Origin of the sequence: Streptomyces sp. NPDC059649 (assembly GCF_042734445.1) — a bacterium.
GTDB lineage: Bacteria > Actinomycetota > Actinomycetes > Streptomycetales > Streptomycetaceae > Streptomyces.
In genome coordinates, this window is sequence record NZ_JBHWDV010000001.1 from 282,994 (window position 1) to 339,028 (window position 56,035).

General features: G+C 69.4%; 52 protein-coding genes and 1 pseudogene (2 of these 53 running past the window's edge). 36 read left to right on the top strand and 17 right to left on the bottom strand.

Annotated elements, in window-relative coordinates; translation table 11 throughout:
• Positions 1-65, bottom strand: the 5' end (the start) of a protein-coding gene (locus tag ACFV1J_RS01275; RefSeq protein ID WP_385855115.1) for an acyltransferase family protein. It extends 1,189 nt beyond the left edge of the window; 65 of the gene's 1,254 nt are visible here — the first part of the coding sequence; the start codon lies at positions 63-65; its stop codon lies off the left edge, out of view.
• A gap of 943 nt (positions 66-1,008) precedes the next feature.
• Between ACFV1J_RS01275 and ACFV1J_RS01280 the strand changes: the two genes are divergently transcribed.
• Positions 1,009-1,443: an ester cyclase gene (locus ACFV1J_RS01280; protein ID WP_385855116.1), complete on the top strand. Its 435-nt coding sequence runs from the start codon at positions 1,009-1,011 to the stop codon at positions 1,441-1,443.
• 565 nt (positions 1,444-2,008) lie between these two features.
• Here ACFV1J_RS01280 and ACFV1J_RS01285 read toward each other — a convergent pair.
• Positions 2,009-2,416: a winged helix-turn-helix transcriptional regulator gene (locus ACFV1J_RS01285; RefSeq protein WP_385855117.1), complete on the bottom strand. Its 408-nt coding sequence runs from the start codon at positions 2,414-2,416 to the stop codon at positions 2,009-2,011.
• 216 nt (positions 2,417-2,632) lie between these two features.
• Between ACFV1J_RS01285 and ACFV1J_RS01290 the strand changes: the two genes are divergently transcribed.
• The gene (locus ACFV1J_RS01290; protein ID WP_385855118.1) at positions 2,633-3,178 is read left to right on the top strand and encodes an SRPBCC domain-containing protein; all 546 of its coding nucleotides are present in this window, start codon (positions 2,633-2,635) and stop codon (positions 3,176-3,178) included.
• Between the two features lie 16 nt (positions 3,179-3,194).
• Here ACFV1J_RS01290 and ACFV1J_RS01295 read toward each other — a convergent pair whose 3' ends face one another.
• A complete protein-coding gene (locus ACFV1J_RS01295; RefSeq protein ID WP_385855119.1) occupies positions 3,195-3,938 on the bottom strand; it encodes a MerR family transcriptional regulator in 744 nt (247 codons plus the stop codon).
• A gap of 63 nt (positions 3,939-4,001) precedes the next feature.
• On the opposite strand from ACFV1J_RS01295, the gene ACFV1J_RS01300 reads away from it, so the two are divergent.
• The gene (locus ACFV1J_RS01300; RefSeq protein WP_385855120.1) at positions 4,002-4,484 is read left to right on the top strand and encodes a DUF6194 family protein; all 483 of its coding nucleotides are present in this window, start codon (positions 4,002-4,004) and stop codon (positions 4,482-4,484) included.
• Between the two features lie 30 nt (positions 4,485-4,514).
• Here the strand turns inward: ACFV1J_RS01300 and ACFV1J_RS01305 are convergent, their stop codons facing one another.
• Positions 4,515-4,970 carry a MarR family winged helix-turn-helix transcriptional regulator gene (locus ACFV1J_RS01305; protein WP_385855121.1) on the bottom strand — a complete coding sequence of 152 codons (456 nt, stop codon included), beginning with the start codon at positions 4,968-4,970 and terminating at the stop codon, positions 4,515-4,517.
• Positions 4,971-5,060: 90 nt separating this feature from the next.
• Here ACFV1J_RS01305 and ACFV1J_RS01310 point away from each other — a divergent pair, with 90 nt between their 5' ends.
• On the top strand, positions 5,061-6,008 hold the full coding sequence (locus ACFV1J_RS01310; protein ID WP_385855122.1) for a zinc-binding alcohol dehydrogenase family protein: 948 nt from the start codon (positions 5,061-5,063) through the stop codon (positions 6,006-6,008).
• A gap of 103 nt (positions 6,009-6,111) precedes the next feature.
• Here ACFV1J_RS01310 and ACFV1J_RS01315 read toward each other — a convergent pair whose 3' ends face one another.
• Positions 6,112-7,029 carry an alpha/beta fold hydrolase gene (locus ACFV1J_RS01315; protein ID WP_385855123.1) on the bottom strand — a complete coding sequence of 306 codons (918 nt, stop codon included), beginning with the start codon at positions 7,027-7,029 and terminating at the stop codon, positions 6,112-6,114.
• 78 nt (positions 7,030-7,107) lie between these two features.
• Here ACFV1J_RS01315 and ACFV1J_RS01320 point away from each other — a divergent pair, with 78 nt between their 5' ends.
• Positions 7,108-7,779: a TetR/AcrR family transcriptional regulator gene (locus tag ACFV1J_RS01320; RefSeq protein ID WP_385855124.1), complete on the top strand. Its 672-nt coding sequence runs from the start codon at positions 7,108-7,110 to the stop codon at positions 7,777-7,779.
• Positions 7,780-8,012: 233 nt separating this feature from the next.
• On the opposite strand, the gene ACFV1J_RS01325 is transcribed toward ACFV1J_RS01320, so the two are convergent.
• Complete coding sequence (locus ACFV1J_RS01325; protein ID WP_385855125.1) at positions 8,013-8,579, bottom strand: nucleoside deaminase; 567 nt, start codon at positions 8,577-8,579, stop codon at positions 8,013-8,015.
• A gap of 93 nt (positions 8,580-8,672) precedes the next feature.
• Here ACFV1J_RS01325 and ACFV1J_RS01330 point away from each other — a divergent pair, with 93 nt between their 5' ends.
• From ACFV1J_RS01330 to ACFV1J_RS01355, 6 genes are all read left to right on the top strand, one after another.
• A complete protein-coding gene (locus ACFV1J_RS01330) occupies positions 8,673-9,653 on the top strand; it encodes an antibiotic biosynthesis monooxygenase (protein ID WP_385855126.1) in 981 nt (326 codons plus the stop codon).
• 47 nt (positions 9,654-9,700) lie between these two features.
• Complete coding sequence (locus ACFV1J_RS01335; protein ID WP_385855127.1) at positions 9,701-11,098, top strand: FAD-binding oxidoreductase; 1,398 nt, start codon at positions 9,701-9,703, stop codon at positions 11,096-11,098.
• 87 nt (positions 11,099-11,185) lie between these two features.
• Complete coding sequence (locus ACFV1J_RS01340) at positions 11,186-11,686, top strand: lamin tail domain-containing protein (protein ID WP_385855128.1); 501 nt, start codon at positions 11,186-11,188, stop codon at positions 11,684-11,686.
• Between the two features lie 297 nt (positions 11,687-11,983).
• Positions 11,984-12,379: a PPOX class F420-dependent oxidoreductase gene (locus ACFV1J_RS01345; protein WP_385855129.1), complete on the top strand. Its 396-nt coding sequence runs from the start codon at positions 11,984-11,986 to the stop codon at positions 12,377-12,379.
• 206 nt (positions 12,380-12,585) lie between these two features.
• Positions 12,586-13,305, top strand: a complete 720-nt coding sequence (locus ACFV1J_RS01350; RefSeq protein WP_385855130.1) for a hypothetical protein — start codon at positions 12,586-12,588, stop codon at positions 13,303-13,305.
• Positions 13,306-13,308: 3 nt separating this feature from the next.
• Complete coding sequence (locus ACFV1J_RS01355; protein WP_385855131.1) at positions 13,309-14,619, top strand: sensor histidine kinase; 1,311 nt, start codon at positions 13,309-13,311, stop codon at positions 14,617-14,619.
• A gap of 21 nt (positions 14,620-14,640) precedes the next feature.
• Here the strand turns inward: ACFV1J_RS01355 and ACFV1J_RS01360 are convergent, their stop codons facing one another.
• A complete protein-coding gene (locus tag ACFV1J_RS01360) occupies positions 14,641-15,042 on the bottom strand; it encodes a carboxymuconolactone decarboxylase family protein (RefSeq protein WP_385855132.1) in 402 nt (133 codons plus the stop codon).
• 128 nt (positions 15,043-15,170) lie between these two features.
• Between ACFV1J_RS01360 and ACFV1J_RS01365 the strand changes: the two genes are divergently transcribed.
• The 4 genes from ACFV1J_RS01365 (at position 15,171) to ACFV1J_RS01380 (ending at position 18,139) form a co-directional block, all read left to right on the top strand.
• The gene (locus ACFV1J_RS01365; protein ID WP_385855133.1) at positions 15,171-16,055 is read left to right on the top strand and encodes a LysR family transcriptional regulator; all 885 of its coding nucleotides are present in this window, start codon (positions 15,171-15,173) and stop codon (positions 16,053-16,055) included.
• Between the two features lie 288 nt (positions 16,056-16,343).
• Positions 16,344-16,712 (top strand): peptidase inhibitor family I36 protein, encoded by a 369-nt coding sequence (locus ACFV1J_RS01370; RefSeq protein WP_385855134.1) that lies wholly within the window; start codon positions 16,344-16,346, stop codon positions 16,710-16,712.
• Positions 16,713-16,835: 123 nt separating this feature from the next.
• Positions 16,836-17,708: a hypothetical protein gene (locus ACFV1J_RS01375; RefSeq protein ID WP_385855135.1), complete on the top strand. Its 873-nt coding sequence runs from the start codon at positions 16,836-16,838 to the stop codon at positions 17,706-17,708.
• A 65-nt stretch (positions 17,709-17,773) separates the two neighbouring features.
• The gene (locus ACFV1J_RS01380; protein ID WP_385855136.1) at positions 17,774-18,139 is read left to right on the top strand and encodes a peptidase inhibitor family I36 protein; all 366 of its coding nucleotides are present in this window, start codon (positions 17,774-17,776) and stop codon (positions 18,137-18,139) included.
• 403 nt (positions 18,140-18,542) lie between these two features.
• Here ACFV1J_RS01380 and ACFV1J_RS01385 read toward each other — a convergent pair whose 3' ends face one another.
• The gene (locus tag ACFV1J_RS01385; RefSeq protein ID WP_385855137.1) at positions 18,543-19,265 is read right to left on the bottom strand and encodes a PaaI family thioesterase; all 723 of its coding nucleotides are present in this window, start codon (positions 19,263-19,265) and stop codon (positions 18,543-18,545) included.
• Positions 19,266-19,389: 124 nt separating this feature from the next.
• The gene (locus ACFV1J_RS01390) at positions 19,390-20,334 is read right to left on the bottom strand and encodes a beta-ketoacyl-ACP synthase III (RefSeq protein ID WP_385855422.1); all 945 of its coding nucleotides are present in this window, start codon (positions 20,332-20,334) and stop codon (positions 19,390-19,392) included.
• 106 nt (positions 20,335-20,440) lie between these two features.
• Here ACFV1J_RS01390 and ACFV1J_RS01395 point away from each other — a divergent pair, with 106 nt between their 5' ends.
• Positions 20,441-21,049 (top strand): TetR/AcrR family transcriptional regulator, encoded by a 609-nt coding sequence (locus ACFV1J_RS01395; RefSeq protein ID WP_385855138.1) that lies wholly within the window; start codon positions 20,441-20,443, stop codon positions 21,047-21,049.
• Positions 21,050-21,182: 133 nt separating this feature from the next.
• Here ACFV1J_RS01395 and ACFV1J_RS01400 read toward each other — a convergent pair whose 3' ends face one another.
• Positions 21,183-21,821 (bottom strand): HAD-IA family hydrolase, encoded by a 639-nt coding sequence (locus tag ACFV1J_RS01400; protein WP_385855139.1) that lies wholly within the window; start codon positions 21,819-21,821, stop codon positions 21,183-21,185.
• 200 nt (positions 21,822-22,021) lie between these two features.
• On the bottom strand, positions 22,022-23,392 hold the full coding sequence (locus tag ACFV1J_RS01405; RefSeq protein WP_385855140.1) for an alkaline phosphatase: 1,371 nt from the start codon (positions 23,390-23,392) through the stop codon (positions 22,022-22,024).
• 585 nt (positions 23,393-23,977) lie between these two features.
• Here ACFV1J_RS01405 and ACFV1J_RS01410 point away from each other — a divergent pair.
• From ACFV1J_RS01410 to ACFV1J_RS01425, 4 genes are all read left to right on the top strand, one after another.
• Positions 23,978-25,549, top strand: coding sequence for an SMI1/KNR4 family protein (locus ACFV1J_RS01410; protein ID WP_385855141.1), 1,572 nt, complete (start codon positions 23,978-23,980; stop codon positions 25,547-25,549).
• Between the two features lie 247 nt (positions 25,550-25,796).
• On the top strand, positions 25,797-27,002 hold the full coding sequence (locus ACFV1J_RS01415) for an alpha/beta hydrolase family protein (protein WP_385855142.1): 1,206 nt from the start codon (positions 25,797-25,799) through the stop codon (positions 27,000-27,002).
• Positions 27,003-27,537: 535 nt separating this feature from the next.
• Complete coding sequence (locus tag ACFV1J_RS01420) at positions 27,538-29,265, top strand: mycolysin (RefSeq protein WP_385855143.1); 1,728 nt, start codon at positions 27,538-27,540, stop codon at positions 29,263-29,265.
• A 352-nt stretch (positions 29,266-29,617) separates the two neighbouring features.
• Positions 29,618-30,235 carry a hypothetical protein gene (locus ACFV1J_RS01425; RefSeq protein ID WP_385855144.1) on the top strand — a complete coding sequence of 206 codons (618 nt, stop codon included), beginning with the start codon at positions 29,618-29,620 and terminating at the stop codon, positions 30,233-30,235.
• A gap of 74 nt (positions 30,236-30,309) precedes the next feature.
• Here the strand turns inward: ACFV1J_RS01425 and ACFV1J_RS01430 are convergent, their stop codons facing one another.
• Positions 30,310-31,650, bottom strand: a complete 1,341-nt coding sequence (locus tag ACFV1J_RS01430) for an alpha/beta hydrolase family protein (RefSeq protein ID WP_385855145.1) — start codon at positions 31,648-31,650, stop codon at positions 30,310-30,312.
• 989 nt (positions 31,651-32,639) lie between these two features.
• On the opposite strand from ACFV1J_RS01430, the gene ACFV1J_RS01435 reads away from it, so the two are divergent.
• From ACFV1J_RS01435 to ACFV1J_RS01460, 6 genes and pseudogenes are all read left to right on the top strand, one after another.
• Positions 32,640-35,021 carry a HAMP domain-containing protein gene (locus ACFV1J_RS01435; protein WP_385855146.1) on the top strand — a complete coding sequence of 794 codons (2,382 nt, stop codon included), beginning with the start codon at positions 32,640-32,642 and terminating at the stop codon, positions 35,019-35,021.
• Positions 35,022-35,042: 21 nt separating this feature from the next.
• Complete coding sequence (gene pgsB / locus ACFV1J_RS01440) at positions 35,043-36,380, top strand: poly-gamma-glutamate synthase PgsB (protein WP_385855147.1); 1,338 nt, start codon at positions 35,043-35,045, stop codon at positions 36,378-36,380.
• On the top strand, positions 36,377-36,859 hold the full coding sequence (locus ACFV1J_RS01445) for a poly-gamma-glutamate biosynthesis protein PgsC/CapC (protein ID WP_385855148.1): 483 nt from the start codon (positions 36,377-36,379) through the stop codon (positions 36,857-36,859). Before pgsB ends, ACFV1J_RS01445 begins: the two co-directional genes overlap by 4 nt.
• A 101-nt stretch (positions 36,860-36,960) precedes the next feature.
• Positions 36,961-38,859, top strand: coding sequence for an ArnT family glycosyltransferase (locus ACFV1J_RS01450; RefSeq protein WP_385855149.1), 1,899 nt, complete (start codon positions 36,961-36,963; stop codon positions 38,857-38,859).
• Positions 38,775-39,251, top strand: coding sequence for a hypothetical protein (locus tag ACFV1J_RS01455; RefSeq protein WP_385855150.1), 477 nt, complete (start codon positions 38,775-38,777; stop codon positions 39,249-39,251). The genes ACFV1J_RS01450 and ACFV1J_RS01455 overlap by 85 nt, the downstream gene beginning before the upstream one ends.
• An 88-nt stretch (positions 39,252-39,339) precedes the next feature.
• Positions 39,340-39,670, top strand: a pseudogene (locus ACFV1J_RS01460) (transposase); the annotation flags it as partial.
• A gap of 72 nt (positions 39,671-39,742) precedes the next feature.
• Here the strand turns inward: ACFV1J_RS01460 and ACFV1J_RS01465 are convergent.
• Positions 39,743-40,120 carry a nuclear transport factor 2 family protein gene (locus tag ACFV1J_RS01465; RefSeq protein WP_385855151.1) on the bottom strand — a complete coding sequence of 126 codons (378 nt, stop codon included), beginning with the start codon at positions 40,118-40,120 and terminating at the stop codon, positions 39,743-39,745.
• 349 nt (positions 40,121-40,469) lie between these two features.
• On the opposite strand from ACFV1J_RS01465, the gene ACFV1J_RS01470 reads away from it, so the two are divergent.
• The 3 genes from ACFV1J_RS01470 (at position 40,470) to ACFV1J_RS01480 (ending at position 43,030) form a co-directional block, all read left to right on the top strand.
• A complete protein-coding gene (locus ACFV1J_RS01470; RefSeq protein ID WP_385855152.1) occupies positions 40,470-40,946 on the top strand; it encodes a hypothetical protein in 477 nt (158 codons plus the stop codon).
• 243 nt (positions 40,947-41,189) lie between these two features.
• Entirely contained in the window at positions 41,190-41,486 is a 297-nt protein-coding gene (locus tag ACFV1J_RS01475) for a hypothetical protein (RefSeq protein WP_385855153.1), read from the top strand.
• 155 nt (positions 41,487-41,641) lie between these two features.
• Positions 41,642-43,030, top strand: a complete 1,389-nt coding sequence (locus tag ACFV1J_RS01480) for a PA14 domain-containing protein (RefSeq protein WP_385855154.1) — start codon at positions 41,642-41,644, stop codon at positions 43,028-43,030.
• A gap of 711 nt (positions 43,031-43,741) precedes the next feature.
• On the opposite strand, the gene ACFV1J_RS01485 is transcribed toward ACFV1J_RS01480, so the two are convergent.
• Complete coding sequence (locus tag ACFV1J_RS01485; protein ID WP_385855155.1) at positions 43,742-44,545, bottom strand: alpha/beta fold hydrolase; 804 nt, start codon at positions 44,543-44,545, stop codon at positions 43,742-43,744.
• Positions 44,546-45,000: 455 nt separating this feature from the next.
• Between ACFV1J_RS01485 and ACFV1J_RS01490 the strand changes: the two genes are divergently transcribed.
• The 3 genes from ACFV1J_RS01490 (at position 45,001) to ACFV1J_RS01500 (ending at position 49,621) form a co-directional block, all read left to right on the top strand.
• Positions 45,001-45,531, top strand: coding sequence for an AAA family ATPase (locus tag ACFV1J_RS01490; protein WP_385855156.1), 531 nt, complete (start codon positions 45,001-45,003; stop codon positions 45,529-45,531).
• A 916-nt stretch (positions 45,532-46,447) separates the two neighbouring features.
• Positions 46,448-47,587: an ABC transporter substrate-binding protein gene (locus ACFV1J_RS01495; RefSeq protein WP_385855157.1), complete on the top strand. Its 1,140-nt coding sequence runs from the start codon at positions 46,448-46,450 to the stop codon at positions 47,585-47,587.
• Positions 47,588-48,226: 639 nt separating this feature from the next.
• Positions 48,227-49,621, top strand: coding sequence for a (2,3-dihydroxybenzoyl)adenylate synthase (locus tag ACFV1J_RS01500; RefSeq protein WP_385855158.1), 1,395 nt, complete (start codon positions 48,227-48,229; stop codon positions 49,619-49,621).
• Between the two features lie 131 nt (positions 49,622-49,752).
• On the opposite strand, the gene ACFV1J_RS01505 is transcribed toward ACFV1J_RS01500, so the two are convergent.
• Positions 49,753-50,787: an Lrp/AsnC family transcriptional regulator gene (locus tag ACFV1J_RS01505; RefSeq protein WP_385855159.1), complete on the bottom strand. Its 1,035-nt coding sequence runs from the start codon at positions 50,785-50,787 to the stop codon at positions 49,753-49,755.
• 152 nt (positions 50,788-50,939) lie between these two features.
• Here ACFV1J_RS01505 and ACFV1J_RS01510 point away from each other — a divergent pair, with 152 nt between their 5' ends.
• Positions 50,940-51,656, top strand: coding sequence for an SDR family NAD(P)-dependent oxidoreductase (locus tag ACFV1J_RS01510; RefSeq protein ID WP_385855160.1), 717 nt, complete (start codon positions 50,940-50,942; stop codon positions 51,654-51,656).
• A gap of 129 nt (positions 51,657-51,785) precedes the next feature.
• Here ACFV1J_RS01510 and ACFV1J_RS01515 read toward each other — a convergent pair whose 3' ends face one another.
• Entirely contained in the window at positions 51,786-52,637 is an 852-nt protein-coding gene (locus tag ACFV1J_RS01515) for a LysR substrate-binding domain-containing protein (protein ID WP_385855161.1), read from the bottom strand.
• Between the two features lie 80 nt (positions 52,638-52,717).
• Between ACFV1J_RS01515 and ACFV1J_RS01520 the strand changes: the two genes are divergently transcribed.
• Positions 52,718-53,212 (top strand): cupin domain-containing protein, encoded by a 495-nt coding sequence (locus tag ACFV1J_RS01520; RefSeq protein WP_385855162.1) that lies wholly within the window; start codon positions 52,718-52,720, stop codon positions 53,210-53,212.
• A gap of 271 nt (positions 53,213-53,483) precedes the next feature.
• Positions 53,484-54,128 (top strand): protein-L-isoaspartate(D-aspartate) O-methyltransferase, encoded by a 645-nt coding sequence (locus ACFV1J_RS01525; protein ID WP_385855163.1) that lies wholly within the window; start codon positions 53,484-53,486, stop codon positions 54,126-54,128.
• Positions 54,129-54,226: 98 nt separating this feature from the next.
• Here the strand turns inward: ACFV1J_RS01525 and ACFV1J_RS01530 are convergent, their stop codons facing one another.
• The gene (locus ACFV1J_RS01530) at positions 54,227-54,886 is read right to left on the bottom strand and encodes a TOPRIM nucleotidyl transferase/hydrolase domain-containing protein (RefSeq protein WP_385855164.1); all 660 of its coding nucleotides are present in this window, start codon (positions 54,884-54,886) and stop codon (positions 54,227-54,229) included.
• Positions 54,887-55,250: 364 nt separating this feature from the next.
• On the opposite strand from ACFV1J_RS01530, the gene ACFV1J_RS01535 reads away from it, so the two are divergent.
• Positions 55,251-56,035 carry the 5' portion of a GNAT family N-acetyltransferase gene (locus ACFV1J_RS01535; protein WP_385855165.1) on the top strand. Its footprint extends 118 nt past the window's final position, so the window shows 785 of its 903 coding nt (coding positions 1-785); it begins with the start codon at positions 55,251-55,253; its stop codon lies beyond the right edge, outside the window.

The following is a 56,035-nucleotide window of genomic DNA, read 5'->3' on the forward strand; positions in this document are numbered from 1 at the left end:
TAAAGTCTGGGGCGCCCGAGTGCCGATGCCGAAGCTGCCGGACCGTCAGGCGCGACCAAGCGCATACCGCGATTCCTCATTCTTCCTGGGGCGTCGTCGTCCTCGCTCCCCGTGGGCGAGTGAGGAAGCTGTCTCGTCGATCGTCGCAAACATCGGTGATGCTGGGCGGCAAGCGTGGCGCACAGCGACACGTGAGCTGGTGCGGGAAAAAGGGGCGGCCTAGCGTCCACGGTGCCCTTTCAGCCGGGAAAGGGCCTGCTGTCGTGCCGGCGGGAAAATGTGTACGCGTACTCGATTCGCAACCGGCTCACCGACCGGCACACCAGCTCACCGGCTCACCGACCGGCACACCGACACACCGGCTCACCGGCGGCGCAGGTATCTCTTCGAGCGGCATCTCGTGCGGAAGCAGTGTCCGTGGTGGGGCTGACAGGCGTAGGGGGTTTTCCGCCCGGTGGAATTCCCGCGCGATGTGAGATAGCTGAGGCGGGTACGGCGGAGGGCTTCCGCCGGGCCGGCGGTGAAGAGCCACACGGTGGTGGTGAGTGTGATGAGGGCTGCGGCGGCGCTCACACGGCGAAGCGCTCGGTGCATCAGGGCCTACCTCGGTGGGGCTTTGGGGGGATTGCGTCGGGCCGTCCTCTGGGGACTCGTCCGGCGTACGGGCGCTCAGGAAGCGCCGGCAGCTGGTGTTGCTGATGGCGCGGGCACGTGCATGGGCTCCACCAGGTGGGGGTACTTTCCGGCTTCCGCGCAGGAAGACGGGAGGCACCGGTCTTTGGTTCAGTCGGTGTGGCACCACGTTGCTTCCTCACGACACGCCGCCGACCGCCCGTAGGCGGTCCCGCGGGGCGACCGCGGCGAAGGCGCCGCGCTGGGCAGTGGCTGCAGGCCGTCGTCCGCGTGTGATGTCACATTCCCGGCGGCTGTGCCGTCCTGTTGCCGAGCCGCCGTCCAGCGCGCGGCGAAGGCACTGACCAGAGCAGAGCGATGCAGAGGAGAGACCGTATGTCGGCAGCCGGGGGAACGAGCAACACCGCGACGCTCAACCGCTTCCACTCCGCCGTGAACAGCGGCGACCTGGGAGCAATCTCGAAGGCCATCGACGAGTGCGTCGCACCGGACCTGGTCTTCCATGCGCCGGTACCGATGGGCGCGACGGGAGCGGAGGCCCTGAAGCGGGTGTGGGAGGCGCTCCTGCGCGCGTTCCCCGACATCCATGTCGCCGTCGAGGAGACGATCACGGAGGGCGACAAGGTCGTTTCCAGGAACACGGTGACCGGGACCCATCGGGGTGAGTATCAGGGCCTGCCACCCACCGGGAAGACCGTCACCTACAACGAGATCTTCATCTTCCGCTTCGTCAACGGGCGGATCGCCGAGATCCGGGGCATCGTCGACGTCCTCGCGCAGCTACGGCAGCTCGGCGCCCTCCCGTCCTGACGAGGGCGCCGGGTGCCGGCGGCGGTGGGGCGAACCGGCAGGCGATGGCGAAACTGCGCGGCCGACTCGGCACGGCAGCACCGGCACCCCAGCCGCCTCGCTGTCGTGCCGTAGCCGCCTCGCCGCTGTGCCCCAGCCGCCTGGCTGCCGTCCGTAGTCGCCTCGCCGCCGTGCCGCTGCCGGCCTGTCGCCGTGTCACAGTCAGCCGGTGACGGGGGCTCTTACGCGGCGTGGTGCGGTTGGTCGGGGCAGAAGCGGAAGGTGCGGAAGAAGCGGATGAAGTGGCGGACGACCGCTTTGGGTTGTTCTTCGGGGCTGCGGCGCGATCGAGACGGATGCGCCGAAGTCCACCCTCACCCACCACTGGCGGGTCCTGCGCGAGAGCGGCGTCATCCGCCTGCGCCACGAAGGCCGCAGAAACTACCTCACCCTGCGCTCCGACGATCTCGAAGCGCGCTTCCCCGGGCTGCTCGGCATCGTCTTTCAAGACCCGAACGGGCCGTCCTGAAAGCGTTGTTCGGAAGATCTCCTGTCACCGCGCAGGTCGAGCATGGTCCCCGTCCCTTCACGGCGCCGCGGCCTCGACTCCGTCGAAGGCCTCGCGGTTACGGACGATCTCGATCTGGTGGTCCTGCACCCAGCGCACCACGTGCGTGACGGTGTCACTCAGCGATCGCCCCAGCGGAGTCAGCGCGTATTCGACGCGGGGCGGTACTTCGGCGTAAGCCGTCCGCGTGATCAGTCCGTCGCGGGTCAGTGAGCGGAGGGTCTGGCTCAGCATCCGTTGGGACACCCCGGCGATTCGCTCGTGCAGGGTCGTGAAGCGCAGCGGTCCCTCGGCGAGCGTGGTGACGACCAGAACGGTCCACTTGTCTCCGACCCGGGCGAGCACATCGCGCACGAGCTCGATGGTCGCCGCGCACTCCGGGCCGACCCCGGCGGCCGCCAGCTGGGACCGCAGTGCGGAATCCATGTGACTGTTCCCTTCGAGTGCGTAACTGGCAGGAAAGTGCGCGACTGACCTGAAAGTGCGTGACTGACCTGAAAGTGCATGACTTACATGAAAGTGCGTAGCTGACATGGAAGTGCGTCAGCGCGAGGCCTTGATCGCAGCGGCCGCACCCCATTACATACGAACAGTAACCAATGGGTGCCCGCCCGATCCGCCGCAACGCCACGTGAGGGACACATGACCGCCGACGCCGTCGCAAATTCCGCACTGGACACAGCAGTTGAGGGGCAGGGCAGCGGTGCGGCCCCAGGGGTGCGGCACGAGACCTTCACCATCGGATTTCCGCTGGCCGCGCCTCCGAGCGCAGTGTTCGAGGCCTTCGCCGACACCCCGGTCCGGCGCCGGTGGTTCAAACTGCCGGGCCGCCACGTGTCGTACCACCACGACTTCACGGTAAACGGCGGCGAGACGGCGTCCAGTGTCTTCACGGTTCCCGACGCACGGCCGGAACGGCTGGCGTACGCGTCGCGCTACCTCGACATCACGCCGGGGGCGAGGATCGTCTACGCGTACACCTCCAGCGTGGACGACGTGCCGCGCTGGGCCTCGCTGGTGACCGTCGAACTGCACCCGGAGGCCGAGGGCACCCACCTGCGATGGACCGAGCAAGCAGCCTTCCTCATCCCTTCCGCGGAGCCCGAGCACGACTTCCCCCATCTGCGGGGCGCCACCCGCCTGCGGTTGAACGGCCTCGCGGCGGCGCTGGCGGCCGCAGGGCAGTAGCGAGTGGCTGGTTGACTCATGACGCTCGATGAGGTGCTGAGGCGGCGGCCAGTGAGAGCACCGCACTGAGTGCGGCAGCGCCGTCGAGGAGGGCCTGGGAGCGAGCCGCGATGCTCGCGTCCCTGGCGGCCAGCGCGGAGGCGACATCCGACGACCGGCGGGTGCACCGGAGCTCCGGCATGAGGGCCCGAAGAGGTGCGATGCGGTAACCGGCGCTACGTAGTTGGTGAACGATCCGCGCATCGCGCACTTGAGTGGGGCCGTATCGCCGAGTTCCTCGCACGGGGTCGCGGTCGGGAACGACAAGGCCCTCGGCATCCCAATGCCGCAACGTCGAAGGTCGCACGTCCAAGGCGACGGCGAGTTCGGAGATGCTCATCGTGTCCGAGGCGCGTATGTCGTCGATGGGCTCACTGGTGATGGACTGGGCGGCCTCCTTGGCCAGCCTCAGTTCCGTGCGCTCGGCGTGGAGCCGGGCGTGCGCCGCGTCGAGAAGGGCAAGTGCCACTTGGGAGGCGGGGTACCGGTGGACGGCCCGCACGATCTTCTTGGCCTCGGTCGGACCCGCGCCCGCTGCCAGGGCCCGGTAGGCCAGCGCGGACTGCAGATGGATCTCTCCGTAGATCCGGTAGCCCGTGGCGGTGCGCGTCGCCGGCGGCAGCACACCGTCGCGCTCAAGATTGCGAACCTGCTGAACGGAGTACCCGGTCCGCCGCGCGACATCGCCGGTGCGCATGTCCCCCGATTTGAGACTTGGCATCGCTCAGCCCCTCCATCGCAGCCTCTAAGTCTCCACAAGCACTTCAATGCAACGCTAGAGCACATGACCATGGAAGAGATCATCAGCTTCGTGGACGGCCTCGACGGCGTCCTGACCCTCAGGCCTGCGCCCGGCGACGGCTCGCCGGAAATCGGCTGGGGCGACACGTTCTTCTACTACGCGCCCGATGGCGTCACCCCGACAACGACCCAACCGTTCGCGACGGTGGTGACCAAGAACTACCCCGGCGACGAGACCTCACGTCTGGACCGCCCCGACACCTTCCGCGTGAACATCTCCGCCGGGAAACAGGCCTTCATCCGCTGGACCGGGCATACGCCCCGCGAACCAGCCTCCACCGGGGTCGACCCGGGCACCGCCGACACCGTGATCGCGCACCCCGTCTACGGCACCGCCGGCTGGCTGGCAGTGGTGAACCCGGGCCCGCGTACGGAAGCGGCCACCCGCGAGCTGCTGTCCACCGCGTACCACCTCGCACGCTCACGCCATGAACGGCGCGCTGAATCCACGGACCGTACGGGGTAGGCCCTCTCCTCCGCCCGGTCGGCGTCGTCGTCAGCGTGCCGCGGCTGGGGGTGTCTGTTCGATGAGGGTGGCGGTGGCCCGGTCGAGGAACTCGCAGAATCGGCGGTGTTCGTCGGGGGCGAAGCGGTCGGTCAGGGCGCGTTCCAGCACGATGACTTCCTGGTAGGCCCGGTCGAGCAGGTCTCGCCCGGTGTCGGTGAGGGTGGCGAGCATGACCTTCGCGTGGGCCGCGGAGGCTTGGCGGCTGATGAGTTCCTTGGACTGCATGCCGTTCAGGACGGTTGCCATGCTCTGCTGGGAGACGCCGCAGGCGCGGGCGAGTTGAGCGCCGGACCGGCCATCCGCGCGGGACAGGGCCAGGAGCACCGTGTACTGGGTCATGGTCAGCCCGTAGGTGCGCAGCACCGCCTCGTGGTGGGCCATCAACGCCTGCTCCGCACGGCGGATGCGGGTGCACAGGTACTCCTCGACAGGCACCTCAGACATGTCTCAACTCCCTTTGTTGACTCAACTACCTGATACTCGCTACCTTCGGCGGTATCAGGTTACTGATTCCACACAGGGGGTTGAAACGTGATGAAGGCCGTTGTTCTGGGTGCCGACGACCACTTCCGTCTGACCGAGGTCCCCGACCCGGTTCCCGGGCCGGGCGAGGTCGCCGTCCAGGTCGCCTACGCGGGCGTCCAGTGGGGCGATGTGCTGGTGCGCGACGGGCACTTCCCCCTCCCGCGACCGCTCGTGCCCGGTTTCGAGGTCGCGGGCCGGATCGTCGCGGTCGGTGACGGAGTGGATCAGGGTCGCGTCGGCGAACAGGTCGTCGCCCTCGTGGGCGGAGGCGGTTACGCCCAGGTCGTCCTCGCCCCGGCCGCCCTGGCGATCAGCGCAGCGAACGTCGACGCCCGTACCGCGGCCGGATTCGGTTGGAGCACCCCCACCGCCTACGCCCTCATCCATACCGTCGCCGGAATCGGCCCCGGTGACAGCGTGCTGATCCACGCGGGCTCCGGCGGGGTCGGCACCATGGCGGCACAGTTCGCCGCCGCGGCGGGAGCACGGCGCATCGTCGGCGTGGTCGGCGACGCGGAACGGGCCGGCTACGCACGGCAGTTCGGCTATCACCAGGTACTGACGCGGGCTGAGTTCCCCCGGGCGCTCGGCGAGGAGACCTTCGACGCCGTCCTCGACCCCGTCGGAGGCGCCACCCGCACCGCAAGCCTGGCACTCCTGGCGCCGCACGGCCGGCTCGTGGTCTACGGCAACATCGCCACCTTCGACCCGGTCGACCTCTCGACCAACGACCTGCTCATGAACGGGCAGTCCGTGCTGACGTACAACAGCAACCTCCTGAGCCGAACCCACCCGGCCCGGCTGGCTGCCGGTGCCGCCGAAGCGCTGGCGCTGGTGGCCAACGGCTCGGTGCGGATCGACATCACCGCCGAACACGAGCTCGCCGACGTGGAGACCGCCCTCGCGAACCTGGCCAGCGGCACCACTCACGGAAAGAGCATCATCCGGGTCCGGTGAGCGGTGAGCACGGCGGTCGGTGCTTGCGGCAGGTGAGCGGTGGGCATGGTGGCCGACGCACGGGGCGGGTGCTGGACACCGCCCATGACAGGAATGCAGTCGGTCACAGTGTGGTCCCGTTGATCTGTGGTCGCTGGTCGGCGCGGTCGGCGAGCGTGCGCAGTGCGTCGGCGTAGGTGGCCCAGACGTCGTGGGCGAGGAAGTGGCCGACTCCGGGCAGGGTGAGCAGGCGGGCGCCCGGGATGGCTGCGGCGATGTGGTGGGCGGCCGTTGGGCGGAGAAGCGGGTCGCCTTCGCCGTGCAGGACCAGGGTCGGCGCGGTGATCCGGGCGAGTGGTCCGCCGTGCCACTTCGCGCCGATCTGGCGGCTCTGCGCCTTCCGGTCGCGGAGGCTGGCGACTTGGTGCGCGGCTTCCTTGTCGACGAACTCGCGCACATCGTGCTCGTCGAGGTGCTGGTCGGGCGCGGCCAGGATGCGGGCCATGGCCACCGCCAGGTCCAGGTTGCCTTGCGGAGTCTCGGGGTGGTGGAGCCGGGCGAATCGGGGCAGGCAGGCCAGGCGCAGATAGCGCAGGACGTTCAGGCCCTTCGCGTCGCTGGGTACGGCCGAGGAGGTGGCCATGCTGAGCACGCGCTGCGGGTGGCGGATCGCGGTGCGCTGCGCGATGAGCCCACCCAACGAGTGGCCGAAGAGGTGGGCGCCCTCCCAGTCGAGGGCGTCGAGGACGGCGACCGCGTCGTCGGTGAGGTCCTCGGCGCTGTAGGCCGGAGCGTTGCGGTGCAGCAGCGCCTTGATCGGCGGGCCGACGCGCCGGTCGGGCAGGTGGGTGGACTCGCCGGCGTCGCGCTGGTCGTAGGCCACGACGTGGAAGCCGCGGCGGACCAGTTCGGTCACCAGGCCGTCCGGCCACCAGAACCGTGAGGTTCCCAGCCCCATGACCAGCAGCAACGGGTCGCCGCCCGCGCCGCCGAGGTCCTCGAAGGCGATCTGGATCCCGCCGTTGTGCGCGAAACGCGTCATCGTGCCCCTCCCATTCGCAAACGTCGTTCGCGAACACCGTATGCGATAGGTAGGCTGGTGGCAACGCGGGAGGTGGCAGTGGCAGGACAGCAGGAGCCGGTGATCTGGATGCGGCCGGAGCAGGCGCCGGTCGGGCGCCCGGCCGAGCGCAGCCGGGCGGAGATCACCTCTGCCGCGGTGGAGCTGGCCGATCGTGAGGGCCTGGAGGCCGTCTCCATGCGCCGGGTCGCCTCGGCCCTGGGTACCGGTGCCGCCTCGCTCTACCGCTACGTGGCCACCCGCGACGACCTGCTGGACCTGATGACCGACAGCACCGCGAGCGAGTACCACTTTCCCGCCCCCAGCGGTGACTGGCAGGCCGATCTGCTCGACATCGCCCGCCAGGCCCGGCAGATCATGCGCCGTCACCCGTGGCTGCCCACCATGGTCATGGGCCGGCCCGTGCTCGGCCCCCACGGGGTCGACCTCCTGGAGCATGTGCTCGACGTGCTCGCCGACCACCCGGCCGACCCCGCGCGCAAACTGGAGGCATTCGCCCTCATCAGCGGCCTGACCGCGCTGTTCGTCCAGAACGAGACGGCTGCCGGGGACACCGGCGCGATCCGCCGATCCGCCTACCTCCGGCACGTCGCCGGCGCGGGAAGCCACCCCCGCATCGCCGCCCTGCTCGCCGCTTCCCCGCCCGACGGCAATCCCCACGACCGGTTCGACGTCGTCCTCGTCCGCGCCCTGGCCGGAGTGCTGGGCTGACGTCGCTGCGACTGGGCACACCTCTGCTGGGCACGCAGTACACACCTGCTGGGCACTCACCTGACGGCGCGGCTTCGGCTGCTACGCCGACCGGCCCCTCCCTCTCGGCCGCCAACTCGGCTGTGCGCTGGCCGACTTCCGCCCCTCACGCGGTGGCGAGCATCCGCGGGGCGTGCGGTGGCGAGCATCCGCCAGGCGCCCTCGCGCACGGTCGGAACGCCAGGCCGCAACCCCTAGTACGCATGCCGCTCCGACCGCTTCGTCCATGCCTCGTAGGCCGTGGAGCCCAGTTCGGGGTAGATCTGCTCGACCTTGATCCGACGCTGATCGAGCGGTTTGGTGAAGTCCTCGTACTGGAACGAGTCGTCGAAGCCGATCTTTCGGGTTTCGTCCAGATCGCAGCTGAAGTAGACCTCGTCGATCCGCGACCAGTAGATGGCGCTCATGCACATCGGGCAGGGGGCGCCGCTGATGTAGATCGAGCAGCCTCGAAGCATACGGGCGCGTTCCGGGACGGGGTCCGGGGAGCCCTCGGGGCGCGGGACGTACTCCAGCGTGCTCTCGTTCTGATGGTCCGGGGAGATTGACGGCGCCTCAGGGTTGAGCAGTTGCACGGCCTTCCGGATGGTCTCCACCTCGGCATGGGCGGTGGGATCGCCGGTCAGCAGTACGCGGTTCTGCCCGCGGGCGACGATCTCGCCATCGCGTGCGAGCACCGCCCCGAAGGGGCCGCCCCAGCCCATTTCGACGGACTCGGTGGCGAGTCGTACCGCCTCGGCCATGAGCTCTTTCTGTTCCATAGCGGAGTCTCCCATCGGCATCGGCCGCTTGTCCGGGACCAAACCAACTGCCCCATTTGCCGCTTAAATGGCTTTTGAACTAGGCTACTGCAGGTGAGTGCCCGTGCAAGCCGTGACTCCACGGCCGATATTGCCACCGTGGTGACCTCGCAGAAGGTCCGCGAGGGGCGGGCCGACGAGTACCGGCGCTGGCAGGACAGAACCAACCAGGCGGCCCGCGAATTCGAGGGTTTCGTGGGCGCCGAGGTGTACCCGCCCGGTGCCGGCGCCGCAAACGAATGGGTCACCGTGTTCCGCTTCTCCGGAGTGGGGCACCTGACGGCCTGGCTGGATTCGGACCGGCGGGCGGAGCTGCTCAAGGAAGCGCGCGGGCTCTTCGAAGGGCCTCCGTCCCAGGAGGTGTTGCGCGGCGGCAGCCCGGCGCAGGTGACGCCGAAGGTCGTCACGGCCGTCATCTCCCATGACGTGAAACCAGGATGCGAACAGGGCTTCCTCAAATGGCAGGAGAAGACGCTCAAGGCCCAGGAGAAGGCGCCGGGGTTCATGGGCTCCGAACTGTTCAAGCCGGTCGAGGGCGTTCAGGAACACTGGGTGGTCGTCTTCCGGTTCGACTCCCGCGAACACCTCGACGACTGGCTCGAATCGGACGTGCGCAGCGCGCTCCTGGAGGAGGGAAACAAGTACTTCACCGCCTATGACGTGCGCAAGGTCAGCTCGGCGTTCAGCGGCTGGTTCAGGTTCGGCCACGGCGCCGGTGAGGGTGCGCCGCCCAACTGGAAACAGGCAATGACCGTGCTTCTGGCGCTCTATCCGACGGTGATGGTGCTCACGCTGACCCTCGGAGACGCGCTGAACCGCGTCAAAGTCCCGCTCTACCTGGCCATGTTCGTCTCGAACATCCTCAGCGTCAGTGCGCTGACATGGCTTCTGATGCCACTGGTGAACCGAGCCCTCGCGTTCTGGCTGGAGCCCGGCCGGACCCTCGGCCGCAGCTCACAGATGGCGGGCATCGCCGCCGTGGCGGTCTGCTATCTCGTGTCCCTCGCGGTCTTCGCCGTGATCACCCTGGCCTGATTCCCCACTGACGTTTCGGACGGTCCGCGTGCATCAAGGAGGCGACCATGGGCCGATGGACACAGGTGTCCGCACCCGACCTCGACGGAACCCTGATCCGCCGGGGTGACAGCGGTTACGAGGACGCCCGGGCCGACGTGGTCTGGAACGGTGTGACACCGGCGCGGTTCCCCGGTGTCATCGTGCGGGCCGCCTCGGAGAGGGACGTCGTACGGGCCGTCGACTACGCCCGGGAGCAAGGGCTGCGCCTCTCCGTCCGCTCCGGCGGGCACAACTGGTCCGGGGCCCCGCTCCGCGACGACGGGCTGTTGCTCGACCTCTCCCGACTGCGTGAGTGCACCCTGGCCCCGGCCGCCGGCCCCGACCCTCCGACGGCCACCGTCGGGCCCGCCGTCACCGGCCAGGAACTGGTCGCCGCCCTCACCCCGCACCAACTGGCCTTCCCCGTCGGCCACTGCCCCACCGTCCCGGTGGGCGGATTCCTGCTCAGCGGCGGCCTCGGCTGGAACTCCCGGGCCTGGGGCGCCTCCTGCGCCGACGTCCAGGAGGTACGTGTGGTCACCGCCGACGGACGGACCGTCGACTGCACGGAGGCCTCCCACCCCGACCTCTTCTGGGCCGCGCGCGGCGCCGGACCGGGCTTCTGCGGCGTCGTCACCGGCTTCCGGCTCGCCCTGCACCCCCACCCCGTCTCGATCATGACGACCAGCTGCACCTTCCCCCTGGCCGACACCGCCCGGGTCACGGAGTGGGCCGAGCCGATCGCGCGCGGGCTGCCGCCGTACGTGGAGACCGCCTTCGTGCTCATGGCGTCCGGCCCGGCGACGGAATCGGTGCCCCCGGGGCCCCGCATCTCGGTGGTCGCCACCGCCTTCGCCTCCTCGCCCGAGACGGCCCGGCAGGCCCTCGAACCGTTCACCGAGTGCCCCTTCGGTGAGCTCGAAGTCGCCGGTGAGCCGCCCACGCCGACCTCGTACGCGGCCCTGCACGAGGGCGCGAGTGCGGTCTGGCCACCGGACCACCGTTACGGGGCGGACAACCTGTGGGCCCCGGAGAGCTACCAGACCCAGCTGACCCGGCTGGTGGATCCGTTGGCCACCGCGCCCTCGGGCAAGTCGCTGGTGCTCGCGCCCGTGCAACCGGTCTCCGAGGACCCCGCGCTGCTGAGCAATATGGCCTTCGCCCCGCTCGGCGCCTCCTACCTGGTCTGTTACGCGATCTGGGACGACCCGGCCGACGACCCGGCGAACGGTGGCTGGCTGCGGGAGGCGATGGCCGCGGTGGACCCGCGCGGAGGCGGCCGGCACTACATCGCCGAGGCGGACCTGGAAGCCGGCGGCCCGCGCGCGCAGTCCTCGTACGCACCGGCCGCCTGGGACCGCCTCGCTGAGATCAAAGCCCGCTGGGACCCGGACGACCTCTTCCACTCCTACCTCGGCCCCTGAGCGGCCCGCCGGGCTGGCCCGTGTGCGGTGGCAGGTGCTGCCGCGGGTAACCCCTTGGGGCGTTTGGATGGGTGTAGGGGGGATTCCGTGTTCCGTCACGCTTCGCGTATCGCTGTCGCCGTAGCCGGGGCTGCGGCTCTGGCCGCCACCGCCGTGCTGCCCGCCGCCGCGGCCGACCACCACCGCGGCCACCACGTCCCGGGCGCGCACCACCACGTCCGCTCCGCCGTGGTGCTGGGGCCGATCCAGTACGACAGCCCCGGCCGCGACGACCGCTCCAACTGGAGCCTGAACGCCGAGTGGGTCACCGTCCGCAACACCGGCCGCTGGCCGGTCACCCTCAAGGGCTGGACGCTCTCCGACAAGACCGGGCACAGCTACCGTTTCGGCAATGTCCGTCTGGCCGGCCACAGCCAGGTCCGCGTCCACACCGGCATCGGCCGTGACACCCGCACCGACCTCTACCAGGACCGCCGCGACTACGTCTGGGACAACTACTCCGACACCGCCACCCTGCGCGACGACCACCGCCGCATCGTCGACTTCACCTCCTGGGGTCGTCACGGCCACTGGGGCCACCACCACTGACCCGCCCCACAGCCGGTGAGATTCCACGTCACTCATCGGCGCCACCCACGATGCGCCGCAGGTGTCCGGTCCTGCGGCGCATCGCCATGTCCGGCCGGAACCGGCGTGTTTCCTTCCACGGTGGAGGGGTACACGGGAGATCAGTCCCCGGCTGGCCTCCCCCGTCCAGCCGGGGACTTCGCGCAGGAACAGGCGTTGCCTCCGGCACGGTTTCCGGGGCGCGGAAGGCCGGGTGCCCGGCCGTGGCTACCGTTGCCTCATCACCCAACAAAAGTGAATCCGGAGACCCTTGTGCCCGTGCCCCTCGGCGAGGACCTGGTGGCGCTGCTGCGCCGCCCCAGCACCTGCTACCTCGCGACGACGATGCCCGACGGCTCGCCCCAGCTCACCCAGGCATGGGTCGACACCGACGGCGAGCACATCCTGATCAACAGCGTGGAGTCGCATCAAAAGACGCGCAACATCGCGCGCGACCCGCGGGTCGCCGTCGCAGTCGCCGACCCCTCGGATCCGACCTCTTACGTCCAGATCCGCGGCCGGGTGGTGCGGGTGACCACCGAGGGTGCGGTCGACCACATCGAGGCGCTCGCGCAGAAGTATCTCGGCGGGCCGTACCCGTGGTTCGGCGGTCGCGACCAAGTCCGGGTGATCCTCGTGATCCAGCCGGAACGGATCAGCAGCCCCCGCGGCTAGGCGCGCGGGCAAGGAGACTTCGAGGGGGACAGGGGCCGCTTCCCGGTCCGAGCGGGACCCCTGCTGTGACGGGGCGCACGACCTGGTCCGCGACCGATGGGTTACCGTTTCCGGACTTGTCGGACCGTCGCAGAGCCACGCGGAGAGAACGTTTGACTCCTCACCACTCAGCCCCTGCGCCTTCCGAACCTGCTCGGAGTGGCGTCGTGCCCCTTGTCCGTGGCCTGCGCGCGCCCCGTGCCGTCGTACGGGCGGTGGCCCTGGCGAGCGTGGCGGCGGGCACGGCGGCACTGCTGGGCGGCTGTGCGCAGGCCGGTGCGCCCAAGAGCGCGGGGCATGCCGCTCCCGTTACCGGTCCGGCGGAACTGTGGCCCGGCAGTAAGCCCGCGCCGGCGGCTTCGCCCGCCACGGGAGGGGAGGAGGCACCGCAGCCGCTGACCGCACTGCCGCGGGTGCCGTCCGGGGACATCCGGAAGGTGTCCGCGGGATCCGTCCTCCTGGCGCAGATCGACGCCGACAAGCGCCGCGACCAGCCCGTCTTCGAAAAGGGCGAGGAGCGCAAGATCCGCGCCTGTGCCGGCAAGCCGGGCTCGCGCTCCTGCCCCGTGCGGGCCCCCGAGTACCACGATCTGACCGGCGACGGAAAGGACGAGCTGATCGTCGGCGTGCAGAGCGGAAGCAACCTCCTGATCATCTACGCCTACACGCTCAAGAACGGGGTGGTGACCTCGATCCTGGGTTCCACCAGTTCCCCGCAGTCGGTGGAGGTCGCCGACCACAAGCTGGTCATCCACGAGCCCGGGGACGCGCCGGGTTACGAAAGCCGCACGGTCTACGTATGGGATGCGCGGCACCAGGTCATGACGATCCAGGATGTCGGCTACGGTCGGCGAGCCCCGGCCTCCGCAGCCCCTTCGGGCAGGTGAGCCGTGCGCACTCTCCGGCCGCGTACGCCGCGGTGGCTGCATGCCTGGACGGCGACGCTCTACTGGAAGGCCGCGGTCTTCATCACCGTCATGTGCTGCCTGCTCGCCACGGTGCTCGGCACCTTGGTGCACGTCCTGGTGGACCGGCAGACCCAGGACCGTGCGCGCCACACGGCGCTGGCGGAACTGGACCGCGGCAAGTCCGCGTACGTCGCCGGGGACCCCCTCGACCGCAACGTCTCGGTGAACCCACCGGACCTGCCCGCTCCACTGCGCGAGATGACCGTGCGGCGGCACGAGCGCGGAACCCAACTCGCCACGCACCAGGGCCGCCCCGTGATGTGGGCCGCCACCCCCGTCACCGGGGGGAAGGTGCTCGCGCTACGGCTCGACTACAGCGAACAGGCAGCCTCCCTCCGCGGCCTGGACGGAGCCATCATCGGTTCCTCCGCCGCCGCGATCGCCCTCACCCTGGGGGCCGGACTGATCTCCGTCTCCCGCATCACCCGCCGACTGCACCGCACCGCCCGCGTTGCCCGACGGATCAGTACCGGCGACCTCGACGCCCGCGTGAACGACCCGCGCTCCCGGCGCCCCCACCGGGCCCAGGACGAGGCCGCCGCCGTGGCGACCGCGCTCGACGCGATGGCCGCCAGCCTCCAGACCCGACTGCACAGCGAACAGCGCTTCACCGCCGACGTCTCCCACGAGCTGCGCACCCCGCTCGCCGGGCTCCACTCCGCGGCCGAGCTGCTGCCGCCCGGCCGCCCGACAGACATGGTGCGCGACCGCGTCCGGGCCCTGCGCGGGCTGACCGAGGACCTGCTGGAGATCTCCCGGCTCGACGCCCAGGTCGAGAGCGCCGACCTCGACCTCCACCAACTGGGCCCGCTGGCCGAACGCGCGGTACGGGCCACCGGAACGACGACCGAGGTCCGCGTCATAGCGGACGACCAGGTCGAGACCGACCGGCGCAGGCTCGAACGCGTCCTGGGAAACCTCGTCGCCAACGCCCACAAGCACGGCGGTTCGCCCGTCGTGGTCACCGTCGACGCGCCGGTCATCACCGTGCGGGACCACGGCGACGGCTACCCCGCCTACCTCCTCGACCAGGGGCCGCAGCGTTTTCGGAGCCAGTCGGGCGGATCTGACGCCGGCAGGCGGACCGGCCACGGCCTGGGCCTGACCATCGCCGCCGGCCAGGCCCACGTCCTCGGCGCCACCCTCCGCTTCTCCAACGCCCCCGACGGCGGGGCCGTCGCCGAACTCCGCCTCCCGCCGTCTCCGGAGTCGTCTCCGGGAAGCGTTCTGTAGCCAACCACACTGGCAACAGGGTCAGCCGAGGTTGGTGAGGGGAAGCAGGCCACGTTCGACGAAGACCTTCTTGGCGACGAGTGTCGCGTTGATCGACCGGGGCATGCCGCAGTAGACGGCCGAGTGCAGCAGCGCCTCGGAGATCTCGGTCGGCGTCAGGCCGACGTTGAGCGCCGCGTTGATGTGCACGTGCAGCTCGATTTCACAACCGCCGAGCGCGGTGAGTACGCCCAGGGTGACCAACTGACGCTCGCGTGGGGCGAGTTCGGGGCGGGAGTACATGTCGCCGAACGCCCATGCCACCACCTGGTGGCCCAACTCGGGCGAGGTGTCTGCGAGCGAGTCGACGATGCGCTGTCCCGCTTCGCCGTCAACCTCCTCCAGCACCTTCATGCCGTACGCGTAGCGCTCTTCGCGGTTCATGGATGCTCCTCAGGGTCTGGTGTGCGTTCCGGTTCCGTCCGGTGCGCTGTGTCCAGCCTGGCCTGAGCGGCACCCAAATCTGCTTCGTGGGCATAACTTCATATACTTCCCATGCCTGGGAGGTATGGATGGAGCTAAGGCTACTCGGCTACGCCGTCGCGATCGCAGAAGAGGGCAGCATCAGCGCTGCGGCCCGGCGGCTGCATCTGACGCAGCCCACACTCAGCCGCCAACTGGCCGACTTGGAGCGGCAGTTGGGAACAAAGCTCTTCGTCAGGGAAGGGCGCGGTTTGACGCCGACGCAGGCCGGTCAGGTTCTGGTCCGGCGTGCGGCCACCGTGCTCGCCGAGGCGGAGGCCGCTCTCAAGGACGTGCGCCTCGCCGCGCAAGGCATGACCGGACGACTGGTCGTGACCTTCGCCGGTTCGGGCATCAACGGACCGCTCGGTGCCGCGCTGGGTCGCCTGCGGCGCGAACTACCGCGGATCCAGCTCCAGTTGGAGGAAAGCTTCAACGACGCGGAGATGTCGACCGGTGTTCTGGAGGGGCGCTACGACCTCGCGGTCCAGCGCCTTCCACTGCGCGATGCCCGGCTGGCCACCCAGGTGTGGTGGCGGGAACCGCTGACGCTGTTCCTGCCCGCCGGCCATCCGCTGGCCTACCCCCCTGAACCCGCCCCGCTCACGGCACTGGGCCAGATCCCCCTGGTCATCTGGCCGCGTGACGTCTCACCGCGGTCCTACGACGAGATCATCGCCCTCTGCCACGGCGCCGGCATCGTGCCGCAGATCGGGGCGGAAGGCCGAAGCGTGCAGACCCTACTGGCCCTGGTCGCCGCCAAGTTCGGCGCAGCGGTGCTCGCCGATTCGCACCGTGCGCTGCGCCGCATCGGAGTGACCCCCCGGCCACTCGCCGACACCTCGACCGCCTTGCACCTGGTGTGGCGGGCCGACGACACCAACCCCCTCATCGAACGGGTCCGCACCGTCCTCACCGAGGCAATCGCCGGATGAGACCGGCCTCGGCATGGGGCGCTGCCTGTGCCGCACCTCGGTCACGCTGATGCGCGGTGGCGCATTCCGCGCCGGCCCCCTTCCGCCCCGACCGCGTGGAGTGGGCCGGCGGCGGTGCGTGGACGCATTGCCAAACGAGTGTGGACTCAGCGCTAACGACAGCCTACTGGTGGCCCGGCATCGTAGGACGCGTCACCCGGCCGCCGGGCACGTACGGCCCGGTGGCCGACCGAACGGACGACCTTCGTCCCACGCCTCAGGCGTGATCACTCACCGAAGGAATACCTCATGCGTATTCGACCCATAGCCGCCGGACTTGCCGCCGCTGCCGCACTCTCGCTCGGCGCCGCGCTCCCGGCCGCCGCCGATTCCCACGCGACCGTCGCGTCCAAGGCCGCGAACCGGCACGTCAAGGTCTACGTGGACGCCAAGTACAAGGGTGCGACCACCAGCTTCCACTCCAACCGTCCGCACCTGGGGGACGAGGGCTGGGGCGACAAGATCAGCTCCGCCAAGAACCTCGGCAACCGCACGGTCACCTTCTACAAGCACGGCAACTACAAGGGCGCCCACTTCTCCCTGGCGCCGGGCGACCGTGAGGCGCACTTCGGCAACCGTGGTCTGAGCGACGCCGTGAGCTCCATCAAGTTCCGCTGAACAGCACGTTCCGTCAACGGTGAACTGCTGACGGGCGGGGTGCGGCCCACGGGCTGCACTCCGCCCCACCCGGCACCGCACTCCGCCCCACGCACACCGCGCCACGCACGACGAGAGGCAACCATGTCGCGCTCCCGCGCCCGGGCCGTCACCGCGCTCACGCTGCTTCTGGCCACCACCGCCTGCACCGCTGGGCACCAGGAATCACCCACCGGGCACCCCACCGCACCGCCGTCCGCAACCCGGCAGGCCGGGCAGCTGACGCTCCCGCTGGACGCCTATGCCTCGTCCACGGCAGAGACCTACGCGGTGGAAGACGCCCAGGACATCCTCATGCGCCGGTGCATGAACGACCGGGGCCTGGAGTGGAAGCCACTGCCCCGGGTGAGCGCCCAGGACATCGAGCCGCCGAACGCAGGCCGTTACGGAGCCGTCGAGGCAGATGCCGCTGACTTCGGCTACCACCCGCGCCCCGAACCGGCCTCGGTGGTACGGCGCAACCGAGCCTGGGACGAGCGCGAGGCTCTCCCCGCCGAGGTACAACACGCGGCCTACGGGACCTCCGGCAAGGGCGGGTGCCTCAAGGCCGCCCAGCGCCAACTCGCCGGCGACACCGCACCACCCGACTACCACGCCTTCAACCAGCTGACCGGCACCGCGCTGGAAGCCGCCCGGCGCGCTCCCGAGGTACGCAGCGCCGTGCGCTCCTGGCGTACCTGCATGGCGAAGGCAGGCTTCGACTACGAGGATCCGCTGGCGGTCGCCGGCAGCAGGCGTTGGGAAACGGCCGACCCCACGTCGACCGAACGCGACACCGCCCGCACCGACGTGGCCTGCCAACGGTCGACAAAGGTCATGACGGCATGGGCAGCGGCCGAAATCCGCATCCAACGCCGCCTGATCAAGGAGAACGCCGACCGTCTGGACGAGGCGAAGGCCCGGAAAGACCGCTGGCTGGCAGCCGCCCGCCGCGTACTGAACCGCGCAGACGGCTGAGTCAGACCAACCGGCTCCCCCTCACCGCCATCCCGCTGCACGTACCCACACCGAAAGGGCACACCATGCGCATCGGTTACCTGGCCGCTACCGGCACCGCTGTCGCCGCACTCTCGCTCGGCGCCGCGCTGCCGGCCGCCGCCGACGGCGTCCAGGCGAACGCCCGCGTCCCCAAGGCGAGCGGCGCGAAGGTCATGGTCTACAGGCACGCCAATTTCCAAGGCAGGCGCGAGGTCTTCACCCGCGCCGTGCCGAATCTGGCAGCCCGCGGATGGGACCACGTGGGCGCCGTCGTGAATCAGGGCAGGCGCACGGTCGTCCTCTACACCGGCAAGAACTACCACGGCGCCGCCCTTTCCGTGGCGTCGGGAAAGTACGTGTCAAACGCGGGTGATCGTGGCCTGCCCCACGGCTCCCTCCGCTTCCGCTGACAGCGCGCCGCTGACTGGGCGGGGCCCTCTGCCGGGGAAGGCACCCGGCCGAGGGCCGACTGCTCCTCATCCGCTCGAACCCGTACGACGAGATAGGTGAGGCGTACGAGGGCTTCAAGCCCCTGCCGCTGGAGCAGCACCCGGCGGTGCCCGGCTTCCTGGCCATGGTCGAAGTGTCTGGGGGCGGCCGGATCCAGCGAGCTGACCTGGCTACCGCTGGAGGTGTCCGACGCCGGTGTGCGTACGTTCGGTGCGGACTTCTGGGCGGACTTCCGCGCCAACCCCCCGTTCGAGATGCTGCGCTGCCGCGCCTGACGACCGACCGGGCGCCCCGGCGGCCGGCCGACCGGTCGTTCCGCTTCCCACAGCGGTACTGGACCACGGACGGTGGCCGGCGATCGGCTCAGGGCGCCGGCCTGGGATCGATCCACAACGCCTCGGAGACCGCGCACAGTTCGCCCTCCGCCGTGGTGAGTGCCACACCCACCATGTGCTTGCGGCCGGACTCCGACCGCAGCCATGCGTACGCCATGTACCGCTCACCTGCCACGACCGGCCGCAGAACGGTGCCCGTGAGGGCCGCGGTGACGGCGCCCGGACGCTGGGTGCCCAGAAGGCGGCCCGCCCAGTTTCCCGGGCAGTCCAGGGCACCCCAGACCAGTCGGGTCGGGAGGAGGCCGTCCGGGTCGGCGAAAGCGGGGGAGGGGGTCCAGGCAGTGGCCACAAGGTCGCGGTCCGGCACCTGCGTGCAGTGCAGGCGCAGGCCGCGGTCAGCGGTGCGCAGACCGCAGCCGAAGCAGTCGACGACACCCGACGGCGGCGTCGCCCGGAACCTCTCGGTCGCGGCCACCGCCTCGTCCCAGGAGGGCGCGGCCGGCGTGTCGAGCAGCAGTTCGGCGGGGTGCGCAGCGGCACGGGGCCGCTCGCTCTCGCCCAGCTCCACGCCTCCTCCCGCGGTTTCGGCGATCCGCACGGGCACGTCCGTCGGCACCGGCCCAAGGAAGTCCACCCGTACGGTCTTGGCCCCGGATCGCTCCGCCAGTACACCGGCGACGTAGCCGCCGAAGGCCACCCCGGGATAGCCGACGTACAGTCCCGGCACCACGATTGCGTCAGTCCTCATCATGATCCCCATCTCACCGTATCTCCGGGCCGTTCGGCTGCTCCGCCCGGCAATGGATCGGGGATTCTGCATGCGTGCGCCGTCCTCGCGTTGCCTGGCGCGTGTGCCGTCACCGCGTTGCCTGGCCTCAGGGACACGTGACGATCTGCCCGGCCCAGGACAGACCGCCGCCGAAGGCCAGCAGCAGGACGGGGGCGCCGGGGGAGAGCTCGCCGCGTGCGGTGAGCTTGGACAGGGCGAGCGGGACGGACGCGGCCGAGGTGTTGCCGGACTCGACGACATCATGGGCGATCACCACGCTCTCGGGGAGGTCGAGTTGGCGTACGACGGCGTCGATGATGCGCAGATTGGCCTGGTGGGTGACGACACCTGCCAGGTCGGCCAGGGTCAGGCCGGCACGTACACAGGCTTCCCGGGCGATGGCGGGGAGTTCGCCGGTGGCCCAGCGGAAGACCGTCTGGCCTTCCTGGGCGAAGTGGGGGTGCCAGTCGTCGACCAGGCGGACAGCCTCGCCCCGGGTGGGGTCGGAGCCCCAGACGACCGGGCCGATTCCGGCGGCGTCGGCGGCGCTGAGCACGGCGGCGCCCGCCCCGTCACCGAGCAGGACACAGGTGCGGCGGTCGGTCCAGTCGGTGACGTCGGACATCTTCTCGGCACCGATGACCAGGGCATGTTGGGCGGCGCCCGCGCGGATCGTGTGGTCGGCGCAGGCGAGCGCGGTGCAGAAGCCCGCACAACCGTTGTTGAGGTCGAAGGCCACCGGGGAAGGCAGGCCCAGGCGTGCCGCGACCTGGGCGGCGATGGAGGGACAGCGGTCGATCGCCGTGCACGTTGCCACCGTGATCAGTCCGATGTCGGAGGGCTCCAGCCCGGACGCGGCCAGTGCCTTGCCGGCGGCCGCCGCGGCCATGTCGGTGACCGATTCGTCGTCGTCGGCGATGCGGCGGGTGGCGATGCCGGTACGTCGCCGGATCCACTCGTCGTTGGTGTCGACCATTGCGGACAGGTCCTCGTTGGTCAGGACTCGCGTCGGCTGGTGGTGGCCCATGGCAGTGATGCGGCTTCCCGGCACGGTGGAACGCACAGGTGATCTCCTCGGCTGGCTCGGTGACCCGGCTCCGGAATATAGCAACCGATCGGTCGGATGCTAAAGGTTGGCGGTTCGGTACGATGACGCCATGAGCCCTCGCAACTCCCGCGCCGAAGCCCGCAGAACCCGGGAGCGCATCGTGGAGCGCGGCATCGCGCTCGCCTCGGTCGAGGGTCTGGAAGGGCTCACCATCGGGCGTCTCGCCACCGACCTCAAGATGAGCAAGGCCGGGGTGCTCGGGCACTTCGGCACCAAGGAGGCGCTTCAGCTTGCGACCCTGCAAGGGGCCGCGGCGGCTTTTTCGCGATTGGTCTGGGCGCCTGTTGCGCACGAGAAGCCGGGCCTGCCCCGCCTACGGGCCGCCTGCGAAACCTGGATCGCCTACCTGGAGACCGGGCGCGACATCTTTCCCGGCGGTTGTTTCTTCACCGTCGCCTCCACCGAGTTCGACGCCCGCGGCGGCCTCGTCCGCGACGCCGTGGTCCGCCTCCTGCGGGCCTGGCGTCACCGCCTCACCGCCGAAGTGCGCACCGCCGTCGCGGCAGGCGATCTGCCGATGGACACCGACCCGGATCAGGTCGTGTACGAGCTGGTGGGCCTCTACATGGCCCTGAACCAGGAAATCCAGCTCTTCGCCGATCCCCTGGCCACCGCCCGCACCCGCCGCGCCGTCAACCGGCTCCTCGCGCAGCCGTAAAGATCCGGGCAAGTCGGCCGTAGGGCTCTGGACAAGCCCGCCGTAGATCCGGGTAAGGCTGTGGCGCATGGCTCAGTCAAACGATGCGGCCGACGGCTCAGGGCCTGTCCCGCAGCCGCCGGCCAGGCACGCGTCATCCGAGCGGCACGCGGCCCGGAACGAAGGGCCCGACATCCAGATGAGCTGCGATGCGCGTGATCGTCCGGGCGTTGTCCTGGAACAGATGCGCCTGCATGCCCGCAGCCTGGGCGGCCGCCACGTTGGCTGCGACATCATCGATGAAGAGACAGCTCTCCGGTCGCACCTCCAAGCTGGCGCAAGCGGCGTCGAAGGCACGCGGATCAGGCTTCTCGATGCCGATCTCGTGCGAGTAGACGATCTGCTCCACCAGTTCGTCGAAGTGATACCGGGCCGTCTCACGCTCCCGGGCACCAACGAAACTGTTGCTGAGGATGCCCAGCCGGCAGCTTCCGCGCAGCCCTCGCACGTAGTCGATGAGCTCGCCGTTCGGCGTCCCCAGATACGCTGCCCAAAGATCAGCCATGAAGGCCTCAGCCTGGGGCGCGTCGAGACCCAATCGGGCCGCCACCTGCTCGTGCACCTCGCGCTCGCTGATGCTCCCGACCCTCCCGGCCTGCCACACGTCGCGCATCCGCTCATGGACAGTGCCGAGTGGCAACTCCAGCCGCTCTTCCCACCGTTGCACCCATCCCGTTTCCGGCGTGATCTCCAGTACGCCGCCGATGTCGAGAATGACGCAGGTCGCCGTCACGCGAACTCCCCCTCTTCGTCCTGGCTTGACCAGCGAACGCAGACGCCCGCTGGTCCGATCGACAGCGCCACCCTCGTCTCTCCCCCTGGGGCAAGGTCAAGCGATCTTCGAAGTCCCACGAGGACGGCATAGTGCTCGCTGGGGAAACCCGACGGGGGGAGACCGGCTGCCGGCCTCCCCCCTTATCCAGATGACTGCGGTCAGCGCAGGCGCAGTGCCTCGCGGATGGTGGTGAACAGGTCGGTCTGGTTGGTGATGCCGAGGACGCGGTACGCCTGCGGGCCCTGGCCGGCGATGCGGACCTGCGTGCCGGTGTGCTCCTGGGACTGGCCCGGGGTGTTGGTCGAGTAGTTGACCTTCAGCTGCTGGCCCTCGTTGGTGACCAGGGTGGAGGACATGCCGGGCGGGGCGGCCTCCAGCGGCACGATCTGGCTGGTGTGGCCGTGGTCGGCGGTGGTCACCACGAGGGTGTCGGGGTGCTCGGCCGCGTAGGCGCGGGCCACCTTGACCGCGCGGTCGAACGCGGCGGTCTCGCCGATCTGGCCGCACGGGTCGGCCGCGTGGTCCTGCTTGTCGATCGAGGCGCCCTCGATCTGGAGGAAGAAGCCCTGCTTGGAGTGCTTCTGCTGCTGCTTGGACGCCAGCAGCTCAATGGCCTTGGCCGCGGAGTCGGCGAGGCTCGGGGTGGTGGAGGGGCGGTTGGGGTTGGAGGTCACGCACCGCTGCGGGTCGGTGCCGCCGGTCGCCGCAGGCTTGCCGGTCCACTCGGTGGGGACGTTGCCGGAGGCGAACAGGCCCAGCACCGGCTTGCCCGCCTTCACGTTCTTAAGGCCCGCGTGGTCGGTGATGACCTGGTATCCGAGCTTCTTGGCCTGCTCGGTGACGGTGAGGCCCTTGTAAGGGCCGTCGGTGACCTTCTGGTCGAACCGCTGCTTGCCGCCGCCGAAGAGCACGTCGGCCTTGTGGTTGACCGACTGCTCGGCGATCGAGCCCGGACCGCCCTGGGCGATCGTGTCGCTCGGGCACTTGGCCATGTCGGCCGGGCCCTGGCAGGAGCGGTCGGTGGCGTGCGCGGCGAGCACGGCCGGGGTGGCGTCGGTGAGTTCGGCGGTGGTGACGCTGCCGGTGGCGTAGCCGTTCTTCTGGGCCAGCTCCAGCAGGGTGGGTACGGCCTTGTCGGTGCCGGGGGTCTTGGAGATGCGGCCGTTGACCGTCTTCACGCCGGTTGCCCAGCCGCTGCCGCTGGCGGCGGAGTCGGTGACGTAGTCCGGGGTGCCGTCCGCGTGCACGGCGTACGTGGTGTAGGAGCCGGTCAGCGGGAACTTGTCCATGTTCAGGCGGCCGTTCGCACCGACGGTGTAGTCGCGGGCGAGGGTGATCTCGGAATCGCCCATGCCGTCACCGATCAGCAGGATGACGTTCTTTGCCTTGCCGCCCTGGATGGCGCTTTGGGCCTGCTCCTTGGAGTCGGAGGCGCCGGCCGTGGTGGTGACGGCGACGGCGGCAGCGGTGGCGGTGGCGGCGGCAAGGGCGGTGGCCATCGCGAGGTGACGGCGACTGGGTCTGTGCATGGAGGCGACTCCTTGAGACGTCCGACGGGCGGATGCGGGTGTCAATGGGGCGAGAGCAGATCACCAGTCGACGGTGAACCGAAGATGACGTTCCGGAGCTGCTGTTGTTGCCAACACATGGCGTCAGGCAGAAGCAAGGGCCAGGCGGGTCGGGCGGAGGCGTCCATCCCCGGAGACGGGGTGTGGCTGAGAACGCGCTTGGCTGGTTGGCCACTTCGGCCCATTGCCGGTTCGCCGCTCGGCCCTTTGCCGGTTCGCAAGTCGGCCCTTTGCCGGTTCGCCGGGCGTCCGACCACCGGCACCCGTGGCACTCCGCTCCACGCTGTCCGATCGATTCGATGCCTGGCGGTACCGGCACACAGCCCGGCACACAGCCCGGCACACAGCCCGGCACATAGCCCGACGCGTTGTCCGACGCGTCCAGGCACGTCCACGCACGCACGCACGTCCAGGCACGTCCACGCACGCACGTCCAGGCACGCCCACGCACGCACGTCCAGGCACGTTCAGCCCGCACGCCCGCCGTCCCGATGTCAGTGGCTGCTGTCATGATGCCCGGCAACATCGACAGCACGGGAGCACGACATGGTGGAGCAGGCGGTACGGCCGATAGTCCAGGCGATCGTCGCCAACGCCCCGAAGGGCTGGACGCACGCCGTCCTGCACGGTCGGGCAGGCCGGCGCGGATCGGGTGTGACCGGGGGCTACACCGTCCGGGGGGACCGCTGGAGCACCGGCCTGCCCAACCCGTACGCGGAACTCATGGCACTGGCGAAGATACTGGGCGGAGACCGCGGCTGGGACCCCGTCAGCCTGGAGATCCAGTGCTGGCCGTCCGGCGAGTACCGGCTCGTCGCCTTCCACGACGCCGTGACGCGGGTGACCGGCATGGGCAGCGGATTCCAAGTGGTCCTGGACCCGGACTACCGGTTGCCACAGCCCGGCCTGCGGCAAGAGCCCGGCACGGCCGCACCGGCAGGCGACCCCGAACTGGCCGTGGCCCGCTTCCGCGCCTATCTCGAACGGCGTGCCGCGATCCTGGGACACCCCGACGAACTGCCCCCGCCCGCCACCGTAGCCGCGCTCGACGATGCCGAACGCCGCCTCGGCCGCCGCCTGCCCGCCGACCTGCGTGCGCTCTACCTGATCGCCGACGGCGACGGCATCGGCTATGAGAACCGCTACCTGTTCCAGGGGAATGCCTGGCTGCCGCTGAAGAGCCTGATCGCCGAGGACACCGACTGGCAGGCGGGCGAACGGCCCTGGTACGGCTGGGACCTGGAATGGGACGCCGTCGTCTTCGACGCGGCCCCCACCGACACCGTCCGCCGCTGCGGAAGCCACCCCGGTTGGTTGCGCTTCGCCACCGGCGAGGACGGAAACTTCCTGGCCGTCGACACCGCCCCGGCCCGCGATGGCCACCCCGGCCAGATCATCCGCACCGGCCGCGACTACGACGAGGGGCCCGCCTACGTCACGGACTCGGTCACCTCACTCCTCGCCCACTACCTGGAACTGCTGGACCAGGGCGCATACGAGAAGCACGACGACCACCTCTACCTGCTCGAACCCGCCCGTGATGCCGGCCCCCAGCAGATCATCGGCGAGATCCCCGAAGAAGTCCCGCCCAGCCTCCAGGCACTCCACATCAACGACGCCGCCGGCCTCGTCGACCTCGCCCCGCTCACCGCCGCCCGCAACCTTCGCCGACTGCACCTCAACCGCTCCACTACCGCGGACCTCACGCCGGTGCGTGAACTGGCCGTCGAATCGCTGCGCATCACCCTCAACAACGGCGATCTGACCGCGCTCGCAGGCCACCCCCACCTCACCTCGCTCGACCTGACCGCCACCCTCCCGGCCGACCTCACCCCCTTGCGCACCGTTCCCCACCTGCGCGGCCTCGACCTCTCCGGAGCCGACGTCCCGGAACCGACCGTCCTGGCCGACCTCACGGACCTTCGCTACCTCGCTCTCACCGGACGCCAGTGGACCACCCTGCTGGACGAGGGCTCGGCGCCGCCCACCCTCGCCGCCGCCCGCCTGGCCGACGCGGACGCCACCTTCGACGACGCCCTCGCCTGGGCAACCCGCCTCGGCCTCACCACCGAGCACGCCCTCCGCATCACCGGCACCCTCCAGACACCCAATGGTTGAACCCATCAAGGCGTGGGCTGACCGAGGCCGGTGGCCGCCGTCAACCCGTGGAGTTAAACCCGTGGGTTGACGGGACGGTGGTGGATTGCAACCCGCGGGTTGATGCCGCTCGGCTGGGAGGGGCGACAGCGTTACGTGCAAGCGCGCAGGGACTTCGGCACAGCCACACCCTGCGCGATGGGCGAATGCACCTGACGGTCAATCAGGCACTTGAGCCCGATTGCGTCAGGAGACCCGGGGAGGGGCCATGACCACCACACCGTTCACCAATCCAGACACCTTGACGCGCCGTCGCCTGCTGGGAGCCGCGCTGGCGGTCGGCGCGGCCGTGCCGCTCGGCCTCGCCGGGCCGGCCCGGGCGGCCTCGGGCACGCCGACCCCGGTGCAGCTCACCCTGCCCGCGCCGACCGGGCCGTACCCGGTGGGTACGGTGGCGCTGCACCTCATCGACGCGGCCCGCCCAGACCCCTGGGCGGGCCCGGGGCGCCATCGGGAGCTGATGGCGAGCGTCTGGTACCCCGCCCGGGACGTCGAGCGGTACCCACTGGCGCCGTGGATGTCCGCCGGCACACTGCGGAGGCTGCTCCAGTCCGCGGGATTCGACCCCGACGTCGTACGGGCGCCGCTCACCGCCGGCCACCAGAGTGCTCCGGCGCGGCGCAGCGGCCGAGAGCTGCCGGTCGTCGTGTTCTCGCACGGCGCGCACAGCCAGCGCGCCGACCACACCGTCATGGTGCAGGAACTCGCCAGCCAGGGCTACGTGGTGGTGACGGTGGATCACACCTACGACGCTTTCACCGAGTTCCCCGACGGGCGGGTCCTCGCTCCGGACGAGGACCCGCAGCACTCGATGGGGCCCGCGGACTTCGCCGCAGACATCCGGTTCGTCCTCGACTGCGTCGAGGATCTCGCCGCCGGACGCAATCCCGACGCCGACGGCTGGCCGCTGCCCAAGGGCCTGACCGGCGCGCTCGACCCGCGGCGCATCGGCATGTTCGGCTGGTCGAAGGGTGGGACGGCGACCGCCCGCGTCATGCTCGACGACCCGCGCGTCCGGGCCGGGCTGAGTCTCGACGGCCCGATGCTGCCCACCATGACCGGCGACCTCGACCGGCCGTTCATGATGATGACCGCCGAGTTCACCCGGGCCCAGGAGCCCAGCGTCGCCGAGTTCTGGACGCACCTGCGCGGGTGGCGGCTCAACGTCCAGGCCGAGGGCGCCGTCCACTCCTCCTACGGCGACAACCAGGTGTTGATCCCGCAGTTGGCGAAGGTGGTGGGAATGAGCGACGAGGAGCTGCGCGCCCGGATAGGCACCCTCGACCCGGCCCGCGCGGTGCGCATCCAGCAGGCGTATCCGTTGGCGTTCTTCGACCGGCACCTGCGGCACCGACGCGGGCACCTGCTCGACGGCCCGTCCCGGGCCTTCCCGGAGGTGACCTTCCTGCCGTGAGGCGACGGACGCGGCTGCCCAACCGGTGGGCGTCGCGGCCTGGTTACGTTGGCCCGGCCCGTAGGCAGCCGTGCGGTCCAAGGGAGTTGGTGGACCACGGCTGATGAGCGGTCGGGGCCGGGGGCCGCTGCGAGCCGGCCCGCCTCGTCGTTCGTACGGCAGGGCGGCAGCGGACGGTGGATCAGCGCACTGTTGGTGTCGCTGCTTCGGCGGCTGTCGGCTGTGGCTGTTGGGCTTCGGCGCCGGGGCTTCGGCGCCGGGGCTTCGGTGCCGGTGAATGTACGCCTATCTGCGCCTGTTTCGCGTTCCGTTGTCACCTGATCCACATCTTCTGCCTTAAGCGATGACATGCGCAGGCCGTCGGTATATGGTTCGGCCACTGTCACCCAGGGTGTTGCTCTGGCCAACGGTTGTCCGGTGGTTGAACGCTGCAGTGCTCGGGGTGCAGTGCCCTACCCCCCTCACAGCTCTGCCCGCGTGCCCCGGGCCCGGTCGTGTCCGGCCGGGGTCGTGCGCGCCGCAGAAAGGCATGCCCATGTCCCGAATACGGGTCACCAGACCCGCCGCTCTGACCGCGCTCGCAGGCGTAGGAGCCTGTCTGGCAATCGTCGTCGTGCCGTCCGCGTTCGCGGGCACGACCACCCCGGCCGGCAGCGCCTGCACGATCCGGCCCACGTCGAAGGACTCCGAGGCGCCGCGCAGTTGCCTCGGTGTCACTGCTTCTCTTGACCACCTGCCTGCCGTCGGCGAGCAGGCCACCCTCACGGTGGACGTCGAGGCGCAGGCCGAGGTCAAGCACGCCGGACTGTCCGTCCAACTGCCGCCCGCGATCCGGATGACCGATGAGCAGTCCGGTCTCGCCGCACCCACAGCGGACACCTTCGGCCAGCGCACCAGCCAGACGCTCGCCCTCACCCCCGGCACCCGCACCATCAAGCTCAAGGTCAAGGCCGTCGCCGCCGGACCCGCACAGATCCAGGCGGACATCAGCGATATCGACCGTCCCGACCCGCGCCGCGCCGGGCACGACTCGGTGGAACTCACCATCGGCAGATCCAAGGGCTCCTCCGACAAGGGCGTCTCGGTCACCAAGGCCGACGCGGCCCCGGTCCACCGCCCCGGGGCCGGCGCCCGTAAGGCACGCCCGGTCACTCCCAAGGCGGCCCCCGCTCCTGCTTCCGGCCGTGCCTCGGCCGGCTCGGCCCCGGCCTCCCCGCGTGCCACCGCCGCGGCCACGTCCAACGCCCAGATCTGCGTCAGCGGCACCTTCCGCAACCGCTTCCAGTCCGCCGAGGGCGGCAGTTGGAACGGCAAGGCCAACCGGGACGAGCCGGTCAGCAACGTCAACATCACCCTGTGGGGCAAGCCGACCGCCAACAGCGCGACGCAGAAGCTCGCTACGGGGATGACCGGCAACGGCGACGGCAGGTTCAACCTCTGCTACACCCCGAGTGCCTCCGTCACCCCCCTGGCATGGGTGGAGTTCCAGACCCAGGCCGGCAGCATGTGGTCGGTGGTCGACGGCAACGGCCGCCGCTACTCCACCGCCACGTACGCGCTGAACAACATCTCGCGCAGCACCAGCCTGGGCAACGTGTACGCCAACGACGGACAGAGCCGTGCCTGGCACGCCCTCGACACCCTCAACAAGCTGTGGTGGAGCCGCGGTTCCACGACCACCTGCTGGGCAAGCAGCCAGCAGGACGGCCACTGCAGCCCGATCACCGTCCAGTGGTACCCCGGCTCCACCGACGGCACCTACTGGACCACCAACGACGACAAGATCCACCTTGCGGACAACGACCCGGACTCCGAGCACACCACCGTCCACGAAGCGGGCCACGCCCTCATGGGCAAGCTCTACAAGGGCTGGTGGCCGAACGTGAGCAACTGCTCGCCCCATTACGTCAATCGCACCTCCTCCACCAGCTGCGGCTGGACCGAGGGCTTCGCCAACGCGGTGGCGTTCCACACCTTCAACGACACCACGTACTACTGGGGCAACGGCAGCTCCATGAACCTCGCCAATGACCGCTCCACGAACGGCATCGATCCGGGCGACGCCTGCGAGGCCCGTGTCGCCACCGCGCTGGTCGACCTGTGGTCCCAGGTCGACGGGGGTTGGACGAAGAGCAACACCATGATGTCCCGGACCTGGCAGTCCAGCTTCCGCGAGTACTTCGTCAACGACCGGCCCGACTACGGCCTGGACAGCGGCTCGACGGCCCGGAACATCCTCTACCGCCACACCATCCAGTACTGACCAGTCCGACCAGTACCGACCAGTACTGACCCTGACTGCTGACAGCTGAATGACCCGTGGACCCACGGACCCATGGACCGGGCCGAACAGTCGGCCCGGTCCATGCGCGTGTTCCCACTGAAGTACCTCGTGGTGCGGGGGAGGGGGACGGTGCCAGGCCCGGACACTTCGGGCTCCCACCCCCGCATCGGCCTGGCGTACGGTCCCTCCTTCCGCCGAACGGCGGAGGCGCACCGGCCTGTGGTGCGACGTGGTGGTACGGGCACGGGCGGCACCGTGGTGAACGGCCGGGAATCGCCCGGCCGGCGGACCCGATGAGGGTCCGCCCACGCCACTTCCGTTGGAGGAAGCCATGCTCCGCACCCGCACCCGCCGCCCTTTCCTCATCGCCACCACGGCCCTCCTCGTCGGCGCGGCGACCGCACTGACCCTGGGCACCTCGGGCGCGGCCACCGCGGTCGAAGCCGCCGTCGGAACCCCCGCCGTGACCGGGCACCATGCCGCCCGCCACGTCGTCGACGAACCGCTGCTCAAGGGGTCGGCCAAGCTCAAGCGCCAGCCGGGAGACAACGTCCACTTCACCATTGACGCCCACGGATTCGCCGACAAGGCACGCGGCACCTTCTACGTGAGCCACCACGTCGGCAAGCAGTGGGGCGGCTACTTCAAGGGCCGCATCGACTGCCTGGTGACCGGCGGCCCGGTCGCCGTCGCCACCGGCATCGTGTCCGAGTCGCACTTCCAGGACGCGCCGGGCATGCCGAAGATCGGCAACCTCAAGGGCAAGCGGTTCGGCTTCACCGTGCTGGACGACGGCAAGAAGGACCGGCTGGGCTACAGCTGGGCGATGGACGGCCTGCCCAAGAACAGCGTCGGCAAGTGCCTGGGCTCCGCCCCCTTCGAGACCCTGGAGAAGGGGGACTACACGGTTCACCACTGGATGCCGCCGCGCAAGCCCGCCAAGCACTGAAAGTGACGCGCCGTACCGTCCATTGACGGTACGGCGGCTTGGCCGGGCCTGCCCCCGCGGCCTCGGGACGGCGTTCAGCGCACGAAGGCGATCTCCGGGAAATGGCGCGAGGGACCGTCGAGCAGGTCGCTGTGCCGGTGGCGCAGATGCTTGTCGAAGAACGCGGCGACGTAGGTGCGTTGGACCTCGATGGAGCGGTTGGGGTCGATTGTGCCGAGTGCCTGCTGCATCACTTCCGGGGTTATCCCGAATGCGCCCGGCGCCTGGGGGAACAGGACCTGGTTGTCGACGAAGGAGTTGTGCCCGGAGCCGCGCAGCTTCAGGTCGAGCCGCTCTCCGTGCAGGTGGTCCCAGAGCCGCGCCCAGCTCCCGTCGGTGTTGCGGTTGTGGTGCTCGGAACTGAACAGCATGTAGGGGCGGTCGAGCCGCTTGTATTCCGACGAGCCGAAGAGCTGGCCGTCCAGGTTCACGCCGGCGTCGATCCTGGAGTCCGCGTGCATGGCAGCGGCCACTGATCCGCCGCCGAGGGACGCGCCGAACATCCCGATGCGTTTCGTGCTCACGGCCTGGGTCAGCCCGTGGGGGAGCGGCTTGTGTTCCACATCCGGGTTGTGGCCGCGGGCGATCTCGGCCAGCTGGTCGATGACGAAGTGGGTGTCCGCCGCCCGGACGTCGATCAAGTCGCGCGATTTGGTGCCTGGCGGCAGCATGCTCACCTCATGTCGCCCGCCGGGGAACACCACATCGCCGGTGTCATGGGTGTGGTCGATGGTGACGACCAAGTAGCCGCGGCTGGCCAGGTCCTGAACCAGTGCCGTGCCCGTCGCACGGTTCCCACGCCCGCCGGGCGAGTACAGCAGCACCGGCAGCTTGCCGAGTTTGTGGTCGACCGGGGCGCCGGTGTGCCCGGCGGTGGTGGGCAGGGTCACCCCGCCCGGCAGCACCTGCTGGCTGTTGGGGAGAAGTGCGGCGGGATAGCGGGAGGTGTGTGTGGCCGGGTACCACAGCGAGACCATCAACTCGCGCTGCTGTGTGGGCACCCACGGATCCATGCGTTTGGTGTCGCGCAGGTGGAGGTCGACCGTCCCGACGCGATGGCTCCCGGTCGGGGCGGGGAGGGTCAGCTGGCCCGGAGCCGGCGCCACCTTCAAGGACGCTGCCCGACGCGGGTGTTGCGCCACGTCGCCCAAGTCCACCGCGTGGCCCGGGGCTTGCGCCGCGTCGTCCAAGGCCACGAGCCGGCCCGGGGCGTGCCCCGCGTCGTCCATGGCCGCCGCCGTGGTCGTGGGTGCACTGGCGGTCTTCTCCGCGGCGGTGGCCGGTGCCACCGCGGCGCCCAGGGCGAGGGTCAGTAGTCCGGTGGTGCCGGCGACCCGGGTGCGCAACCGGCTGTGGCGCCTTCGTGCGTGCTTCATGGGCGGCCCCCTCCATGGTGGTGATCGGCACGTGATCAGCGATCGGCTGGCGGTCATCGTATAGGCAGTTTTGCCATGGCCGTGCCAACCCGCCGGATAGGGCGGCGAGTTATCTCCAAGGTGGTGGGTGGGCGGGGCGTTGCTGGCGCGTCCAGAAATGCCCGGTGGCGGCTTCGTGCCCGTCCGTTGCCCGGCCTCTACGACCCTCCTTTTTCCACGAGCTCCTCTGCGCGGGTAACGGCCTCTCGGCACTCGGTGGGTATGCCTCTGAGGTGAGTGGCGTCGAGTGCCGATACGGGACAGGGGCAGGAGGAAAGCCCTGGTGCAGCCGGTGCCGAGTCGCCAGTTCCCGCCAGCTCGGCACCCTCGTGGGCTCGTCGCAGCAGCAAAGGCGCGAGCCGGCAGAGGCCCGGCGGGAGTGGCTGTGCCGTTGCCTCGACGTGGTGGCTCCCGGGGCGTCATCCCCGGTCAGGAGGGTTCTTCAGGAAGGGCTGATTCACGCCATCGTCGGATGGCGGCCCTCGGACCCGGAATTGCGACTGCGTTGCCCGCCGTTTTCACTGAGCGTCTTTGTTACGCGCCAGTTCGTGACCGCCGGCTCTCGTCGACCGCCCGCTGCGGGCTCGTGGATTCCCCGAGAAGGGGTAGCTTCAAGGGCAGTCACCCGTGGCTGTGCGACTGTGCGTGACCTGGTGAATGCGGACGGAAAGGTATCGACAATTACCCGGCCTTGCAGCGGGTGTTGGGAATTGCGCCATGCCGGGACGAGATCCGAGAGGCATAAGCTACCTTTCCCTATGGTGAGTTGAGCGCAGTTCCTGCGGGCCGGTATACAAGGCCCAGCACGAAAGGCTTGTACTTATCCCGTGCTCCCCGTATTGATATGGGGCGAGTTGCCGCACGCGCCATCCCCCACATGCCGAGAGGACGCTGTTCTGCACGCTGTTGCCCGCGCGCCCCGCCCGCACCGCACCCGACGCCGCGCCGATATGCCTCTGCTCGGAGGCGTCCGCCCACCGATCGCCGCACTGCTCTGCGCCCTGCTGGGAGTTGCCGCGTTCACCGCACTCGGTCTCGGTACCGTTCACGAACAGGATGTCCCGCAGGCCTTACTCGACGCGGAACGCCGGATCGCCGAGGACGCCGCCGACTCGGTCGGGACCGCCATCGACGCCAGAGCCACGGCAGTGCGCCGCATTGCGGCAGCGGACGCGCCCGCCGGCAGCAGCTCTCCGACGGCACTACTGCGGTCCCTTCTCCCGACCGGGCACCCTGCCGGAGGCGGTGTGCTGCTCGACCCGCACACGGGCAGACGCCTTGCGGCCAGCGGTGAAACGGTTCCGCTGACCGGGGTGGATGCGGCGGCGCTGATGCGGTCCGGCACCGCGAAGATCGCGCCCCGGCTGGTCCTTTCGGGCAGGGGCGAACCGCGGCTGTTGCTCTTCGCCCGGGTGGCCGCCCCCGCTCCGGGCGCCAAGCAGGACGAGAACGACGACCAGACAGGTGACCTGAGAGCGGATCAGGACGAGGGGGAACGCCAACTCCTGCTCGTCGTCTCGGAAAAGGTCGCTGCTCCAGCGGTGTACGGGGCGGGCCGCACCGGTCAACTGGTGGACCGGAACGGAAAGGTGCTCGCCACCGCCACTGCCCCAGCAACCGCCACAGCCCCAGCCACCGCCACCCCCGGCACCACCGGCACAGCGCCGGCGCTCCGTACCGACCACCGCGCCCTGCCTGCCGCTGCGGCGAACGCCGCGAACACCGCCAACACCGCTGTGGACACCGGCGACGTCTCGGGCACCGTGCTCGGTGACGGTCCCGACGGGCTGCGCAGGGTCACGGGGTGGGCATCGGTCGCCGCGGCGGACGGCAAGGACGACACCCCCGGCCTGGGACTGACCGTCCTCACGGTCAGGGATGTTCCCCCGACCAAGGAGGGAGCCGACCATCTGGGGTTCGCCCTGGTGGCCGCGGGAGCACTGGTGGTGATCGCCGTGCTGGTCACCCTGGTGCTGTGGGGCAGCATGCAGCGTGCGCTGCTGCGGCTGCACCTGTCCGCGGCCCGGCTGGCCAGGGCGGCCGGCGAAATGCCCATGAATCGAGAGGAGTTGGCGCGGCCGGTGCCGGCCTTCGCGTTCGGCGAGCCCGGCAGGGTCGGCCGGGCGTTGGAGTCGATACGCCGCCAACTGCTCGGCGAGACAGGACCGGAGCCCGTGCGGCCGATACGGCGCCGCCCCGGTGTCCGGGCGCTGGTCCTCGTCTGCGCACTGGTGATCGCCGCGTGGGGGACGCCGCTGCTCTTCCTGCTCAACCGCGTACCGGCAGCCAAGGCCGTACCGCCACTGGCCGTCGCCGACCAGCAGGCACGTACCGAGGCCGCCGCCGACCGGGTGCAACGGTCCCTCGGCCGGAGCTGCACCGACCTCGCGGCGGCGGCGTCAGCCCTCTCCGGTGCGCCCCGCGCGAGGGCGGCAGAGGTGCTGCGGCGCGAACACGCCGACCACCCCACGTTCCGGTCGCTGTATGTACTGGACCGCAGCGGTGCCGTCCTGCTCCGGGTGGGCAAGCAGCCGCTGTACCCCCTCGTCCATGCGCCGACCGGCAACGGAATCACCCAGGTCAACACCTCGGGCCCGATCCCCGCGATCGCCGCCTACGCCCAGATCCCGGCGGCCCGAAAGGCCAGGAGCACCAAGGACGCCGCCCCGGTCGTCGTCGTGGCCGAGGTCGGCGTGAACGCGCTGAACTCCCTGGTCGCGCGGCAGGGGCTGGGCAAGGTGTGGCTGACCGACGAGCGCCACAGGGTGCTCGCGGCGAGCGTCGGCTTCCAAGCCTTCCAGGCACTTCCCCACCGGGGCCTCACCCGCCTGGTGGCCAGGACCGAGACCGCACCCGGCAGCGCGGCCGGCCCGGCCTCGGCCGTACTGCACACCGGGACGGCCCCGGGCGAGGGGCCATCGGTCGCGGCCGCGGCGCCACTGACACAGAAAGGGCCGGTCGCCGCACTCGGCTGGCGGGTGGTCTCCGCCGAGCCCGCCGCAGCGCTCAAACTGGCGGCATATCAGCTGCAGGCGCGCACCATGCTGGCCGGTCTGCTCGCCCTGTCCGTGGGCGTCGCGGGCCTGAGCTGGCTGCACATCGTGGTGGTCAGGCCGCTGCGCGCGGTCACCAGATGCGCGGAGCGGCTGGCCGGCGGCGACCGTCGCACCGTGCTGTACCCGGTCCACCACGACGAGTGCGGCTCGGTCACGCGCAGTCTGGAACTGCTCCGGCAGGCACTGGCGGACCGGGACCGCGACGGCGGAAGGGCCTACGCGGCCGCTGTCCCTACCCCCTCGTTCCAGCCCGGCGGCGGCCCGCCGCACCAGTGAAGGACCAAAGGACCGACTGACGTGCTTTTCCTCTACGTTGTGCTGCTGTTGAGCTGCGCCGTGCTGCTGGTCGCCGGCGTGCTGGAGCAGCGGCGCCACTACGCCGCGCTGGCGCAGATCCCCACTCGGGTGCTGGTCAACGGCATCCGCGGCAAGAGCTCGATCACGCGGCTGTGCGCGGGGGCACTGCGCGGCGGTGGTCTGGTCACCGTGGCCAAGACCACGGGCACCGCTGCCCGGTTCCTGCACCCGGATGCCACCGAGGAACCGGTGTACCGCAAGTTGGGCATCGCCAATGTCGTCGAGCAGATCGGCATCGTCCGGCGCGCGGCGGCGTACCGGCCGGACGCTCTGGTGATCGAGTGCATGGCGGTGATGCCCGCACTTCAGGAGATCAACCAGGAGAAGCTGATCCGTTCCACCATCGGCGTGCTGTGCAACGTGCGCGAGGACCATCTCGCCGAAATGGGGCCGACGTTGGACGACGTGGCCCGCTCGCTGTCCCGGTCGATGCCGGTCGGAGGGGTCTGTGTCACCGCCGAGCGGGAGCGGCTGCACATCCTCAAGGAGGAGGCGGACAAACGGAAGTGCCGCCTGATCACGGTGGATCCGGAGTCGGTCACGGACGAGGAGCTGCGCGGGTTCAGTTGGTTCACGTTCAAGGAGAACGTCGCCATCGCGCTGGCAGTGGCCGAACTCCTCGGTGTGGACCGGGCCACCGCACTGCGCGGTATGTGGGACGCACCGCCGGACCCCGGTGTGCTCTCGGTCGAGCGTTACCGCACACCGGACGGCAAACGGCTGCGTTTCGCCAATGTCTTCGCCGCCAACGATCCCGAGTCGACCTTGATGAACGTACGTCAGCTGGAGCAACTCGGCGCGATCCGCCGCCCGCTGCACGTGGTCATCAACTGCCGACCGGACCGGATCGAACGCAATGGGCAGATGGGAGCGATCATCCCCGAGCTGGACCCGGAATCGGTCCTGCTCATCGGGCATCCGACCAAGAGCGCGCGCGACGGCATCCCGTCGGACTGGTCGTCGGGGCGGGTGGTGGACCTGGGCGGCGACCGGCGCGACGCACAGGAACTGACCCGCGCCCTCCTCGCCGAACTGGGCCCGGATTCCTCCCTGGTGGCCGTCGGCAACATCCACGGTCAGGGCGAGCTGTTCCTGGAGCACCTCGCCACGCTGCCCGCTGACGACGCCGACGAGCCGCTTCCGGTCGCGCCCCCGCCCGAGCCGGAGCCGTACAGCTGGGTGGCGTCGCTGAACCGACACCTGCCCGCCCCGCCTCTCCCGAGCCCCGCCCCTGCCCACGCCGACGCCCCGTACCGGTCGACAAGGAACCCCCTGTGATCCCCGTCAATGTCACGCCGCAGACCATCGCGCTGGGGATAGCCCTCGGACTGGTCTTCTCGCTGGTCTGCTATCTGACCACCAACCTCTCTCCTGGCGGCATGATCACCCCCGGCTGGCTGGCGCTGACCCTGGTCACCGATGTGGTCCGGGCCGCCATGGTGATCGGTGTCACCGCGCTCACGTTCCTCGCGACCAAGCTCCTTCAGCGCCATGTGATCCTTTACGGCAAGCGGCTGTTCGCCGCCGTGGTGCTGTCCGCGGTGTTGCTCCAGACCACGGTGCTGCTCGCGCTCCAGCACGAGTTCCCGCTCCTTTACACCGCCCAGACCCTGGGCTTCATCGTGCCCGGCCTCATCGCGTACCAGTTGGTCCGCCAACCGTTGGCCGCCACCGTGATCTCCACCACGGCGGTGACCCTGGGCACCTATGTGGTGCTCGTTGCCGGGTTGCTGCTGGGGGCGCTGCCGGTCGGCTGACCTCGCCGTACCGCCCGCGCACCGATTGCGCGGGGACCCCCGGCCCTGAAGCCGACGAACGATCACCGCATTCCAGCCCGACGTCCCAGGAAAGACCCGCCATGGCCACGACCGCCCTCGCCCGGGACCCCGCCGGCCGCCGCCGACGCACCACCGGGATCCGTCAACGCACGATCGCCGACTGGGAGTTGCCCGCCCTCCTGCTGATCCTGGCCACCGCCGCGGTGTTCTACGCCTGGGGCATCGACCGGGCCGGGGTGCACCCGTACTACAGCGCGGCCGCGCGGTCGATGGCGGCGAACTGGCACGCCTTCGTCTTCGGCGGGCTGGACCCGAGCGGCTCGATCAGCATCGACAAGATCCCCGGTGCGCTGTGGCCGCAGGCCCTCTCCATCAAGCTCTTCGGTCCGTACAACTGGGCAATGGTGCTGCCGCAGGTGCTGGAGGGCGTACTGGCCGTCTGGGTGCTGCACAGGATCGTCCGTGCCTGGGCCGGGCCCTGGGCAGGGCTGCTCGCCGCGCTGGTACTCACGCTCACCCCGGTCACCGTCGTACTCGACCGGCACACCATCCCCGACACCCTGCTCGTCCTGCTGCTGCTCCTCGCCGCGGGATCGCTGCAGAAGGCCGTCACCACCGGCAAACTGCTTCCGCTGATCGTCTGCGGGGCATGGGTGGGACTGGCGTTCCAGGCCAAGATGCTCCAGGCATGGCTCGTCCTGCCGGTCTTCGCCGCGGTGTACCAGACGGCAGCGCCCGGTTCCCGATGGAACCGGGCCCGGCGGCTGCTGCTCGCCGGGGCCACCGCGCTCCTCGTCTCCTGTGCCTGGCTGCTGCTGGTGTGGGCGACCCCCGCCCCGAACCGCCCCTACATCGACGCGACCACCAACAACAACCCCTTCACCCTGGTCTTCGGCTACAACGGGCTGAGCCGCTTCGGCCACGACCCGAACGCACTGGGCGCCGTCGCCGGCACCGCGGCCAGCCGCCCCACCGACAACACCGGTTGGACCATGCTGGTCAACGACAGCGTGGGACCGCAGATCGCCTGGCTCCTGCCGCTCGCCGTACTGGCCTTGGTGCTGGGCGTGTGGTGGCGCACCGGACAACCGCGCACCGACGGGCCGCGGACGGGCTTCCTGCTCTGGGGAGGCTGGCTGGTGGTGCACGTCGTGGTGTTCAGCAACTCCAACGGCAACCACGGCTACTACACCGCCGTACTGGCCCCGGCCCTCGCCGCGCTGACCGGTGGCGGAGTCGCCCTCTTCTGGTCCGAGTACAGCGCCGGTGGCCGACGCCGAGCGGCGCTTCCCCTCGCCATGGGCCTCACGGCGCTGTGGGCCGTGGCGATCGAAGGCCCGCACGGCGATTTCGCGCCCTGGCTGCTGCCGATGGTGCTGATGCTCGGTCTGTGCGGGACGGTCGGCCTGTGCACCCGCGGACCACGCACCACGCGACGGACGATGCACAGTGCCCTGGCAGCCTCCCTGGCGTCCGTACTCCTCGCCCCGGCGGTCTGGGCCACCTCCTGCCTGGACCCGCGGTACGCCGGATCACCGCTGTCGCCGCTGGCCGGACCGGTGGGACCCGACCACCGCGACCGGCCCCACCACCGGGTCACGTTCCGGCGATACCCCCTGAGCACGCCGTCCACGCGGGACGCCGCACTGTTGGCCTACCTTTCCGCACACCGTTCCGGAGAGAAGTACCTGCTCGCCACCCAAGCCGCCTACGGTGCCGAGCCCCTGCTGCGCGCCGCCTCCCCACCCATACTGGTCATGGGCGGCTTCACCGGCCTGACCCCCTACCCGACCGCACGACGGATCGGCGACCTGGTCGCCACCCATCAACTGCGCTACGCCCTGCTGACCACACGCCGCCCGCCCACACCGGCCTCGGCCTGGGTGAAGAGAAATTGCACCCGCATCCGCCCAAGCGCCTACGGTCGCACCTCGGACGGAACCTTCACCCTCTACGACTGCGCTCGACGAGCCAACTGACCTGCCGGGACGGCGAGTTCCCCCTGTGCCGTAGCAAGGTTGAAGACGACCTCCTGTCCGACGCCAGCCCCGAGTTCCGGGAGGCCTGGGCCGAGCACCGACTCAAGGACAAGACCCACGGCCGCTATGTGTACCGGCATCCGGTCGTCGGCGAACTGGACCTCGGTTTCGAGACGCTACGGCTTCCCGACGACCCGGACCAGGCGCTCGTCGCCCACCGTGGAGGAGGATTCACCCTCGCACACCGCGCTACGCCTGCTGGCGGGCTGGGCGCACGGCTAGTGCTGCGACCGCGTAGTCGCCGGGTTGTGGTCGTGACGGTTGGATGTGCGGTGACGTCCATTCGACCGCTGGAGGCGCGGTGGCTGAGCCTGTCCGTGTACGCAGATTGACCGACAAGGAGGGGCAGAAGCTGAAGCAGATCGTGCGCCGGGGCAGCACGAGTTGGTGCGTTACCGGCGGGCGATGATGCTGCTCGCTGTCATCCTGGACAACCTCTCCGCCCACACCGGCGCCGGGCATCCGCCGCTGGGCGAAGAAGAACAAGGTCGAGCTGTGCTTCACCCCGACCTACGCATCCTGGGCCAAGCCGATCGAGGCCCACTTCGGCCCGCTGCGGCAGTTCACCCTGGCCAACTCCCACCACCGCAGCCACCCCACGCAAACCCAGGCACTGCACCGCTATCTGCGCTGGCGCAACGCCAACGCCCGCCACCCCGACGTACTTGCCGCCCAACGCAAGGAACGCGCCCGCATTCGCAGCGAGAAGAGCATCCGCTGGGGCGGACGCCCCCTCAACGCCGCAGCCTGACCGACCGCGAACCGCAGCCCCGGAGTGCCGAAAGGGACAAGTTCACGAGAAGGACAGCGACAGAAGGACGACTCAGGAGGCGGACGGCTCGATCTCCCCCGCAAAGACGATGACCTGGTCGATGAGGCTCCGCCGCAGATGGACGACGTCCGTTCCCGCCAGGCGGGGGCCTCCATCCGGCGTGGTGAAGACCCACTGGTACCGGGCCCACTCGCCAGGCATGTCCACCGCTGAGCAGCGCACCATCGTGCCGGTCCCCGCCGGGTGGCGCCGGATGTCCAGCACGAACCGCTCGACCGCCGCGATTCCTTCGCTGCGACCCAACGGCCCCCAGAAGACCACGTCTGAGGTCAGGGCCTGGGAGAGCAGGGCAGTCACATAGCTGTCGTCCGAGGTGTTAAAAGCGGAGATGAACGTGTCGATCGCGGAGCGTGCCGTCTCTTCCTGCATGCCCCAGTAATACCAGCCGTTGCGCGTGCGCTCGTCCCGCGAGCCGCCTTCCGATCACGGTGGACCATCCCGGTCACAGCACTAGCGGAGTTTTGCGGAGTCCAGGTGGACTGCCTGATTCGCTGAGTAGTCGCTGGTGACCACCGCGTGACGGGCTCGAAAGGGGCCGAGGCGGCGGCAGGGACAGAGGCTGCGGCTGAGGCAGAAGCAGAGGCAGTGGCCACGATTCGATAGGCTGAAATTGACTCCTCAGGGCGCAGGGAAGATCTCCGATCCCCGGCGAGGGAGGTCGATCATGGGCGGTCTGCTTGCGGGTTCGCGGAGGGTTGCGGTCTACCTCAATGATCACTTGGCCGGTGCCACAGCCGGTGTTGAGCTGGCCCGGCGCATGGCCCGGGAGCACCAGGGTTCGGACTTCGGCGGTGAGTTGAAGCACCTCGCCGCGGAGATCTCGTTGGACCGGCAGGCGCTGCTACGGCTCATGGGCTCCCTGGACGTTCCCGTTCGTCGATACAAGATCTACGGGGCCTGGGCGGGTGAGAAGATCGGGCGGCTGAAGCCCAACGGCCGCGTCGTCCGTCGTTCCGGCCTCAGCACGGTCGTCGAGCTGGAGGGAATGCGTCTCGGCGTCGAAGGCAAGGCGCTCCTGTGGCGCGCCCTCCTCGCCTTGGCGCCCCGCGAGCCCCGTCTGGACACCCAACGACTCCAAGAACTCCTGGACGGCGCGCGACAGCAGACCGAGGCACTGGATGCCTTGCACACCAGTGCTGTCCGGAACTGCCTGACCGACCGGCCCGGTCAACGGAACGCGGAAGCCGACCGATGAGCCCGCCACGGCCGACCGCCGCACACGATCCGCCGCCCCCATAGGCACCATCACCTCTATAGGCACGATCACCTCGAAACCGCCTCGCATCCGCCCCCAAGCCGCCCCCACACCGCCTCGAATGTGAGGCCCCGCGTGAACCCCATGCTCGTTGCCCGCGCCCAAGGCCTGTTCAACGCAGGCGGCGGAGCGTGGGCTCTGCTGTGCCTGCACAGTTTCGAGCGCTACTTCGGACCACAGAGAATGCAACACGAGCAGGACTGGCTGGTCAGAACGGTGTCAGGGCTGTTGGTCTCCTGCGGCTGGAGCCAGATCCGGACCTGCCCCACGCCTGAATGCCTGTCCCAGGCACGCCGTATCGGCCTCGGCGCGGCGCTGACACTGCTCGCCATCGACCTGGTCTACGTACCGAAGGGCAAGGTACGCCGCAGCCACGCGCTGGACGCCGTCATCGAGGCCGGCTGGCTCGTCGCCTGGTGGCGGTGTGGGCCCCTGATGACGGATGGCAGCAGCGGCACGGGCCCGTCAGAGAGCGCGTGATGCACGTGTTGCACCCATCGACCGGCATCGACAGTGGGCGCGCGGTGCAACCTTCTTCCCAGGTCACGAGTCTCCACGCTGTACGTTCAGCCCGCACAGTGTGAAAGGTCCCCGTGCACCAGAAGAATCTTGTTGCCGCCCGGACAGGTGGTGCCATGTCCGCCGTCGTCCTCGGCAGCCTGCTTGTCGCCGCCCCGCCGGCGGCAGCCGCCGACGTCACCTGCTCGACCAACGTCTACCAGCGGACGTTCTACAACAACACCTCGTTCTCCGGCACCCCGGTGAAAACCGACTGTGACAGCGCCATCAGCCAGAGCTGGTCCGGCAGCCCGGTCGCCGGTGTGTCGTCGAACAACTTCGGTGTCCGCTGGTCGGTGACCCGTGACTTCGGCTCCGGCGGCCCGTTCATGTTCAACGTCTCCGCCACCGACGGGGTCCGGGTCTACCTGGACGGCGTCCGCCAGATCGACCTGTGGTACGCCACCGGCGACACCGCCCGCTCCACGTACCTCGGCTTCACCATCCCCTCCGGCAAGCACACCGTCCGCGTCGACTACGTGAACTGGTCCGGTGCCGCGAAGGTTTCGTTCACGTACACGCCCCGGACATCGGCCACGTACGACACGACGAAGCCGCTCGCCCCCACCGGCGTGCAGACGGCGTACAACACCACGACCCGCAAGACGACCGTCTCCTGGTCCGCCAACAAGGAGATGGACCTGGCGAGTTACTCCCTGTACCGGCGGTCCGTCGGCTCCAGCACCTGGACGAAGGTCACCACGACCACCGCCCGCAGCTACACCGACCCCCTCGTGAACCCCGACGACCGCACGCCGTACTACTACGAGGTGCGCGCCAACGACAAGGCGGGCAACACCTCGTCGGGCAGTACGGACACCATCGTCCGACCTCTGCCCATCGTCACCTCCCTGACCGGCACCTACGACAAGGCGACCGGCAAGGTCACCCTGAAGTGGCCGCTGAACACCGAGCCGCACTTCGATCACTACACGGTCCTGAGCAACGACAAGGTGGACGGCTACTGGAAGTGGGTCCCCCTGGGCACCACCACCGGCAACACCTGGACCACGGCTCCGATCGTCGCGGACGGCGAGACCCGCCACTACCGTGTCCTCGTCACCAACGACGGCGGCACCACCACGTACAGCGGTGACGCCCTCAACGCTTACGCGACCAACGAGCTCTGGCTCAACATCCCCGACGGCATCGCCCCCGCCTCCGCCCCCGAACTCCTCGTGGGCGCCTGTGAGGGCGGCATACGGGCGACCGCCAACGACTACACGCCCGCCCCGATCCGCGACTTCACCGGCTTCGAGATCGAGCGCCGCGAGGCGGGGACGGACGCCTGGTCCGTCGCCGCGCACCAGGGCTACGACCCGCGCCACGACCCGGCCTACATCACCGTCTGCGACCCGCTGCCCGCCGACGGGCGCACCTACGAGTACCGGGCCCGCACCTATGACGCGGCCGGGAACTACTCGCCGTACAGCGAGATCCGCGCCATGACCGTGCCGGTCGGCTGACGTCACGGAATCGCACGACAACGGCCCGGAAGCGATCACGACCCCGTGTGGTTGATTCGGGCCCGGCTCCTTCGCCCCGTCGGCATGGCCGGCGGGGCGAGGTGCTGCGAATTCCTCATTCGGGCAACCGGGGGCGGCGGACGCTGCGGCTCCGGGACACTTGCTCCTGCTTCAGGCGGGGACGAGAGTGGGAAGGGACCGCGGGCCACCGGCAGTGGGGAGTGGGGAAGCGAGGGAGTGGGGGAGTGGGGGAGTCAACAGAACACTCTGCTTCTCAGAACCAGCCACTCAACGGGCGACGTGGACCGCTGAGCGCACCTGGCCGGAAAGGACATGTGATGACTGTTCCGCAGCCCCCCGCGCCACCAGGGCCCATCCATCCTGAGCCGGTCCCGCCCACACCTGGCCCCCCACCCACTCCGCCGGAGCCAGGGCCGGGCCCCATCCCACCCGGGCGCGAGCCTGTTCCTCCGCCGCCTCACCCTCCTGAGCCGGAGCCCCAACCAGGCCCCGGTTGACTGGCAAGTCTGTGACCGACAGGTCTGTCTGCCCGGTCCGTGACTGACGAGCCGGTGACTGGCGAGGCTGTGGCTGGCCAGTCGGTGACGCGTGCGTGGTTGCCAGGCTGCGCGAGGTGGCTCCGGGCGGTCTGTCCCGCCCGGAGCCGTACGCGCGCAATCAGGTCAGATCACACAGGTCAGCTGCGGCGGGTCAGCCGCAGTGGGGCACGAAGGCGGGGTCCGCGGGACCGCTGCGGCCGAGTGCGTTGAGCACCCACTGGGCGACGACCGGATCGTTGGGGCTCTGGTCGTGTTCGAAGGCGTCCAGGGGGCAGCGGTCCTGGAGCGTGACGTTGGTGACCTGCTTCGCCGGTCCGCTGAGGAAGGCGCTGGTGTACGGGGTAACGACCTCGTCGTGCTTGGTGGTGATCACGGTGTAGTCGGGGCCCGACACCGTGTCCCCCTTCGCATTGAGGTGGGTCAGGAAGGGCGAGCCGACCATCTGATCGGTACAGGCGTCGCAGCCGGCGTACCCGGTCGGGATGGTCAGGGGATTGGTCGTGCCGTGGTTCGAGGGGACGATTCCCACCAGTTCGTCGACCTTGGTGGCACCGCCGAGGAAGTCGAGGTAGTAGCGGGGCATCATCCCGCCCTGGCTGTGACCGACCAGATCGACCTTTTTGGCGCCGGTCGCGCCGAGCACCGAGTCGACGAACGTGTCGAGTTCCTGGGCCGAATCGGCGATGTGAGCGGTGGCGTTGTTGCCGTAGTTCAGTGCGAAGACGCAGTATCCGGCGTCCTTGATCTGCGGCGACAGGATCGACCAGTTCTTGGCCATGTCCTCGAAGGTGCCGTGGACCAGCACGACGGGATAGGGGTGCGCGGCGGACGGCTTGCACGTCCAGTCGTTCGCGCCGGGCGGCGAGATGCTGTCGGCCTGGGCGGGGCCGGCGGCGACACCGAAGAAGGCGCAGGTGGCCACTATCAAGGCCAGGGGGAGGGTCCTCAGACGCATGCCGTTCCTTTCGCGGACCGCGCAGGCGGAGCCCGCGTGGCCACCGAGTGCCGAGGGCGCACGGGAGCCTGGAAGCGGCGGCTCGGCTCCCTGCGCACTGACGACAACTGTGTCCCCTGTTCGGCAATGTCGAACAGTAAGCGGGATTCTGGATTCCGGTTACTGAGGCGTCAACCCTTTGGCCACCCATTGAGGCACTGAACACACACTGAACACACAGCCCGCTCGGTGGGCCCCGCCACCATGCCGGCGGCGTCCAGACCGCAGGCCGCAGGCCGCAGACCGTAGCCCCCAGCCCGCAGAGCGCACCACGCCAGCCGCCTGGCCCGCAGGCCGAGCCGCCGTGCGCCCGGCGGGTCGCTCATGCGTATCCCCCCGTCGTGTCGCGACACGGTTGCCAAGCGGTTTCACCCGCCGTTTCCCCCGTCCATCAACGGCGTGCCATGGTGACTGGTATGGCGATGGAAGCGGACCTGGCCGTACTCGTCGGACTGCAGGCGTCAGGGAAGTCGACCTTCTACGAGCGGTGTCTGTCAGGCCGGTACGCGCTGGTCAGCAAGGACCTGTTCCCGCGGGGCGCCCGCAACAAGCAGCAGCGACAGATGCGGCTGGTGCACGAGCACCTGGCCGCCGGGCGGTCGCTGGCGGTGGACAACACCAACCCCTCGCCGAAGGAGTGGCACCCGCTGGTGGAACTGGCCCACGCCCGCGGTGCCACGGTGACGGCGTACTGGTTCCCGCCGGACGTGGCCGGCTCACTGCGGCGCAACGCCGCCCGCCAGGGGCGCGACCGCGTTCCGGACGTCGGCGTCCTGGGAACGCTGAACAAACTCCGCAGGCCATTGCCGTCGGACGGCTTCGACGCGGTGCGAGAGGTGCGCCTCGACGGCCGAGGCGGCTTCGAAGTGCGGCCTGCACCGAGCTGGCTACCACGACGTTCTCCAGGAACAAGATGGCTCGACCACCGCGCGTCAGGTTCGGCATGACAAGGCAATCCGCGGTCCCGGCCACGGTGCCGTCAGCGTCGGCCACCAGGACGGTCCGTCCCTGCTGCCTCGATATGGCGGTCCAGAGGGCATCTACGGACACGTCGGACAACGGATCGTCGTTCGGGTTGAGTTCACGGTAGAGAGTCAGCAGCGCTGTCAGGTCCGCTTTGCCTGCTTTGCGTACGGTGATCGGCATGCGCCGAGCCTAGGAGAGGCCAAGCTCCACGTCGCAGCAGCCGGCTCCTCATCAAAGGGCTTTGTCGCCTTTGCGTCGCCCTGTGGCGTGGGTGTACCGGCACGGGGCTTTGCCTGGCGTCACCCGGCGCCCCCGGCAGCCGATATATCCCTGAGTGTCCAATTTTCGCAAGGTAGTCGTTGTGCTCCTGATGTGGCCCGTTATGTACCGGTCCGCGCCAGTAGCACCCGCTCGCCGTTCAGCCCGCGTCCATCCGCAGGGCGTCCAACGCCACTGCGATGGGCTGGAGTTGGAGTCGCGCAGAGCCGCTCCGGCGCCGCGGGGGGGCAGACTGCCCGAAGTGTGAGGCGTGAGGTGTGAGGTGTGAGGTGATAAGCGTGGGCTTCGTAGTCGATGGCCCGCCCCGGCCCTCCGGTGATCTCCTCTGTCGCGCCGCCGTGCTCTCTCGCCTGCTCCCTCTCTCGCGCGAAATGTGTGCAAAGTGTGCAGCACGGTCAGCTGGGGCGAGGTGCAGTGATCACGCCTCCGAGCTGCGATTGTGAGGGAATCGGAGTCATTAGTTTTGCCAATGTTTACCTGGAGGACACCATAGTTGGGCCTACTGAGGCCGAACTTGTTCAGACAAAGTCGTTCGGGCAAGTGTTCACCCCCCACGTGCCTCCCCCGTGTGGCCCCGCATGAACCCCTCAAACCTCTGTGCGTACCCCTGGAGAGTCCGTGACCGTGTTCCAATCGAGGACCGCCGTCCTCACCGGCGTCCTCGCCACCGCAGCCACGCTTACCCTCAGCGCCTGTGGCGCGGCCCCCGACGAGTCGACCGCCGACGGCGGAAAGAGCGCGGCGACCGCGACCACGGCCGAGGCCTTCGGTGGCATCAACGCCCTGGCCGCGGCGGCCAAGAAGGAGGGCACGCTGCATGCGATCGCGCTGCCCCGCGACTGGGCCAACTACGGCGCCCTGATCGACGGCTTCAAGAAGAAGTACGGCATCAAGGTCGAGGTCGAGAACCCGAACGGCGCCAGCGAGGACGAGATCAGCGCGGTCAGCTCCCGCAAGGACCAGGCCAACGCGCCCGACGTCCTCGACCTGGGCAGCTCCTTCGCGCAGAGCGCCGCCCAGCGGGGGCTGCTCGCGCCGTACATGGTCGCCGGTTTCGCTGACATCCCCGATGTCCAGAGGGACTCGATCGGCCGCTGGGCCAACGACTACGGCGGCTACATCTCCTTCGGCTGCAATGCCAAGCGTGTGCAGACCTGCCCGACCAGCTTCAAGGACCTGCTCCAGCCGCAGTACAAGGGGAAGGTCGGGCTCAACGGCGACCCCAAGAAGTCGGGTTCCGCGTTCGGCGCCGTGTACGCGGCCGCCCTCGCCAACGGCGGCTCCTTCGACGACATCCAGCCCGGCATTGACTTCTTCGCCAAGCTGAAGAAAAACGGCATTTACACGCCCGTCGAATCCACCCCGGCCAGCGTCGCGAAGGGCCGGACGCCGATCAGCATCGACTGGGACTACCTCAACGCCGGGTACACCGACGAGTTCAAGTCCAAGGGCCTCGACTGGAAGGTCACGGTTCCCACGGACGGCAAGTTCTCCCAGTACTACTCGCAGGCCATCAACAAGAATGCGCCGCACCCCGCGGCCGCGCGTCTCTGGCTGGAGTACCTCTACAGCACCGAGGGCCAGAACCTCAGGCTCAAGGGATACGCCCGCCCGGCTCTGATGATCGCCATGAAGAAGGCCGGCACGCTCGACAAGGCCGCTGCGGCGAAGCTGCCGAAGGTCTCCGGCACGCCGAGCTTCCCGACCGAGACCCAGCAGAGCAATGCGAAGGACCTCATCGCCCAGCTCTGGGACTGAGGCCCAGCTCTGGGACTGAGTCCGCTTCCGGATGACCGCGACTCGCACGTGACCGCGACTCGCACGCGGGCCGACGTGGTGCCCGCCGCTTCCCCTCAGCGGCGGCACCGCCCGGCCGGCCGGCTCGACCCCCCACCACCCCCCACGGCGCGCCCATCAGCGCCGAGCCGCACCGACGACAGCGGCTGGCGCGCGTCCTGCCGTCCTTTCCTGGGCTCCGAGCCTCGGCAGTTGATGCGGTCCTTCGCGATGAAGCCCTTGGCGGCTGACCAGTCGCCGCTGTTGGCGTAGCACACGCCCCGCGGTGTCGCCCGTCCACACGTAGCGCCACAATCCGGCGATTGCGGAAGGCGGTTCGGCTCTGCCGTCCAGCCGCCGCGACTGAGTACGCAAGCAGCGACTCGTGTTCTGAGCTGGTGGTGTTCGTCGGTGGCCCTGGTCAGCGGCGCCCATTGGAGTTTCGGCTGAGGGAATCCGGCCTCCATGGTGGGGAAAGCACATTGCGGAGAAGGGGGTTGGCGCATTGGATTGTCAAGGTCAAGATCAAGGTCGAGATCACAGGCCAAGACGGCGGGATGGTTGCCTTGGAGCCCCGGTCGTCGAATCGGCGCTGCCCCGGACCGGTACAGGAGGAAGCGAATGGCATCCCTGCTCGACGGCTGTACGCCCTGGCCCGAGGAGTTCGTCGACCGCTATTGGGCGGCCGGCCACTGGCGTGGGAATACGCTGGACAACCTGCTGCGCAGCTGGGCCCTGCAGTACGGCCCGCGGACCGCGGTCGTGCACGGCGGCACCCGCCTCACGTACGCGAACCTCAACCGGCGCGTGGACCGTATGGCCGCCGGATTCCGGCTGCGCGGCCTCCGGCCCGGCGGGCGGGTCGTCGTCCAGCTACCGAACGTTCCCGAGTTCGTCATCACCGTCTTTGCGCTGATGCGCGTCGGTGCGATTCCCGTGCTCTGCCCGGTCTCGCACCGCGCGTCCGAGGTCTCCCCTGTCGTGCGGGTCGCAGAGGCCGTCGGCTACGTCGGCCCCTCGACGTACCAGGGCTTCGATCACAAGGCGATGGCCGCGGACATCGCGGCCCAAGGTCCCTTCCTCCGGCGGGTGTTCACCTTCGAGGCGCCGGGCGCCTCGTCCCCGTGCGGCGGCCTTTCGACCGACCCGTCAGGCTGCCACTACTTCCCGCTGGACTCCATCGACGCCCCGCCCGAGCGGGCGCATGCGCGGAGCGCCGACCAGGTGGCGTTCTTCCTGGTCTCCGGCGGTGCCATCGCGGAGTCGTCGGTGGTCGTGCCGCCGAGGCTCGTTCCGCGTACCCATAACGACTACGCCTACCAGGCGCGGGCCGCCGCCGAGCTGGTGTCGCTCACTGAGAACGACGTGTATCTCGCCGCGCTGCCCGCCGCGTTCAACTTCACCTTCGGCTGCCCCGGCATCGTCGGCACCCTCTCCGTCGGCGGCACGGTCGTCCTGGTCGAGAACCCCGAACCCGCCGAATGCTTCCCGGTCATCGAGGGGGAGCGGGTCACCCTCATGTCGCTGGCGCCTGCCGTGGCCCGGCACTGGATCGACGAACTTCCCGCCGCCCAGGCGGAGTTGAGCAGTCTGCGTCTCGTGCAGATCGGTGGCACGCCGTTGCATCGGGCGACCGCCGAACGGATGGGCCCCGAGGGCTGTCGCCTGCAGCAGGTCTTCGACAGGGCTGAGGGGCTGATCACTCTCACCCCGCCCGCCGCTCCGGACGATCCCGTGCTCACCACGCAGGGCCGCCCGCTCTCACCCGACGACGAGATCCGCATCGTCGACGTCGACGGCAAGGACGTACCCGACGGGGAGTTGGGCGAACTCCTCGTCCGCGGTCCGTATACCCTGCGGGGCTACTACCGGGCGCCCGACCACAACGCACGCTCCTTCACCACCGACGGCTACTTCCGTACCGGCGACCTCGCGCGGCGCACCCCGGAGGGCGATCTGGTGGTGACCGGCCGCCTCGAGGACGTCCCGCGGCAGGCTGACTACGAAGCAGGCTGACTACGAAGATCCGTCCGGCCTGTGACGGGCCGGGTCGGCCCAGGAGCGACGCTGCCTTCACGGTCCCGCTGTGAACCTCAACGACCGCACCCGGTTCGAGCAGGTCAGGGCCGATTCGCGGGTGCGCGTCCTCAGCGTCGCGGGCGAGTGCTTCGCGGCTCGACGAGACGGTCGCCGGACAGGAGCGTGCCGGCCTGCTTGATCTGCTGAACCAGAGGAGAGACTTCCATGCTCTGGACTCCGGGCATGGACCCGATACGGTCCGAAGTGAATTCGAAGAGTTCGTCGAGATCCCGGCAGTGCGCGACGGCATGGATGTTGTACGGCCCGGAGACGGCCGCGGCGAAGGCGATCTCGGGTTCCTGGGCAAGCGCGCGTCCGACGCTCTTGACCGCCGACGGATGCACCAGGAGCCACAGATTCGCCCGAGCGTGATAGCCCAGTGCTGCCGCGGCGATCTCCACATCTATATGGACGACGCGGCGCAGGAGGAGGGACTGAAGGCGGCGCGATGCGCGCCCAGGGGTGAGGTCCGCCGCTGCGGCGAGCTCGACAAGACTGGCGCGACCGTCCGCGGCGAGGAGGTCGAGCAACCTTTCGTCCTCTGGGGAGAGGTGCACGGGATCGTGAGTGACAACCGGGGATTCCGTAAAAGGGGCGCCGTCATTCCCGAGGATCGATTCCTGATGGGGAGTCAGCGTGCCGCGTAGAGCGGCCCAGTAGTGGCCTCGGCCTCCGACGAACTGACGGAGTATTGCGGACGCATTGATGTCGATCACGGCTGCGGTGCGTGGAAGTCGGTGACCGAGTAGGTCTTCGCGCTGTTCCCGAGTGCGGGATCGGACCGCGCAGGTGATTTTGGAGTCCGCGGCGAGGGCTACCCAGCTGACATCGTCGCGTTTCGCGAGTGCGTCGGCGATCGCGACAGCGCTGCCGGGGCGGCAGCCCAGTCGGACCAGCCACTTGCTCTGTCCCAACGCCCCGGGATCGACGACGCCGGCGACACGGATGATGCCATCGGCGCGCAGCCGACGATAACGGCGGCTGACAGCGCCTTCGGTGAGGCCGAGCGCGGCCGCGATCGAGGCGAAGGAGGCCCGCGGAGCGACCTGGAGTGCGCGAATGACACGCACATCGTCGGGCTGCACAGCGGCGGATTCCGTCATGAATGCTCTTGTCACGCGGGTGATCGTACAAATCTGCGCCCTGGACGTGCCCTGAAGACGGCGTAGCGGAAAGACTCGAAAGCGCGTCAGGAAGAAGCCCGGCAGCTCGATCTGAGCTGAACAGACCGTTCTATGAAGGGAGATGACGCGAAGTGTCATCAACTCCCGCGGACCGGCACACGCCGACCGCTCTGATTGTCGGGGCGTCGCGCGGTCTCGGCCACGCGATGGCGGCCGAATTTTTCGACAGAGGATGGAACGTCATCGGCACGGTCCGAGACACCACTGCTCGAACGCTGTTGCACGAACTCGCGGACCGCTCCGACGGACGCGTCTCCGTCGAGCATCTCGACATCAACGAGCCGACTCAATTGGCCCCCCTGCATGAGCGTCTCGCGCACCGAGAACTCGAGGTGCTGTTCGTGAACGCAGGGACCACGAACCATGAGCAGACGCCGATCGGTGCGGTTCCGACCGCCGATTTCGTTGAGGTGATGGTCACCAACGCGCTCAGCCCCATGCGCGTCATCGAAACACTGGAAGACCTCGTGTCTCCGACCGGACTCATCGGGGCGATGTCCTCCGGGCAAGGCAGCATCACGAACAACACGACCGGCTTGCGCGAGGTCTACCGGGGCAGCAAAGCGGCCCTGAACATGTTCATGCGTAGCTTTTCGGCCCGACAGTCCGAGACCCAGCGCGCATTCGTGCTCATGGCGCCTGGCTGGGTCCGCACGGCGCTAGGGGGGCCAGAAGCACCACTCACCCTCGAGGAGAGCGTCCCGCAGGTGGTGGACGTTCTGCTGTCGAGGCTGGGGAAGCCTGGTCTCGAGTATCTGGATCGTTGGGGTCGGACCGTACCGTGGTGAATGAACCCTGCTGCCGGCTGAGCGCCGGTCATACCTGGAGGGCCATGTGCGGTGCGATGAGTGAGCAGTCGGGGTCGGCGTGCCGCGGGCGAGGCGCTCAGTGGCGGTAGGCGGCGCGGGGCGAGGCGCTCAGTCGCGGTAGGCGGCGCCGGCGATCTGGCGGAATGAGCGGATCAGTGGATTCGTGTCGCCTGCGCTCCATGCCACCACGACGCGACTCGGTGGCATGTCGATCAGCGGCACCACCGTGAGCCCCTTCACCGGCGCGTGATCCAGCAGAGTCATGCCGACCGTGCCGTTCCAGAGAACCGCTTGTTGGCATTCCTGCACCGCGCGCACCACCGGACCCTCGCGAGGCTCCCCGCCGTTCCAATACGACTGCCAGTCGGGGTCGGTGCCCTCCGGGAACCGAAACCAGCGGCGGTCGGCGAGATCGGCCAGCCGCAGGCTGTCGCGGCGGGCCAGCGGATCGTCGGCGCGCAGCAGGGCTCCCACCGGGTCGGCACGCAGCTCGTACACGGTCAGCCCGGTCTCCTCGAACGGCCCGCGGGTCAGGGCGACGTCGACCACTCCGGCGTGCAGCCCGCAGGTGGGGTCGGTCAGGTCCGCGTCGCGGATGCGCACCTCGACGCGCGGGTGCCGTCGGTGGTAGGCGCGGGCCAGCCGGGTGGCGCCCGGGTCGCTGCCGTTGCCCAGGATGCCGACGGTCAGGGTGGCGGTGCCGGCCGCCGCGGCCACGCGCACACGTACCCGGTCGGCCTGGTCGAGCAGGGCGCGCGCCTCATCGAGCAGAACCGCCCCGGCCGGGGTGAGCGTGACACCGGCGGACGACCGGTCGAACAACGGGGCACCGACTTCGGTCTCCAGCTGCTTGATCGCCCGGCTCAGGGGCGGCTGGGTCATGTGCAGCCGCACGGCGGCCCGGCCGAAGTGGAGTTCCTCTGCGACCGCCACGAAATAGCGCAGCGTACGTAGCTCCATGGTGCGACGATACCCGGACGGTATCGAGCTCACAGAAGGGGACTTGGACAGTCCCAGGACCCTGGCTGTGGGATCGAAGCATGACTGAGGAACCGAAGACCAGCGAGCCCATCACCGCCCCCGCCGTATCGGTGGTCGGCCCGGCCGACGGAGAGACGATCTTCCTGGGCACCACACGCCTGCGCGTTCTCGAAGACGGCAGCAACACCGGTCACCGTCTCGGAATCGCCGAGTCCGTCCTCGCGCCGCACACGCCCGGACCACCACAGCACCGTCACGCCCAGCACGACGAGGGCTTCTACATCATCTCCGGCACCGTGCGGTTCACCGTCGGGGAGAAGGACTACGACGCGACGGCCGGCACGCTCGTGATGGTCCCGCCCGGAGCCCCGCACACCTTCGCCAACGTGACCGACCAACCCGCCGTCATGCTCAGTACGTTCACACCAGACCTCTACGTGCAGTACTTCCGGGACCTGCGGGACATGATCGCCAGCGGCCAGGCACTGACCCTCCAAGCCAACATCGAAGCGATGAGCCGCTACGCCACCGAGCCCGCCACCGACTTCGCCTGACGGGCGCTGCTCACCCTGCTGAGCCTGCCTGTATGAAAATGGATGCCATTGCCAAAAAGGGTGCGCGGGACGAGGGCTCGGGTGTGGTTGAGGCCGGCACCTGCGTGTGGTGAGCTGAAGGGTGTGGTCGTTGACGGGACTGCGAGGGGCTGCCTGCTGGGGTCCGGACCGGTTGGGGCCACTGCTGCGGTTCCCGTGCCGCTCGTGAGGCTGAGGGCATGAGGGCATGAGGGCATCGCGGGGCTGAAGGCGTCACACGGAGGGCAGCGCGATGACTGAAGCCGCTTCTTCGCCCGAGGATCTCGTACGGGCCCTTCGCGCGGCCGGTATCAGGGATGAACGTCTCCTTGAGGTTGTTCACGCAACGCCTCGGGCGGCGTTCGTCCCTCTCGGTCATCAGGAGTATGCCTACGAGGACGTACCCATCGTGATCGCTCACGGTCAGGTGACCACGCAGCCCTCGCTCTCCGCGATGATGATCGAGGGTCTTGAGATGAGCGGGGACGCCCACGTCCTTGAGGTGGGTACCGGCCTCGGCTTCCAGACCGCACTGCTCGCCCGGTTGGCCGGCGATGTCGTGACCATCGAGATGTGGCCGGAGCTCGCACATCAGGCACGGCGCAACCTCGATGGTCAGGGCATCGGCAATGTTGAACTGCGCATCGGTGACGGCAGCGGCGGGGTGCCGGACCGTGCTCCGTACGACGCGGTCATCGTCTCCGCAGCGTTCCCGGAGGTCCCGTCGCCGCTGGTCGAGCAACTGCGTTGCGGCGGCCGCCTCGTGCAGCCCATCGGGCCGGGTGGTCGTGAGCAGGTGGTGTCTTTCGTACGCACTGCGACCGGCCTGGAACGCCGTAGGGTCCTCACGCCCGCCCATTTCGTCCGTCTGCGCGGACGGTACGGCTTCTCCTCCTGAGCCTCGCGGACGGCGCAGCAGCGGACGGTGTTGCGTCGGTTGCTGTGGGGGGTGACAGCTCAATGGTTGACGTCTCAATGGTTGACGTCGGCGAGTGGTCAGAGGCTGATGAGCAGGTGGTCGAGTGGGGCGGGTGTGTGGTGGGGGTCGAGGGCTTCGATGAGGAGGCGGCCGTAGCGGATTTTGCGGCCCTTTTTCGTGCCGAGGAAGCGCCGCAACTGCTGTTGTGGGGTGCGGTCTTGCTGCGCGGGCTGACGTAGGAACGTTTGCAGGGCGCGCAGGTCGCCCTCGGCCCGGACGAGCTCTTCCACCCGTGTCACGCCCAGTGCGCGGATGAGTTCGTCTTCCAGATCCGCTGCGCAGACGAAGAACGTTTGCTGCGTTGACTGGACCGCCTGTTGTGGTGCCTGGACCGCCTGTTGTGTTGCCTGGGTGTGTTCCAGGGCGCGGGCGTAGTAGCGGCGCTCCGCTTCGTCGCACAGTCCCGTCAGGCGTAGGCCCAGACCTGGTGGCCCGAGGAGGCGGGCGTAACGCCCGACGTTCATGGCACCACCCATCGGCAGTACGCAGACCCCTTCGGCTGCCAGGTCCCGGCCGCGGCCGGCGGCCAGTGCGTTGATTGCCGCGGCGTCGCTGGGCCCTTCGAGCAGGACAGCTGCCCGGACAGGCAGTTGCGCCGCCAGATCGCGCGCCAAGTCACCCGGGCCGCCGGCCACCCACGCGGTGACTGCTTCCCGGAACGACGCCATATCAGCCATGGGACGAGTCTGCGCTGCTTCCGGCCTTCACGGTAGGGATTTTCCGTCAGTGGGTCGGTAGTGGGTCGGTAGTGGGCGATCGACAGTAAGTCACCTGTGACGTACGCCATGCGCACGGGCGTCGGGGCGGTGCCGGGCCTGGGAGCCCACTTGGCACCAACAACGGATGTGTACGGGTGGGTAATTGCGTGGACCTCTGCGTGCGTGCGCGTCTAGGGTGGGCGGGCGCCCGTGATCGTAGAGAGGAGGCGAGAGCGATGCTCATCACCACAGCTGTTGTGCGCTCCCGCCCCGTCCGTCGGGCGTCAAGGGTCTGATTCGGGAGCGCGTCACTTCGCGTCACTTTCCCGAAGGATCGCTTCACATGACTGAACTGGTCATCCGTCCGCTGGTCGCGGGCGAGACCCCCTTGTTCGCTTCGCTGCCCGACCGGGGCTTGGTCGGCCGCGCCGTCCTCGGTGATGCCTACGGCATGATTGCCGACGGCGGCGAGTACCGGCCCGAGTGGACCTGGGTCGCCCTGCGCGACGGCGTTGTGGTCGCCCGTGCCGCCTGGTGGGCCAAGCCCGGGGACGAAAAGCCCATCGCCCTTGATTGGTTCGACTTCACCGACGCCGAGGCCGCGGTCCAACTGCTGCGCGCCGCACCGCTTCACGCCGAGTACAGCCTGCTGCTGCCGCCGGGCTGGCGCGAGAAGCCTGACGTACGGGCGGCAGCCGAAGCCCGGATGGCGGCAGCCCAGGCGGCCGGCCTTCACAAGCTGGTCGAGCGCTACCGCTACAGCTGGACCGTGGACTGTGCGCTCCCTGAGCGCACCGGGCGCCTGGAGTACCGGCCGGAGCCGGACGACGATGTCATCCGCAGCGTGGTGCGCCGGGTCCAGGAAGGCTCGTTGGACGCCCATGACCGGCACGACATCGAAAAGTACGGCAGGGACGGGGCCGTCGAGGAGTTTTTGCGAATCCTCACCTGGATGCCTTCGCCGCGGAGCTGGTGGCGCTTGGCCTACACCCCGGCCGGCGAACTGGCAGGCTTCCACGTCCCTGCGCACAACCCCTCAGGCCCGTGCATCGGCTTCATCGGTGTCCTGCCTGAGCAGCGCGGAAACGGCTATGCCTACGACTTGTTGGTGGAGTGCACCCACGATCT

What these genes read in the sequence shown, in the direction of transcription:
- ACFV1J_RS01280 (WP_385855116.1), top strand. Translation starts at nt 1,009, where the DNA reads ATGTCGGCAGCCGGGGGAACGAGCAACACCGCGACGCTCAACCGCTTC.
- ACFV1J_RS01285 (WP_385855117.1), bottom strand. Translation starts at nt 2,416, where the DNA reads ATGGATTCCGCACTGCGGTCCCAGCTGGCGGCCGCCGGGGTCGGCCCG.
- ACFV1J_RS01290 (WP_385855118.1), top strand. Translation starts at nt 2,633, where the DNA reads ATGACCGCCGACGCCGTCGCAAATTCCGCACTGGACACAGCAGTTGAG.
- ACFV1J_RS01295 (WP_385855119.1), bottom strand. Translation starts at nt 3,938, where the DNA reads ATGCCAAGTCTCAAATCGGGGGACATGCGCACCGGCGATGTCGCGCGG.
- ACFV1J_RS01300 (WP_385855120.1), top strand. Translation starts at nt 4,002, where the DNA reads ATGACCATGGAAGAGATCATCAGCTTCGTGGACGGCCTCGACGGCGTC.
- ACFV1J_RS01305 (WP_385855121.1), bottom strand. Translation starts at nt 4,970, where the DNA reads ATGTCTGAGGTGCCTGTCGAGGAGTACCTGTGCACCCGCATCCGCCGT.
- ACFV1J_RS01310 (WP_385855122.1), top strand. Translation starts at nt 5,061, where the DNA reads ATGAAGGCCGTTGTTCTGGGTGCCGACGACCACTTCCGTCTGACCGAG.
- ACFV1J_RS01315 (WP_385855123.1), bottom strand. Translation starts at nt 7,029, where the DNA reads ATGACGCGTTTCGCGCACAACGGCGGGATCCAGATCGCCTTCGAGGAC.
- ACFV1J_RS01325 (WP_385855125.1), bottom strand. Translation starts at nt 8,579, where the DNA reads ATGGAACAGAAAGAGCTCATGGCCGAGGCGGTACGACTCGCCACCGAG.
- ACFV1J_RS01335 (WP_385855127.1), top strand. Translation starts at nt 9,701, where the DNA reads ATGGGCCGATGGACACAGGTGTCCGCACCCGACCTCGACGGAACCCTG.
- ACFV1J_RS01360 (WP_385855132.1), bottom strand. Translation starts at nt 15,042, where the DNA reads ATGAACCGCGAAGAGCGCTACGCGTACGGCATGAAGGTGCTGGAGGAG.
- ACFV1J_RS01365 (WP_385855133.1), top strand. Translation starts at nt 15,171, where the DNA reads ATGGAGCTAAGGCTACTCGGCTACGCCGTCGCGATCGCAGAAGAGGGC.
- ACFV1J_RS01370 (WP_385855134.1), top strand. Translation starts at nt 16,344, where the DNA reads ATGCGTATTCGACCCATAGCCGCCGGACTTGCCGCCGCTGCCGCACTC.
- ACFV1J_RS01375 (WP_385855135.1), top strand. Translation starts at nt 16,836, where the DNA reads ATGTCGCGCTCCCGCGCCCGGGCCGTCACCGCGCTCACGCTGCTTCTG.
- ACFV1J_RS01380 (WP_385855136.1), top strand. Translation starts at nt 17,774, where the DNA reads ATGCGCATCGGTTACCTGGCCGCTACCGGCACCGCTGTCGCCGCACTC.
- ACFV1J_RS01385 (WP_385855137.1), bottom strand. Translation starts at nt 19,265, where the DNA reads ATGATGAGGACTGACGCAATCGTGGTGCCGGGACTGTACGTCGGCTAT.
- ACFV1J_RS01395 (WP_385855138.1), top strand. Translation starts at nt 20,441, where the DNA reads ATGAGCCCTCGCAACTCCCGCGCCGAAGCCCGCAGAACCCGGGAGCGC.
- ACFV1J_RS01405 (WP_385855140.1), bottom strand. Translation starts at nt 23,392, where the DNA reads ATGCACAGACCCAGTCGCCGTCACCTCGCGATGGCCACCGCCCTTGCC.
- ACFV1J_RS01410 (WP_385855141.1), top strand. Translation starts at nt 23,978, where the DNA reads ATGGTGGAGCAGGCGGTACGGCCGATAGTCCAGGCGATCGTCGCCAAC.
- ACFV1J_RS01415 (WP_385855142.1), top strand. Translation starts at nt 25,797, where the DNA reads ATGACCACCACACCGTTCACCAATCCAGACACCTTGACGCGCCGTCGC.
- ACFV1J_RS01420 (WP_385855143.1), top strand. Translation starts at nt 27,538, where the DNA reads ATGTCCCGAATACGGGTCACCAGACCCGCCGCTCTGACCGCGCTCGCA.
- ACFV1J_RS01425 (WP_385855144.1), top strand. Translation starts at nt 29,618, where the DNA reads ATGCTCCGCACCCGCACCCGCCGCCCTTTCCTCATCGCCACCACGGCC.
- ACFV1J_RS01430 (WP_385855145.1), bottom strand. Translation starts at nt 31,650, where the DNA reads ATGAAGCACGCACGAAGGCGCCACAGCCGGTTGCGCACCCGGGTCGCC.
- ACFV1J_RS01435 (WP_385855146.1), top strand. Translation starts at nt 32,640, where the DNA reads ATGCCTCTGCTCGGAGGCGTCCGCCCACCGATCGCCGCACTGCTCTGC.
- ACFV1J_RS01450 (WP_385855149.1), top strand. Translation starts at nt 36,961, where the DNA reads ATGGCCACGACCGCCCTCGCCCGGGACCCCGCCGGCCGCCGCCGACGC.
- ACFV1J_RS01465 (WP_385855151.1), bottom strand. Translation starts at nt 40,120, where the DNA reads ATGCAGGAAGAGACGGCACGCTCCGCGATCGACACGTTCATCTCCGCT.
- ACFV1J_RS01475 (WP_385855153.1), top strand. Translation starts at nt 41,190, where the DNA reads ATGCAACACGAGCAGGACTGGCTGGTCAGAACGGTGTCAGGGCTGTTG.
- ACFV1J_RS01480 (WP_385855154.1), top strand. Translation starts at nt 41,642, where the DNA reads ATGTCCGCCGTCGTCCTCGGCAGCCTGCTTGTCGCCGCCCCGCCGGCG.
- ACFV1J_RS01485 (WP_385855155.1), bottom strand. Translation starts at nt 44,545, where the DNA reads ATGCGTCTGAGGACCCTCCCCCTGGCCTTGATAGTGGCCACCTGCGCC.
- ACFV1J_RS01490 (WP_385855156.1), top strand. Translation starts at nt 45,001, where the DNA reads ATGGCGATGGAAGCGGACCTGGCCGTACTCGTCGGACTGCAGGCGTCA.
- ACFV1J_RS01500 (WP_385855158.1), top strand. Translation starts at nt 48,227, where the DNA reads ATGGCATCCCTGCTCGACGGCTGTACGCCCTGGCCCGAGGAGTTCGTC.
- ACFV1J_RS01505 (WP_385855159.1), bottom strand. Translation starts at nt 50,787, where the DNA reads ATGACGGAATCCGCCGCTGTGCAGCCCGACGATGTGCGTGTCATTCGC.
- ACFV1J_RS01515 (WP_385855161.1), bottom strand. Translation starts at nt 52,637, where the DNA reads ATGGAGCTACGTACGCTGCGCTATTTCGTGGCGGTCGCAGAGGAACTC.
- ACFV1J_RS01520 (WP_385855162.1), top strand. Translation starts at nt 52,718, where the DNA reads ATGACTGAGGAACCGAAGACCAGCGAGCCCATCACCGCCCCCGCCGTA.
- ACFV1J_RS01525 (WP_385855163.1), top strand. Translation starts at nt 53,484, where the DNA reads ATGACTGAAGCCGCTTCTTCGCCCGAGGATCTCGTACGGGCCCTTCGC.
- ACFV1J_RS01530 (WP_385855164.1), bottom strand. Translation starts at nt 54,886, where the DNA reads ATGGCTGATATGGCGTCGTTCCGGGAAGCAGTCACCGCGTGGGTGGCC.